The organism is Pelomonas nitida (genome assembly GCF_043555975.1).
Taxonomy (GTDB): Bacteria; Pseudomonadota; Gammaproteobacteria; order Burkholderiales; family Burkholderiaceae_C; genus Pelomonas; species Pelomonas nitida.
Map to the genome: position 1 here is coordinate 53866 of NZ_JBIGIA010000018.1, position 47085 is coordinate 100950.

General features: G+C 70.2%; 43 protein-coding genes (1 of these 43 only partly in view). 25 read left to right on the forward strand and 18 right to left on the reverse strand.

The window, feature by feature from the left end:
• The 4 genes from ACG00X_RS20000 to ACG00X_RS20015 all read left to right on the forward strand — a co-directional run.
• Positions 1–599, forward strand: the 3' portion of a protein-coding gene (locus ACG00X_RS20000; RefSeq protein WP_394490787.1) for an ABC transporter ATP-binding protein. Its footprint begins 85 nt before the window's first position; only the last 599 of its 684 coding nucleotides appear in the window; its start codon lies beyond the left edge, outside the window; its stop codon occupies positions 597–599.
• Positions 600–640: 41 nt separating this feature from the next.
• Entirely contained in the window at positions 641–937 is a 297-nt protein-coding gene (locus ACG00X_RS20005) for a hypothetical protein (protein WP_394490789.1), read from the forward strand.
• Positions 938–1161: 224 nt separating this feature from the next.
• Entirely contained in the window at positions 1162–1908 is a 747-nt protein-coding gene (locus ACG00X_RS20010) for an AAA family ATPase (protein WP_394490791.1), read from the forward strand.
• A 59-nt stretch (positions 1909–1967) separates the two neighbouring features.
• A complete protein-coding gene (locus ACG00X_RS20015; protein ID WP_394490793.1) occupies positions 1968–5060 on the forward strand; it encodes a ligand-binding sensor domain-containing diguanylate cyclase in 3093 nt (1030 codons plus the stop codon).
• A 19-nt stretch (positions 5061–5079) separates the two neighbouring features.
• Here the strand turns inward: ACG00X_RS20015 and ACG00X_RS20020 are convergent, their stop codons facing one another.
• Positions 5080–7014 (reverse strand): methyl-accepting chemotaxis protein, encoded by a 1935-nt coding sequence (locus ACG00X_RS20020; protein WP_394490795.1) that lies wholly within the window; start codon positions 7012–7014, stop codon positions 5080–5082.
• Between the two features lie 107 nt (positions 7015–7121).
• Between ACG00X_RS20020 and ACG00X_RS20025 the strand changes: the two genes are divergently transcribed.
• The 5 genes from ACG00X_RS20025 (at position 7122) to ACG00X_RS20045 (ending at position 14865) form a co-directional block, all read left to right on the forward strand.
• On the forward strand, positions 7122–9107 hold the full coding sequence (locus tag ACG00X_RS20025; RefSeq protein WP_394490797.1) for a peptidase U32 family protein: 1986 nt from the start codon (positions 7122–7124) through the stop codon (positions 9105–9107).
• Between the two features lie 61 nt (positions 9108–9168).
• Entirely contained in the window at positions 9169–9768 is a 600-nt protein-coding gene (locus tag ACG00X_RS20030; protein WP_394490799.1) for a cold shock domain-containing protein, read from the forward strand.
• A 111-nt stretch (positions 9769–9879) separates the two neighbouring features.
• The gene (locus tag ACG00X_RS20035) at positions 9880–12720 is read left to right on the forward strand and encodes a xanthine dehydrogenase family protein molybdopterin-binding subunit (RefSeq protein WP_394490801.1); all 2841 of its coding nucleotides are present in this window, start codon (positions 9880–9882) and stop codon (positions 12718–12720) included.
• A 616-nt stretch (positions 12721–13336) separates the two neighbouring features.
• A complete protein-coding gene (locus ACG00X_RS20040; protein WP_394490803.1) occupies positions 13337–13864 on the forward strand; it encodes a (2Fe-2S)-binding protein in 528 nt (175 codons plus the stop codon).
• Positions 13861–14865: a hypothetical protein gene (locus tag ACG00X_RS20045; protein WP_394490805.1), complete on the forward strand. Its 1005-nt coding sequence runs from the start codon at positions 13861–13863 to the stop codon at positions 14863–14865. Before ACG00X_RS20040 ends, ACG00X_RS20045 begins: the two co-directional genes overlap by 4 nt.
• An 18-nt stretch (positions 14866–14883) precedes the next feature.
• Here the strand turns inward: ACG00X_RS20045 and ACG00X_RS20050 are convergent, their stop codons facing one another.
• The 4 genes from ACG00X_RS20050 to ACG00X_RS20065 form a co-directional block, all read right to left on the reverse strand.
• Positions 14884–15255 (reverse strand): hypothetical protein, encoded by a 372-nt coding sequence (locus ACG00X_RS20050; RefSeq protein WP_394490807.1) that lies wholly within the window; start codon positions 15253–15255, stop codon positions 14884–14886.
• 51 nt (positions 15256–15306) lie between these two features.
• Positions 15307–15975, reverse strand: a complete 669-nt coding sequence (locus ACG00X_RS20055; RefSeq protein WP_394490809.1) for a glutathione S-transferase family protein — start codon at positions 15973–15975, stop codon at positions 15307–15309.
• A 32-nt stretch (positions 15976–16007) separates the two neighbouring features.
• Entirely contained in the window at positions 16008–18326 is a 2319-nt protein-coding gene (locus tag ACG00X_RS20060) for a methyl-accepting chemotaxis protein (protein WP_394490811.1), read from the reverse strand.
• A gap of 91 nt (positions 18327–18417) precedes the next feature.
• A complete protein-coding gene (locus tag ACG00X_RS20065) occupies positions 18418–19839 on the reverse strand; it encodes a peptide MFS transporter (protein WP_394490813.1) in 1422 nt (473 codons plus the stop codon).
• Between the two features lie 154 nt (positions 19840–19993).
• On the opposite strand from ACG00X_RS20065, the gene ACG00X_RS20070 reads away from it, so the two are divergent.
• A complete protein-coding gene (locus tag ACG00X_RS20070) occupies positions 19994–20656 on the forward strand; it encodes a cytochrome c oxidase assembly factor Coa1 family protein (RefSeq protein ID WP_394490815.1) in 663 nt (220 codons plus the stop codon).
• The gene (locus tag ACG00X_RS20075; protein ID WP_394490817.1) at positions 20653–21684 is read left to right on the forward strand and encodes an NAD-dependent epimerase/dehydratase family protein; all 1032 of its coding nucleotides are present in this window, start codon (positions 20653–20655) and stop codon (positions 21682–21684) included. The genes ACG00X_RS20070 and ACG00X_RS20075 overlap by 4 nt, the downstream gene beginning before the upstream one ends.
• 46 nt (positions 21685–21730) lie before the next feature.
• Here ACG00X_RS20075 and ACG00X_RS20080 read toward each other — a convergent pair whose 3' ends face one another.
• The 4 genes from ACG00X_RS20080 to ACG00X_RS20095 form a co-directional block, all read right to left on the reverse strand.
• The gene (locus ACG00X_RS20080) at positions 21731–23971 is read right to left on the reverse strand and encodes a helicase-related protein (RefSeq protein ID WP_394490819.1); all 2241 of its coding nucleotides are present in this window, start codon (positions 23969–23971) and stop codon (positions 21731–21733) included.
• Between the two features lie 52 nt (positions 23972–24023).
• Positions 24024–24272, reverse strand: a complete 249-nt coding sequence (locus ACG00X_RS20085; protein WP_394490821.1) for a hypothetical protein — start codon at positions 24270–24272, stop codon at positions 24024–24026.
• Between the two features lie 259 nt (positions 24273–24531).
• Positions 24532–24924, reverse strand: a complete 393-nt coding sequence (locus tag ACG00X_RS20090) for a DUF7668 domain-containing protein (RefSeq protein ID WP_394490823.1) — start codon at positions 24922–24924, stop codon at positions 24532–24534.
• A 36-nt stretch (positions 24925–24960) separates the two neighbouring features.
• Entirely contained in the window at positions 24961–27732 is a 2772-nt protein-coding gene (locus ACG00X_RS20095; RefSeq protein WP_394490825.1) for a polysaccharide deacetylase family protein, read from the reverse strand.
• 141 nt (positions 27733–27873) lie between these two features.
• On the opposite strand from ACG00X_RS20095, the gene ACG00X_RS20100 reads away from it, so the two are divergent.
• From ACG00X_RS20100 to ACG00X_RS20135, 8 genes are all read left to right on the forward strand, one after another.
• Complete coding sequence (locus ACG00X_RS20100) at positions 27874–29667, forward strand: DUF885 domain-containing protein (RefSeq protein WP_394490827.1); 1794 nt, start codon at positions 27874–27876, stop codon at positions 29665–29667.
• A gap of 31 nt (positions 29668–29698) precedes the next feature.
• Positions 29699–30487 (forward strand): nucleotidyltransferase domain-containing protein, encoded by a 789-nt coding sequence (locus ACG00X_RS20105; RefSeq protein WP_394490829.1) that lies wholly within the window; start codon positions 29699–29701, stop codon positions 30485–30487.
• Between the two features lie 205 nt (positions 30488–30692).
• Positions 30693–31019 carry an ArsR/SmtB family transcription factor gene (locus ACG00X_RS20110; RefSeq protein ID WP_394490831.1) on the forward strand — a complete coding sequence of 109 codons (327 nt, stop codon included), beginning with the start codon at positions 30693–30695 and terminating at the stop codon, positions 31017–31019.
• Between the two features lie 13 nt (positions 31020–31032).
• A complete protein-coding gene (locus ACG00X_RS20115; protein ID WP_394490833.1) occupies positions 31033–31518 on the forward strand; it encodes an ArsI/CadI family heavy metal resistance metalloenzyme in 486 nt (161 codons plus the stop codon).
• A 4-nt stretch (positions 31519–31522) separates the two neighbouring features.
• Positions 31523–32023 carry an arsenate reductase ArsC gene (locus ACG00X_RS20120; RefSeq protein WP_394490835.1) on the forward strand — a complete coding sequence of 167 codons (501 nt, stop codon included), beginning with the start codon at positions 31523–31525 and terminating at the stop codon, positions 32021–32023.
• A 2-nt stretch (positions 32024–32025) separates the two neighbouring features.
• On the forward strand, positions 32026–32682 hold the full coding sequence (locus ACG00X_RS20125; RefSeq protein WP_394490837.1) for an aquaporin: 657 nt from the start codon (positions 32026–32028) through the stop codon (positions 32680–32682).
• A gap of 76 nt (positions 32683–32758) precedes the next feature.
• Positions 32759–33181, forward strand: a complete 423-nt coding sequence (gene arsC / locus ACG00X_RS20130) for an arsenate reductase (glutaredoxin) (protein WP_394490839.1) — start codon at positions 32759–32761, stop codon at positions 33179–33181.
• Positions 33182–33255: 74 nt separating this feature from the next.
• Positions 33256–33741: a helix-turn-helix transcriptional regulator gene (locus tag ACG00X_RS20135; RefSeq protein ID WP_394490841.1), complete on the forward strand. Its 486-nt coding sequence runs from the start codon at positions 33256–33258 to the stop codon at positions 33739–33741.
• An 82-nt stretch (positions 33742–33823) separates the two neighbouring features.
• Here ACG00X_RS20135 and ACG00X_RS20140 read toward each other — a convergent pair whose 3' ends face one another.
• Positions 33824–34090, reverse strand: a complete 267-nt coding sequence (locus ACG00X_RS20140; RefSeq protein ID WP_394490843.1) for a hypothetical protein — start codon at positions 34088–34090, stop codon at positions 33824–33826.
• Positions 34091–34177: 87 nt separating this feature from the next.
• Complete coding sequence (locus ACG00X_RS20145; RefSeq protein ID WP_394490845.1) at positions 34178–34930, reverse strand: SDR family oxidoreductase; 753 nt, start codon at positions 34928–34930, stop codon at positions 34178–34180.
• Positions 34931–35041: 111 nt separating this feature from the next.
• On the opposite strand from ACG00X_RS20145, the gene ACG00X_RS20150 reads away from it, so the two are divergent.
• A complete protein-coding gene (locus ACG00X_RS20150; RefSeq protein WP_394490847.1) occupies positions 35042–35935 on the forward strand; it encodes a LysR family transcriptional regulator in 894 nt (297 codons plus the stop codon).
• 79 nt (positions 35936–36014) lie between these two features.
• On the opposite strand, the gene ACG00X_RS20155 is transcribed toward ACG00X_RS20150, so the two are convergent.
• The 3 genes from ACG00X_RS20155 to ACG00X_RS20165 are packed head-to-tail and all read right to left on the reverse strand — an operon-like array spanning position 36015 to position 37895.
• Complete coding sequence (locus ACG00X_RS20155) at positions 36015–37157, reverse strand: MBL fold metallo-hydrolase (RefSeq protein ID WP_394490849.1); 1143 nt, start codon at positions 37155–37157, stop codon at positions 36015–36017.
• Between the two features lie 7 nt (positions 37158–37164).
• A complete protein-coding gene (locus ACG00X_RS20160) occupies positions 37165–37509 on the reverse strand; it encodes a YkgJ family cysteine cluster protein (protein WP_394490851.1) in 345 nt (114 codons plus the stop codon).
• Between the two features lie 5 nt (positions 37510–37514).
• Positions 37515–37895: a cupin domain-containing protein gene (locus tag ACG00X_RS20165; protein WP_394490853.1), complete on the reverse strand. Its 381-nt coding sequence runs from the start codon at positions 37893–37895 to the stop codon at positions 37515–37517.
• Positions 37896–38002: 107 nt separating this feature from the next.
• Here ACG00X_RS20165 and ACG00X_RS20170 point away from each other — a divergent pair, with 107 nt between their 5' ends.
• Complete coding sequence (locus ACG00X_RS20170) at positions 38003–38320, forward strand: hypothetical protein (RefSeq protein WP_394490855.1); 318 nt, start codon at positions 38003–38005, stop codon at positions 38318–38320.
• A 103-nt stretch (positions 38321–38423) separates the two neighbouring features.
• Positions 38424–39344, forward strand: coding sequence for a hypothetical protein (locus tag ACG00X_RS20175; RefSeq protein WP_394490857.1), 921 nt, complete (start codon positions 38424–38426; stop codon positions 39342–39344).
• Here the strand turns inward: ACG00X_RS20175 and ACG00X_RS20180 are convergent.
• Together ACG00X_RS20180 and ACG00X_RS20185 are read right to left on the reverse strand one after the other, a co-directional pair.
• Positions 39341–41371 carry a sensor histidine kinase gene (locus tag ACG00X_RS20180; protein ID WP_394490859.1) on the reverse strand — a complete coding sequence of 677 codons (2031 nt, stop codon included), beginning with the start codon at positions 41369–41371 and terminating at the stop codon, positions 39341–39343. The two genes, ACG00X_RS20175 and ACG00X_RS20180, sit on opposite strands and share 4 nt — an antisense overlap.
• A 111-nt stretch (positions 41372–41482) precedes the next feature.
• The gene (locus ACG00X_RS20185; RefSeq protein ID WP_394490861.1) at positions 41483–42190 is read right to left on the reverse strand and encodes a response regulator transcription factor; all 708 of its coding nucleotides are present in this window, start codon (positions 42188–42190) and stop codon (positions 41483–41485) included.
• A gap of 99 nt (positions 42191–42289) precedes the next feature.
• Between ACG00X_RS20185 and ACG00X_RS20190 the strand changes: the two genes are divergently transcribed.
• Positions 42290–42517 (forward strand): hypothetical protein, encoded by a 228-nt coding sequence (locus ACG00X_RS20190; RefSeq protein WP_394490863.1) that lies wholly within the window; start codon positions 42290–42292, stop codon positions 42515–42517.
• 4 nt (positions 42518–42521) lie between these two features.
• Here ACG00X_RS20190 and sodC read toward each other — a convergent pair whose 3' ends face one another.
• Together sodC and ACG00X_RS20200 are read right to left on the reverse strand one after the other, a co-directional pair.
• Positions 42522–43049, reverse strand: a complete 528-nt coding sequence (gene sodC / locus ACG00X_RS20195; RefSeq protein WP_394490865.1) for a superoxide dismutase [Cu-Zn] SodC — start codon at positions 43047–43049, stop codon at positions 42522–42524.
• A gap of 50 nt (positions 43050–43099) precedes the next feature.
• Positions 43100–43477: a hypothetical protein gene (locus tag ACG00X_RS20200; protein WP_394490867.1), complete on the reverse strand. Its 378-nt coding sequence runs from the start codon at positions 43475–43477 to the stop codon at positions 43100–43102.
• 212 nt (positions 43478–43689) lie between these two features.
• Between ACG00X_RS20200 and ACG00X_RS20205 the strand changes: the two genes are divergently transcribed.
• Together ACG00X_RS20205 and ACG00X_RS20210 are read left to right on the forward strand one after the other, a co-directional pair.
• The gene (locus tag ACG00X_RS20205) at positions 43690–44964 is read left to right on the forward strand and encodes a prohibitin family protein (protein WP_394490869.1); all 1275 of its coding nucleotides are present in this window, start codon (positions 43690–43692) and stop codon (positions 44962–44964) included.
• Between the two features lie 6 nt (positions 44965–44970).
• A complete protein-coding gene (locus tag ACG00X_RS20210; RefSeq protein ID WP_394490871.1) occupies positions 44971–46434 on the forward strand; it encodes a hypothetical protein in 1464 nt (487 codons plus the stop codon).
• Positions 46435–47085: the final 651 nt, after the last annotated feature.

Genomic DNA, 47085 nt, shown 5'->3' on the forward strand with positions numbered 1-47085 from the left:
AGGCCGGCGAGTACCTTGCCATCACGGGGCCCTCGGGCTGCGGCAAGTCCACGCTGCTGAGCATCCTCGGGCTGCTGGACGCGCCCAGCGGCGGCGAATACTGGTTCGACGGCCACGACGTGGCGGGCTGGACCGAGAAGCAACTCAACACGCTGCGCCGCGGCCGCATCGGCTTCGTGTTCCAGAGCTTCAACCTCATCGACGACCTGACCGTGGCCGAGAACATCGCGCTGGCGCTGGAGTATGGCGAGCTGCCGGCGCGCGAGCGGCGAGCGCGTGTGGCCGAGGTGATGGAGCGCCTGGGCCTGACGCACCGCGCCAGCCACCGGCCCAGCCAGTTGAGCGGCGGGCAGCAGCAGCGCGTCGCCATTGCCCGCGCGATCGCTGCGCGGCCGGCTTTGCTGTTGGCGGACGAGCCGACCGGCAACCTGGACAGCGCCCATGGTGCGGAGGTCATGCGGCTGCTGCGCGAGCTGAACGCGGAAGGCACGACGCTCGTGATGGTGACGCACTCGCTGGAGCATGCGGCGCAGGCGTCGAGGACGGTGCGGTTGCTGGATGGGCGGGTTGTCGTGGATGCGGTGGCGGCGGTGGCTTGACGCGTGCGATAGGCTTGCGGCTCAGTTCATCTCCGGGCGCCATGAAATCTGTCGGCGTTATTGCCTGCGTCATCTTCCTCCTCGCGGCGGACCACTTCGGCGGGCCCATCGCCTACATGCGGGCCTTTGGCCTGCTGTGGGTTCTTGCTGTTGTCTGGTCCCTGTTCGTCAAGGAGCTGCCAATTCGGTTAGGCAAGGAAGAGCTGGGGCGCGTGCGTGGTACAGCGAAGGCGTTTTTTGTCATTCCGGCGTTGGCGCTGGGGCTGCTGTTGATTGCCTATGCACCAGAGGTGACTTGTTGGTCGCAGAAGTACAAACATCTGTGCGCGGCGGGCTGAGGCTCGCCCTGCTCGCCAGCCAAGTCGTCTTCCACCTTGCCTTGCAACCTGCCGAAGGCACCATGCTTCTGATGGTGATGCACTGCTGGAGCATGCGGTGGCGGCGGTGGCTTGACGCGTGAGCGTGGCGCCGGGATTTGCCTGCGGCGAAATCCCGGCATGGGCCTGGCCTGAAACGCCGCTCCTGCATAGTTGCCCGTTCCAGTCTGCGAACGCGCGAACCCATGCTCGCCTCCCAATTCGTCTTCCACCTCGCCCTGCAACGCGACAAGGTCGAGTCCTTCGACCGCTACCCGTTCAACCTGCCGGCCATCCGTTCGCTGGACGAGCGGCTGGAGCTGCACCCCAAGGTAACCTTCTTCGTCGGCGAGAACGGCTCCGGCAAGTCGACGCTGCTGGAGGCGCTGGCCGTGTCGTTGGGCTTCAACGCCGAGGGCGGCAGCCGCAATTTCAATTTCGGCACGCGGGCCTCACATTCGGTGCTGCACGAATACCTGCGCGTGGCCAAGGGCGTGAAGCGGTGGCGGGATGGCTACTTCCTGCGCGCCGAGAGTTTTTTCAACGTCGCGACGGAGATCGAGCGGCTGGACGAAGGCCCTGGCGGCGCGAGCGTCATCAGTGCCTACGGCGGGCGCTCCCTTCACGAGCAGTCCCACGGCGAATCCTTCCTGAAGCTGCTCAATGAGCGCTTCGGCGGCCGTGGCCTCTATCTGCTTGACGAACCCGAGGCCGCCCTGTCGCCGCAGCGCCAGCTCGACGCCCTGGTGCGCATGCACGAGCTGGTGCGGCAGGGGTCGCAGTTCGTCATGGCGACGCATTCGCCCATCCTGATGGCCTACCCCGACGCCTGGGTCTATCGCTTCGACGCTGACGGCATCCAGCGTGTGGCTGTCCACGACACGGCGCACCACCGCGTCATGCGCGAGTTCATGGCCGACCCGCGCGCCGTGCTGGACCGGCTGCTGCCCTGAGCCCGCGCCGTCCGCCCCTTGGGCGGCACCCGTGGCGGCGGCACTTAGGATGCGCCTCGATGTTCAACCCCCTAGTTCGTGGCTCCCTGGTTCCCGGCGCCTTGTGTTTCCTGCTGGCTTGCGGGCCAGCCCAGGCCGTGCCCGGCGCGGGCCCGCTGGAGGTGCAGTTCCGCAGTGTGGCCGTGCCGCAGAACTCGGTGCCGGCGATCGCGCAGGACCGGGAGGGCCTGATGTGGGTCGCCACCAGCAAGGGCTTGATGCGCTACGACGGCTACCGGCTGCGCCCCATCGAGCTGGCCGGCGACGCCGGTGCGCCGCGGGGGCTGGGCTGGGTGCGCGCGCTGGCGCCGTCGGCCGGCGGGCGTATGTGGATAGGCACCGAGTACCTGGGGCTGGTGGCCTACGACCCCGGGCTGGACCGCGCCGAACGCCAGGCCGTGGACGCGCCGCAGTCACCCATCCGTGCGGTGGCCGAGGGCCGCGACGGCGCCGTGTGGGTGGGCACCATCGGCCGCGGCCTGTACCGCTACGACCCGGCCTCCCGCCAGGTCACGCCGCAGGCACTGACCGTGCAGGGCGAGGCCGAGACGCGCGTGCTGGCGTTGCTGGCGGCGGCGGATGGCGCCGTCTGGGCCGGCCATTGGCGGGGCCTCGCACGGCGCGTCGGTGAGGCCTGGCAGCCGCTGGTGTTGCCGGGCCTGCCCGGCGGCGCGCCCGTGCTCGCGCTGGCCGAGGCCCGTGATGGCCGGGTGTGGCTGGGCACGCAGGACGGCCACCTCGGCGTCGTTGAGCAGGGCCGCGTGCGCTGGGTGCAGACGCTCGGGCTGCCCATCCATGCGCTGGCCGACGCGGGCGACGGCCGACTCTGGGTGGGCACGAAGAACGGCGTGTTCTGGATCGACGAGACGAGCGGCGCCATCGACGCCCGGCTGCGCCAGGACCCACGCCGCGCGATGGGCCTGGCCGGCAACGACATCAGCAGCCTGCTGCGCGACCACAGCGGCGCGATGTGGGTCAGCGGCTACGGGCTGGGCCTGCAACGCCATCTCAGCCACCCGGCGCTGGCCGTGCGTGGGCCCGATGCCAACCCCGCCAGCCCGCTGGCCGAGGCCGACGTGCGGGCCGTGCTGGCGCTGAAGAACGGCGAGGTGCTGGCGCCCACGCAGACCGGCCACGTCGTGCGCCTGGACGGCCGACCGGGCCACGACCTCGCCACGCTGGGCGAGTGGCCGCGCGAGCGCCACAGCGCCGTGGAGATCATGGCGCAGGCCGGCGACGGCAGCCTGTGGATGGCCGCGGCCGGGCGCCTGGAGCACCGCGCCGCCGACGGCCACCTGCTGCGCGACTGGCCGCTGGACGGTGGCCGCGCCCAGCAGTTGCTGGTGCGTGCGGACGGCAGCGTGTGGCTGGGCATGCAGGAGGGCCTGTACCGCCTCGCCGGCCCCGGCGCCACCGCGCTGGCGCGTGTTCATGCGCAGGGTGACGAGAAGCTGCACGGCGGCATCTACGTGCTGCGCGAAGCCCCGGACGGCCGGCTGTGGGTGGGCGGCCAGCCCGGCCTGCTGCGCGAGCGCGAGGCCGGTGGTGGCAGCCTGGAGCCGGTGCCGCAGGCGCCCGGCGAAGCGCTGGGCAGCCCGGCCGTCATGGCGCTGCTGTGGGCGCGTGACGGCACGCTGTGGGTGGACGCCACGGCCGTCGGCCTGCACCGCCTCAAGGGCTGGGATGCCCAGGGCCGCGCGCGCTTCGAGCGCATCAGCGAGCGCCATGGCGTGGACGGCGTGTTCGGTGGCCATCTGCACGAGGACGCGCGCGGCCGCATCTGGAGCCAGCTGTACGTCTACGACCCGCAGACCGACCGGCTCGATGGCTTCGGCGCTGCCGAGGGCGCCAACTTCGGCAGCTTCTGGTTCTTTGCGAGTGCCGAGTTGCCGGGTGGCGCGCTGCTGTTCGGCGGCAGCCGCGGCCTGCTGCGCGTGCAGCCGCAGGCCTGGCAGGGCGACCCGCCGAGCCCGCCGCTGCTCATCCGTCGCCTGCGCGTCAATGGCCAGGCCTGGGTGGCACCGCCCGTGGCGGGCGAGGCGCTGCGGCTGCCGCCCGGCAAGCGCACGCTGGCGGTGGAGTTCGCGGCGCTGGACTATGCCGACCCCGCTCGCCTGCGCTACGAATACCGGCTGCAAGGGCTGGACGATGACTGGACGCGTGTGGACGCTGCAGCCCGCAACCCCAGCTTCGGCCCGCTGCGCCCCGGCCGCTACACGCTGCAGGTGCGCGCCACGGCCCACCAGGCGCTGTGGAACGGGCCCGTGCTGAGCCTGCCCGTCGAGCTGGCGCCGGCCTGGTGGGAAACCGACCTGGCGCGCATCGCCGCCGCGCTGGCGGCGGGGGCGGCCGTGTGGGCCTGGACGCGCTGGCGCACGCGCCAGCTGCGCCGCCACGAGGTGGAGCTGCGCCAGCTGGTCGACGAGCGCACGGCCGAGCTGCGTGAGCTCAGCCTCACCGACACGCTGACCGGCCTGCGCAACCGCCGCTACCTGGAGATGCGGCTGGACGACGACCTGAGCCTGTGCCTGCGTCGCTTCGAGACACCCGGCCCGGATGGCCGAGCACCCAGCCCCGGCGACGATGCCGACCTGCTGCTGATGCTGCTGGACCTCGACCATTTCAAGCGCATCAACGACCAGCACGGCCACGCCGCGGGCGACGCCGTGCTGGTGCAGCTGGCGCAGCGGCTGCGCGCGGTGTTCCGCGAGACCGATTCGCTGGTGCGCTGGGGCGGCGAGGAAGTGCTGGTGCTGGCCCGCGAGACGAACCGCCGCGACGCGGCCGAGCTGGCGGAGCGCGTCTGCGCGGCCGTGCGCGACCGGCCTTTCGACATCGGCCCCGGTGAGACGGTGCCGGTGACGGTGTCCATCGGCTTCTGCGCCTTCCCGCTGGACCCGCGCCACCCGCGGCTGTGGGACTGGCGCGCCTGCCTCGGCCTGGCCGACTCGGCCCTCTACGCCGCCAAGGCGCGTGGCCGTGATGGTTTCGTGGGCGCCGTGCGCAGCAACGGCCTGTCGCCGCGCGACGCACCGGCCAGCGAAGACGCCTGGCGGCGCGAGACGCGGCTGGAGGTGGTGGGCCGCGAGGGCGTCGACGCGCAGCCGGTCTGAAGCGGCTGCACCGGCGGGTTCAGCCGTCGACGGTGCGAAAGCCGGCCATCAGCTCGCGCAGCGCCTCGGCCTGGCGATGCAGGCTCTCCGCGGCGGCCGCGCTCTGCTCCACGAGCGCGGCGTTCTGCTGCGTCGTGTCGTCCATCTGGTGGATGGCCGCGCCGACCTCGTCCATGCTGAGGTGCTGATCGCGCGACAGCGTGCTCAGCTCGCCGATGACGCCGGCCACGCGGGCCACGGCGTCGACGACGCGCTGCATCAGCGCGGTCGCCTCCTCGCCCTGCTCATGCCCGGTGCTGACGCGCTCCACGCTGGCGCTGATCAGCGTGCGGATCTCCTTGGCCGACGCGGCGGCGCGCTGGGCCAGCGCCCGCACCTCGCTGGCCACGACGGCAAAACCGCGGCCGTGTTCGCCCGCACGCGCCGCCTCGACGGCGGCATTGAGCGCGAGGATGTTGGTCTGGAACGCGATGGCGTCGATGGTGCCGATGATCTCGGCGATCTTCTGCGAGCTCGTCAGGATGTCGCGCATCGTGCCGGCCAGCGCCGACACCGTGCTGCCGCTGGACTCCGCCAGCTGGCGCACCTCCGCGGCCAGCCCGGCGACGTGGCCCGACTGCTGCGCGCCATGCTCCAGGCCTTGTCGCACGGTGTCGACGGAGGCCGTCGTCTGCTCCAGCGCCGCGGCCTGCGTCTCGGTGCGCGCCGACAGATCGGCGCTGCCGGCCGCGATCTGCTGGCTGGCGCTGGCCACCTGCTCGGCGCGGCTGCGCACGGTGCCGACGACGTCGCTGAGTTGCCGGGCCATGTCCAGCAGCGCGATGGTGAGCCGCTCGCCCTCGTCGCGGGACCGGCGGTCCACCTCGGCGCGGCGCGAGAGGTCGCCGCCGGCCACGGCCTGCGCGATGCTGAGCGCACGGCCGACCGAGCGCGAGGTCTGGCGGGCGATGGTCCACAGCAGCCAGCCGCCCAGTGCGGCGAGCGCCAGGATGACGCCCAGGCTCGTCGCGATGGCCCGGCGGCCGCTCGAAAGCGCGGCTGACAGGTCGCGTTGCAGCGCCTGGGTGGCGGCATCGCCGAGCGCGAATTGCGCATCGATCGCGGCCGTCGTGACGGCCCACCAGTCCTGCGGGCTCAGCTGCGGTGACTCGGGTTCGATGATGCCCTGCTGCGCCCGCGAACGTGCCTCGGTGAGCCGCGCGCCGAGCGCGCGCGTCAGCGAGGCGAGCTGCTCGCCCTCGGCGCCGGGCACCTGGGCGCGGGCGATGGCCTGGTCGGCGCTGGCCTGGTCCAGCAGCGCGCGCTCCAGCAGCACCGCCAGGCGCTGCCGGTCGGCCGGTGTCAGCGAGCCCTTGGCCAGCAGCCCCATGCCGGCGCCGCGCAGCCGGCCCAGCAGCTCGGCGCTGCGCGGCAGGTGCAGCAGCGCGGCGTCCTGCAGGAAGTAGCCGCTCGCAATCGGGTGCAGCACCAGCCCCGAGGCCACGGCGCCTTCGTTGATCCAGGCCAGCCGGCCGTCGATGAGTTCGGTGTGGCGGCGAAAGCTCTCGGCCGCCGTCGGTTGGCGGCTGCCCACTTCGGCCATCAGTGGCTCCAGCGTGCGCCAGTAGTCCTGCAGGTCTTTCAGCAGCGCGGGCGGTAGCGCGGCCTTCGTGGTGTCGAGGCTGGCGTCCTTCAGGGCCAGCAGCGCCCGGGCCACGTCGCTGCGCTTGGCTTCGGCGGTGGCGTCGCCGTTGAGCAGGCTGTTGGCCAGGCCGCGGTGCTGCGCGGTCAACCGCGCCAGCTTCAGGCCCACCGAGAGCGCCGGAATGGCGGCGGTCTCCTGGCTCAGCTGGGTTTCGGCCTCCAGCGCCACGCGCAGGTACAGCGCCGAAGGGATCAGGCCCATCAACGCGCACACCACCGCGACGATCGCCAGCTTGCCGCCCACACCCAGGCGCCGAATCCAGTGGGTCATGCCCCCTCCCATGCGTGTCGTTGATCTGTGCGGGCGAGCCTATTACGAGTCATGTTGCGCGGCAACATGGCATCACCTCCCCTCGGGCGGGCTTCGTAAAATTGCGCATGCCCGCCCCCCAGCCGATTCGACTCGAACTACTCGCCCCCGCCCGTGACGCCGACATCGGCATCGAGGCCGTCAACCATGGCGCCGACGCCGTCTACATCGGGGGCCCCGGCTTCGGTGCCCGCGACAAAGCCGGCAACCCCATCGAGGACATTGCCCGCCTGGCGCGCCACGCACACCGCTTCAACGCGCGCGTGTTCGTGACGATGAACACCATCCTGCGCGATGACGAGCTTGAAGGCGCACGAACGCTGGCGTGGCAATTGCACGACGCCGGCGTGGACGCCCTCATCGTGCAGGACATGGGCCTGCTGGAGCTGGACCTGCCGCCCATTCAGCTGCACGCCAGCACGCAGACCGACATCCGCACCCCCGAGAAGGCGCGCTTCCTGCAGGACGTGGGTTTCTCGCAGATGGTGCTGGCCCGCGAGCTGGACCTCAAGCAGATCATCGCCATCCGCGAGCAGGTGCAGCACGCGACGCTGGAGTTCTTCGTGCACGGCGCCCTGTGCGTGGCCTACAGCGGCCAGTGCTTCATCAGCCATGCGCACACGGGCCGCAGCGCCAACCGTGGCAACTGCAGCCAGGAGTGCCGCCTGCCCTACACGGTGACCGATGCCAAGGGCCGCATCGTGGCCCACGACAAGCATGTGCTGAGCCTGAAGGACAACGACCAGAGCGCCAACCTCGAAGCGCTCATCGACGCCGGCATCCGCAGCTTCAAGATCGAGGGCCGCTACAAGGACATGGCCACCGTCAAGAACGTGACGGCCCACTACCGCACGCTGCTGGACGCCATCATCGACCGCCGCCCCGAGCTGGGCCGCACGGGCCATGGCCGCTGCGCCTTCACGTTCACGCCAGAGCCCGAGCAGGCCTTCAACCGTGGCGGCACCGACTACTTCGTCACCGGCCGCAAGATCGACATCGGCGCCTTCGACAGCCCCAAACACGCCGGCATGCCGCTGGGCGACGTGAGGCGGGTCGGCCCCGAGGACTTCGACCTCGACACTGGTGACGCGACGCGGGTGGTCAACAACGGCGACGCGCTGACCTGGTGGGACCGCCAGGGCGAGCTGCAGGGCGTGCCGGTCAACGTGGCCACGCCGCTGGGCGGCACCTTGTGGCGCGTCGAACCCAACCTTGCCAAGGATCAGCGCTTTGCTGACCTGAAAGACCTGTTCCCCGGCACGGCGGTCTGCCGCAACCGCGACATGGCCTGGGAGCGCCTGCTCGCCAAGCCCAGCGCCGAGCGCCGCATCGCGGTGGACCTGACGCTGGCGCAGGTGAACGGCGGCTTCGAGTTGACGCTGAAGGACGAGACCGGCGTGAAGGCGTCCGTGAAGCTGCCCCACGCCCACGAGCCGGCACGCGACGGCAAGCAGGCGGACGCGCAGCTGAAGGAAGGCCTGGCCAGGCTGGGCGACACGATCTTCACGGCGCGCCGCGTGCGGCTGGCGATGCGCGGCGAGCCGCTGTTCCTGCCGGCCAGCCAGCTCAACGCGCTGCGGCGCGAGGGCGTCAAGGCGCTGGAAGCGGCCCGTGACGCCGCGTTCGAGCGCCTGCCGCGCGACACCCCGGTGGACCCGCCCGCGCCCTACCCCGACGACACGCTGACCTACCTCGCCAACGTGTACAACACCCGCGCCGCCGAGTTCTACGCGCGCCACGGCGTCAAGGTCGTCGGCGCCGCCTACGAGAGCCACGAGGAGCTGGGCGAGGTGCCGTTGATGATCACCAAGCACTGCGTGCGCTGGTCGTTGAGCCTGTGCCCCAAGCAGGCCAAGGGCGTGACCGGTGTGCAGGGCACCGTGCGCGCCGAGCCGCTGACGCTGACGCACGGCGAAGACACGCTGACGCTGCGCTTCGACTGCAAGCCCTGCGAGATGCACGTGGTGGGCGCGATGCGCAGGAACGTGTTGAAGCAGCTGAAGGCGGAGCCCATGACCTTCTACAAGACGCGTCCCTCGGTGCATCCCGGCTGACAAGCGCGGCCGCCTGGCGGCATCATGCAGGGACAACATCCAAGGTCAGGGAGACCGCTGCATGAGATCGTCAGGCATCCTGCGCTCGTGGAACGACGAGCGCGGCTTCGGCTTCATCGCGCCCACGCAGGGCGGGCCGGAGCTGTTCGTCCACATCAGCGCGTTCCCGCGCGACGGCACCCAGCCGGTGGCCGGAGAGACCGTCAGCTTCGAGCGCGCACCTGGCCGTGACGGCCGGCCGCAAGCGGTGAACGTGGTGCGCAGCATGGTGGGCCAGCCGGCACCCCGGTCGCGGCCGCAGGGCGCGTCGGGTGCAGGCCAACGTGGCGACTGGCGCTTGCCGCGCGTCCTGCTGCTGGCCGTCGTGCTTGTCGTCGGGGCCGCCTGGGGCTACCGCCACGTTCAGCAGGCCGGCCATCGCTGGCAGCTCGAACAGGCACCGGCCGATACACCTGCGCCAATCGCCACACCGGCTACACCGACCACACCGGCGGCGCCAGGCGCGGGCTACCGTTGCGATGGCCGCACGCATTGCTCGCAGATGACGTCCTGCGCCGAAGCCACCTGGTTCATCAACCATTGCCTGGGCACGCAGATGGACGGCAACCACGACGGCGTGCCCTGCGAGCAGCAGTGGTGCACGGGGCTGGGCGCGCGCTGACGCCGGCCGTGTCAATCTGCACGCAAATCACGCCCTGAATCCGGTTTGACCCCATGACCGTCACTCAGCGGGGGTGACACACTCGCGCCCCGCATTTGTCGAGGGGGTCGTTTGTCCCAGAATCCGAACGGTTTATTTGCACTGACGCGGCGGCGCATCATCGGCACGGGTGCTGCCGCCGTGACGCTGCTGGTGCACGAACTCGCGTTGTCTGCGCCATCGGTCCGGCGGCGCGTGATGGGTGTGCGGCCTCAACCCGACGGCCTGCCCACGCAGTCCTTCACCGGCGACCAGGCCCCGCGCGGCGCGCCGGACTGGTCTGGCGGCCCCGGCAAGGCGCGCTTTCGCATCGATGGGCTGGCCAAGGTGACGGGCCAGAAGATCTACGCCCGCGACTTCCGCGCCGCCGACATGCCCGGCTGGCCCCGGAACCCGCCCGAGCGCATGGCCATGATCCTGCGCGCGACGAACCCGGGTCGTGTGTTCACGGGCCTGGACCTGTCGGCGCTCGCAGGCGCGCAGGCCCAGCCGCTCACGGTCATCACGCAAACCCCGCTGGGAGACTACAGCGGCCCGCAGCGCGACCTCGCCTCGCTGAACCTGCAGCTGCCGTTCTCCATGGCGGGCGCCGACGGCGTCAGCCAGCTGCTGGTGCCGGTGGGCAGCGCGCCGCAGTTCTTCGGCCAGCCGGTCGCCATCCTGATCTTTGCCGACGCCAGCGCCTACCGCCGCGCCAAGCGCGCGCTGCAGTTCCAGCCCGGCGTCGTGCGCAGCGGCGGCCTGCCCCCGCCGCCGGCCCAGCCCTGGGCGCAGGCCTACAGCCCGGTGACGACGTTGACGCGCTTCGACGCCGACGGCGTCGCGCCGTTCTCGCAGGTGCAGGTGGGGGTTGAATCCGACCCCTACCAGCCCGACTCCACGGCGCAGCCCTTCAACAGCCGGGCCCGCGAGCTGCGCCAGCGCATCAACGCGACGCTGCAGACGCAGAGTGCCCAGCTGCTGCAGCTGGGCGGCACCTACAGCACGCAGGTGCTGGACCCGATGTTCATGGAGCCCGAGGCGGGCCTGGCCTGGCTGGACCGCTCCGGCACGGGCACGCTGCACCTCGTGCTCGGCACGCAGGCCACCAACGGCGATGCCGGCAACAGCCTGGCGCTGTTCAGCAAGGACTGCCCCGTGCAGGTCGGCACCATCGTGCTGAACTCCTGCTACCCCGGCGGCGGCTTCGGCGGGCGCGACGTGTCCACCTTCCCGCCGCTGCTGGCCGTGACGGCCGCGCTGGCCGACGGGCCCGTGCGCATCGCGCAGGACCGCTACGAGCAGTTCCAGGGCGGGTTGAAGCAGCTGGCCAGCCACATCACGCAGCGCATCACGGTCGATGCCAAGACCGGCAAATTCCTCGCCTTCGGCAGCCAGCAGGTGCTGCCGGCCGGCGGGCAGAACAACTACAGCCAGTTCGTCGCGATGCTGGCGGCCTATTGCGGGCTGAGCGGCTACGACATCAGCCAGGCTTATGTGGACGCCGCCGCCCAGCCCAGCACGGGCGTCGTGGCGGGCTCCATGCGCGGCTTCGGCGGGCCACAGGCGAGCTTTGCCGTCGAGACGCTGGTGGACGAGGTGGCCGTGGCGCTGAAGCGCGACCCCATCGCGCTGCGTGAGCTGAATGCGCTGCAGCAGGGCGACCGCACCATCACCGGTGCGCCACTGGAGCAGCCCATGCGGCTGCACGAGATCTGCCGCCGGGCGCGCACGCACGCGCTGTGGCGCGAGCGCGAGGCCGTGAAGCGGCGCAAGGCGCGTGAGGGCATTCGTTACGGCGTGGGCTTTGCGCTGGCCAACCAGGCCTACGGCACCGGCAAGGATGGCGTGATGGCCGAGGTGGCGCTGTCGCCCGACGGGCACCTCGCCGTGCGCACCAACTGCGTGGACATGGGCAACGGCTCCGCGACGACGCTGGCCATCTCCACCGCCGGCTGGCTGGGCCGCAACGCGCAAGACGTCGTCATGGGCGACGTGGGCGGCTTCAACGCGCTGGACCTGCACACCACTTACGGCGGCAGCTGGAGCGACCCGCGCTGGACGGCCAGTTTCGCGATGTCCAGCAGCGCCTGCCTGACGGCCTTCCACCAGGTTCACGTGACCGAGCAGGCCAGCCGCGTGCTGTTCGAGGCCGGGCTGCTGCCGGCGGCCGCGGCGCTCTGGGAAGTGCCGCTGGCGTCGCTGCCTGGCAAGACGCGCTGGGTGCGTGGCCAGCTGGAGGCGCCAGGGCTCAAACCGCTGCCGCTGGCCGCGCTGGCGGCCCGGGCGCAGCAGGCCGGCCTGCCGACGGCCGTGATGGTGCATGGCCTGTACGAGGCGGCTTGGGTATCGGCCACCTATGCGATGCCCGCGAGCCCGGCGCTGCAACTGCCCATCGACGGTCTGTCGTTGCGCCTGGGCGGCGCGGCCGAATGGACGCCCGTGCTGCGGCGGGATGTGGTTCCGCCCAAGCCGGAGGCGGGGCTGTATGGCCGCAGCCTGTATGCGCCGTCGGGTGTGCTGGTGGCGGTGGAGATCGGCCCGAAGGATTTCGAGCCGCGCGTCGTCGCCGTCGAGTTGATGGTGGATGCGGGCAAGGTGTTGCAGCCCGATCTGCTGCTCGGGCAGGCGCAGGGCGGTGTGGCGATGGGCATCGGCTACGCGCTGCTGGAGAACCTGCCGCTGGAGGCCGGTGGCGCGGGGGATGGGCGCTGGAACCTGGATCGCTATCACGTGGCCCTGTCGGCCGATGTACCGCTGGGGCGGCTGAACATCACGACGCTGGCTTCGGACGAGCCGACGGCCAAGGGCATTGCCGAGGCGGTGCTGTGCCCGATTGCACCGGCGATTGGCAATGCGATTGCGCATGCGACGGGGGTGCGGTTTCGGGCGTTGCCGATCACGGCGGCTGATCTTGAGAGGGCTTTGGGATGAGCGGGTTTGTGCCTGCGCCCAGCCGGGAGTTCGCCCCGGCGGGCGACCTACTTTTTGAGCGACCAAAAAGTAGGCAAAAAGTCGCCCCCGATCCGCCCGGCCCTTTGCTCCGCAGCGGGCTGCCCTGCGGTGCTCGGTCTTCAAGCCCACGCGCCGAACTCGCGTCGCTACGCTCTGCTCGAACAATCGTCGCGAGTCAGTGCTTGAAGCGTGCTGCGCACGCGGGCTTGAAGCCCTGCGCTCCTCGGCGGGCTCCAAGGGGGGATGAAGGAGCAGCCGCGACCGACAGGATGTGGCGTTTGGCTGTGGGCTGTTGCGGCTGTTTGGGTTCTCCCCTTCTAAACCGCCGAGAAGCGCAGGAGCCCAGGGCGCGTGCGCAGCACGCTTCAAGCACTGACTTCGCGCCCCTTTGTCTGAGCGGAGTGAGCGCAGTGAACGAAGCGAGTTGGGCGCGGCCCTGGGCTTCGAGCATCGCAGGGCACCCCGTCGCGCAGCGGCGGGGCGGTTTTGCAGGGGCGCTTTCTTTGCCTACTTTCTTGCGCGCGCAAGAAAGTAGGTCGCCCGCCGGGGCGAACTCCCGGCACCACAGCAGGCAAGCCACCAAAGGTGCACAGCCATGACCGACGCACTCGTCAACGTCCAATTCCACGTCAACGGCAAACCCGTCGACACGACGGTCCCTACCGACCTCCCGCTCGTCGACTTCCTCCGCGAAGAGCTGGGCCTCTCCGGCACCCGCCTGTGCTGCGGCATTGGCGTCTGCAAGGCCTGCACCGTCGCCGCGTGCCGCGCGCCCACCAGCCAGGCGCAGCCCTTGCTCGCCTGCTCCACGCCGGTCGCGTTACTGCAAGGCCAGTCCATCACCACCGTCGAAGGCACCGGCAGCATGGAAACACCCAGCGCCATCCAGCAAGCCTTTCTCGACCACTTCGCCTTCCAGTGCGGCTACTGCACGCCCGGCTTCGTCATGGCCACCGAAATGCTGCTCAGCCGTCTCAGAACACAGCCGATCAAGCGCGAGCAACTCGACGCCGCCATCGAAGCCGCCGTCGGCCAGCACATCTGCCGCTGCACGGGCTACGCCCGTTATCACCAGGCCATCCGCGCCGTCGTGCTGGCCGAGAAAGGGCTGGTGACGGCATGAAGCGCGCCCTCCTCTTGCTGCTGCTGGCCGGCGCGGCCCACGCCGAGACGCTGTTCGAGTACGGCCGCCAGTGCGCCGAGCAGGTCACCGAAATCCCCGCGTTCAACTGCATGGCCGGGCAGGAGATCCCCATCACCGTCGACGGCAAGCCCGTGCCGGCCGACGCCGCCCCGCCGCGCTGCGATAAGCCTTCGCTGCTGCCGCAGCCCGACGCCGTCAGCCAGTGCGTGCCGGGCAGCCGCGCCCTCGTGCTGCGCGACGACCCCACCGCGCAGATCAGCGCCATCTGCCGCAAACAGGTGGCGCGGCCCGCCGGCAGCGCGCTGTTCGACGAGATCAACGTCATCTCGCACAACCTGAAGAACGGCAAGACCTGCTGGTTCACGGCCAAGGCGCCTGCGCCGCTGGCCAAGGACCGGGGTATCGACGGCCGCTGGGTGCCCTCGCCCAGCACGGCCACGCGCAAGCCCCAGCCCGTGAGCCCCGACGGCCTGAAGCCGCTGCCGGCCGACCAGGTCTGGCAGACGCCGCAACAGGTCGCCAACAGCAAGCCGGCCTGCATGCACTGCCACGACAGCGGGCCCTTCATGTATTCGCCCTACATCGCGCAGACCCAGCAACTGCCCGGCGACCCCTTCGGCCTCTACGAGCCCAAGGCCATTGGCGAGGACTTCAAGCGGGCCTGGGCCACGCTGCATGCCTTCGGCATCACGACGCGCGGCAACAGCTGCACAGCCTGCCACCGCATGGGCAACATGAACTCGTGCAACGTGGCGATGCAGCAGTCCACGGGGCGTGGGGTTCAGGAGGGCGGCAACGAGTGGTCCAAGCGCTTCCCGCAATCGCACTGGATGAGCCCCGGCAACCTGCACAGCCGCGCGCAGTGGGACGAGCAGTTCAGCGAAAGCCTGAAAAAGCTGGCGGCCTGCTGCGCGGACCCGAAGGGGGCGGGGTGCAGGGTGGTGGAGTACGGACCTAAAGGGGCACAGCCCGGGCGTTAATGCGTCTAGCAGCGCGGCTTACAGCAGCGTGAGGAACAGGGCGAAGGCGATGCCGAAGATGAAGGCCCACCGCGGCCATCCCTCCCGTCCCGCCGCATGGCCATAGAGGCGTGATGGGGTGTCGTCATCGACCCGATCCAAAACGGTCGCGAAGAAGCCGATGAAAAAGTGCAGCGTCCCGAAGAAGAAGTCCATGGCGCCGGCCGGCGCCAACAGGCCGGATGCGACGCCTGCTAGCGATCCAGCGCCTGCAAAGTGAGCCAGCGGCGTTGCGGCGCCGGCCGCCACCGCTAGGCTGCCGAGCAGCAGGCCTAGCGCCAGACCGGCCATCGCGCCCAGAGTCGCTGCACCAAGCCGATAGGCCCATGGGCTGTCTTGCTCCTGGTTCATGCAGGGTCCCAGTGTTGTGTATGGCGAGCGCCAGCTTGCGGCCGGGTGAGGTCAGCTCATCAAGTCATACGGTCCACCCCGCTCCAACGCCTTCCGGTACGCCGGCAGTGCATGGATGCGCTCCAGGAAGGCCTTGATCTTCGGGTAGCCGTCCAGCGAACCGCCGCGTGCCGCAGCGGCTTCCAGTGGGAAGCTCATCTGCACATCGGCCGCCGACATCTCCGCACCAGCAAACCAGGGCCGCGCGGTCAGCTCGGCTTCGAGGAACTTCAACTGCGCGTCGATGTTGGGCTGCACGAAGCCGCCCAGCACCTTGTCGGCGATGCCCTTGGCGATGGGCTTCACCAAGAAGGGCATGGGCGCGCGCTTGATCTTGTTGAAGATCAGCTTCATGACCAGCGGCGGCATCGCCGAGCCTTCGGCGAAGTGCATGAAGTAGCGGTAGTGCAGCAGCGACTGCTCGTCGGTGGGCTTGAGCCGGCCCTGGCCGTATTTGTCCACCAGGTACTCCAGGATGGCGCCGCTCTCGGCCACCGTCAGGCCGCCGTCGGTGATGACCGGGCTCTTGCCCAGCGGGTGCACCTGGCGCAGCTCCGGCGGCGCGAGTGACGTCTTGGCGTCGCGCTGGTAGTGCTTGATCTCGTAGGGCAGGCCCAGCTCTTCGAGCAGCCACAGCACGCGCTGCGAGCGGGAGTTGTTGAGGTGGTGGACGGTGATCATGCGGCGCAGTGTAGGGACACGGCCCGCACGCGTCAGACGTCCATCATGGCGCTCTTGTAGACGCCGCAGCCCACATACAGCCCCTGGGCCTTGACCACATAGGACATCTTCTCCTGCGGCGTGCCGGTGTGCGGGTGGGGCATGGTGTATTGCACCCAGCCGGGGCCGGCCTCGGCGCGTTCGATGATGGCGCGCAGCAGCGCGGCGCCCGCCGGGCCGGCCACGTCCTGCACGCGCTGGCCGACGCGTGCCGGGCTGCCGGCAAAGCCCGCGTAGTGGCCCTCGGCGTCGAGCGCGAAGACGTACATGTCGCGGTCGCTGAGGCCGCTGCCTGGCGCGTTGATCAGGCGCAGCAGCGACTCCCGGCCGCCGCCGCCCTGGGCCACCGCGCGCTCGACGAGCGCTCGCGCCTCGTCGGCCGTGCCTTGCGGCAGCTTGAAGGCGGCCACCGATTCGGTCAGCACGCGGGCGCGGTCCTGCAGGTCGTTGGCCTGCGTGACGGCCTGCTCCACCATGGCAGCGTTGCGCTGCGTCAGCGTGTCCAGCTGCCGCACGGCCGACGTGATCTCGCTGAGGCTGGTGCTCTGCTCGGTGCTGGAGGCCGAGATGTGCGCCATGTTGCCCGCCACGTCGCGCACGCCGCCGACGATGGCGTCGATGTGCTCGCCGGCCTTGCGGATCAGCCCGACGCCGCTGCCCACCTGCTCGGACGACGAAGCGATGAGCTGGCGGATCTCCTTGGCCGAGGCCGCCGAGCGCTGCGCCAGCGAGCGCACCTCGGTGGCCACCACGGCGAAGCCGCGCCCGCTCTCGCCGGCCCGGGCGGCCTCCACGGCGGCGTTGAGCGCGAGGATGTTGGTCTGGAAGGCCAGCGCGTCGATGACCCCCACGATCTCCTGCATGCGCTGCGCGCCGGCCGCGATGGCCTCGATGGAGGCGACCGCGTCCTTCATGCCGGCAGCGCCCTGCTCGGCGGTGGCGCGCACGCGCTGCGCGGCCTGGCTGGACGACTGCGCCGCCGTCGCGTTGCCCTGCACGGTGGCCGCCAACTCCTGCACGCTGGCCGCCGTCTGCTCCAGGTTGGCGGCCTGTTGCTCGGTGCGCTCCGACAGCGCCTGGTTGCCCTCCACCAGCACATCGCCGGAACCCGCCAGCAGCGCCGCGTTGCTGCGCACGGCCGCCACCATGAAGGCGATGTTGTTGACCATGACCGACATGGCGCGGGACATGTCCGACAGCTCGTCCTTGCCGCGGATGCGCACGACGTGCTGCAGGTTGCCCTGCGCCGTGTTTTCCATGAAGCGCAGCACCTGCCGCAGATCGGCCAGGAAGCTGACCTGGAAGGCCAGCATCAGGTAGACGAACGCCAGCAGCAGGCAGACGGCGCCGCCGCCCACGAGCCAGGTCTTGCGCAGCAGGTCGGCATTGCGTTGCTCCAGCGAGGCGCGCATGGCGCCGTTGATCGCCGTCTGGTAGGCGGCCACCGCCTGCAGCGCGGCGCTGGCCTCGGCGAAGTAGGCCTCGGCGCCACCCGCCTGGGCGCCGGCGCGGAAGCGTTCGTGGCTGCCGTCCAGCAGCTTCTGCACGGTGGTGACGGCCTTGTCGAAGCTGTCGGTGGAGAAGCCCTTCTCGCTGATCAGCGCCTGCGTGCGGCGTATGCCGCGCGTGCTGGCCCCCAGCTCGTCGACCCAGGTGTTGACCATGCCCATGTCCCCCTCGTCCACGACGCTGGAGCTCAGGATGCCCGCCCCTTTGCCACGCAGCCGGGCCAGCTGATCCCGCCATTCGGGCAGGCGCGTGACGGCCATCTCCATCAGCAGATAGGTCAGCGGATCGGGGTCGTACAGCAGGCTGGACGACTCGGCCAGCTCGTAGGTCACCCAGGCGAGGTCTTCGACCAGTTCGGTGTGCTGCGCGAAGGCCTTGTCGGCCGGCAAGCCCTGCAACTGCCCGGCCAGCCCCTTCAGCCGCGCAGCAACCGCCGGCCAGGATCGGGCGGTGTTGGCGCCGTCGCGCGCCAAGGCCTCGGCCAGAGCCTGCGCGGCGTTGTCGAGGTCGGTGCGCGCGGCGTTACGAGCGCTCTGCTGGCCGGCATCGCCCAGCAGCACCATGTTGGTCAGGCCGCGATGGGCCTGCACGGCACGGGTCACGCCGTTGACCCGCTCGATGCGCTGCAGGCCGGCCAGTTCGGCGCTCGTCAGCTGCAGGTCGTCCAGGCTGCGGGTGACGAGCAGCACGGCGCTGGTGATCAGTGGCACGGCGGCCACGATGAACAGCAGCGTCAGCTTGGTGCCGAAGCGCAACTGCCGCACGGCCCAGATGCCGGGATAGAGCAACTCGCGTAGATGCATGGTCCGCCTCCAACGAGTGAGCAATGTAGCGGCAGGGGCTGCTTGGCGGCCAGCCCGGCGGGCTGGCGCCAAGCCGTCGGCGCGGGCCCGGTCAGCGGGCGGGCTGGGCGTCGTCGGGCGCGAGCAGGCGGCCGAACACCAGCTTCACCAGCAACAGCCCCACGCCGGCGGCGCCGACGAGGCCCGCGTGCAGCAGCCAGAACTGCGAACCCGGCAGCACCTCCAGCAGGCCCGCCAGCCAGCCCACGAAGATGTTGCCGATGAACAGGTGCAGGTAGTAGATGCCCAGCATGACGCCCGCAAAGCCGCGCGGCGAGGCGCGCGAATACAGCGCCAGGCCCACCGGCATGATGTTGGCGAAGCCCAGGTCGTTGACCAGCGTGTAGGCGAAGGTCCACAGGATGCTGATCTTGCCGCCGCCGGCCTCGATGGCGAAGGCCGGGATCAGCAGCAGCGCCGGCGCGCCGGCCGCGACGAAGGAGCCCAGCGCGATCTTGGTGATCTCGTCGGGCTCGGTGCGGTGCGTGGCCCACCAGCGCCAGAACGCCAGCGAGGCCAGGATGGTCACCGTGCTGAACACGGCGTCCACGGCCTGCAGCCAGGTCACCGGCACCTCGAAGCCGCCCACCCACATGTCCATGTGCGCCTGCGACCACAGCGGGTAGGCGTTCTGGAACTGCTGGTTGCCGACGATGGACAGCATCAGCAGCGGCAGGATGGCCACCAGCAGCACGAGCTGCATGATGCCGCGGCGGCCCAGCGGTGCGCGCGCCTCGGTGTCGGCCTTGCCCTGGCTGCGTGGCGACTCCGGCGGCAGCCAGCGCCGGCCCGCCAGGTAGGTGGCCAGGCCGATCAGCATGCCCACGCCGGCCGAGCCGAAGCCCCAGTGCCAGCCGACCTTCTGCCCCAGCGTGCCGCAGACGAAAGGCGCGGCGACGACGGCGATCTGCACCGCCAGCATGAAGATCTGGAAGGCACTCGCGCGGCGCTTGTCACCCGGTGCGTAGAGGTCGCCCACCTGCGCGGCGATGTTGCCCTTGAAGCAGCCCACGCCCAGCAGCAGGCAGCCTAAAGCGGGCAGCAGCGCGGTTTCGAAGGCCATCAGGAAGTGGCCCAGCGACATCAGCAGCGCGCCGATGACCACCGTCTTCGTGCGGCCCAGCCAGCGGTCGGCGATCAGGCCGCCGAAGATGGGCGTCAGGTAGACGAAGCCGGCATACAGGCCGAACAGCACCGACGCCAGCTGCGCCGGCGAGCGCGGGCCGGTCACGTTCTCGATGGCGTGGCGCAGCACGTCCATGCCGGCCACGTTGCCGACGTTCTCGGGCAGGAACAGGTAGTTGGCGAGGTAGAGCACCAGCAGCCCCTGCATGCCGTAGTAGCTGAAGCGCTCCCACAGTTCGCAGAAGGACAGCCAGCCCAGGCCGGCGGGGTGGCCCAGGAAGGCACGGTCGTGGCGGGCGCGCGGGTCGGCAGGGGCCGCAGCGCCGGCGGTCGAGGCAATGGAGGTCAAGTCGGAATCCGGAAATACTGCAAAGGCGTGACTGTCTCCTGCGCCGCCGCCGCTGGCAATGCGCGGTCCCCCTCGGTGCCGAAGGACATGGGGTGGCCCCCGCCCACCGCGTGGTGCAATGCCGCCCCATCAACAGGCAGGCCAGTAAGGGATCGTGGACGTCGTCGAGCACCGCAACACATCGGGCCAGGGGCCGGCCAGCCAGGTGCCGCCGGAGATCCGTGGCTGGAACTGGGGCGCCTTCCTGCTCAGCTGGATCTGGGGCATCGGCAACAACGTGCTGCTCGCGCTGCTGGTGTTCGTGCCGTTCTTCGGCCTGTTCTGGTGGTTCGTCGTCGGGGCGCGGGGCAGCGAGTGGGCCTGGCGCAACAAGCGCTGGGACAGCGTCGCGCATTTCCAGGCCACGCAGCGCAAGTGGGCGCGCTGGGGCGCGGTGCTGCTGCTGGCCTGGGTGGGCGTCACGGTGCTGTTCGTGTTCGGCATCCTCGGGCTGATGAAGGACTCCGACGCCTACCGGCTGGCCCGGGCCCGGCTGGACGCCGACCCCCGCGTGGCCGCGCTGGTCGGCCGGCCCTTCTCCACCGGCCTGCCCAGCGGCGGCATCCAGACCTCGGGCCCGAACGGCGAGGCCCACCTGGCCTTCAGCATCGAGGGCCCGCGCGGCAAGGGTCAGGTGTTTGCCGAGGCCACGCGCCGGCTGGGCGAGTGGCGCCTCGATCGCCTCGTGTTCGAGGAGGACGGCAGCCACCGCCGCATCGACCTGTCGCCCGAGCCGGCGCCGGGGGAGCTCGCCCCCGCGCGGGAAGGCGCCGTATGACGCCGCGCATCCTCGTCACCGGGGGCACCGGCTACATCGCCGGCGTGCTGATCCGCCAGCTGCTGGCACGGGGCTGGCAGGTGCACACCACGCTGCGCGATCACGCCCGCGAGCCGGCGCTGCGGGCGCTGCTGGGCGTGGCGCCGGGCGATGAGCAGCTGAGCTGCTTCGCGGCCGACCTGATGGCGGACGCCGGCTGGGCCGAGGCCGCCGCGGGCTGCAGCCACCTGGCCCACCTCGCGTCGCCGCTGCCCGTGGGCGTGCCGCGCGACGCCAATGAGCTCATCGTGCCGGCCCGCGACGGCGCGCTGCGGGCGCTGAAGGCGGCGCGGGATGCCGGCGTGCGAAGGGTGGTGATGACCTCCTCCGTCGCGGCCATCTCCTACGGCCACGGGCCGGGTGCTCATCACGTGACGGAGGCCGACTGGACGCGGCTCGACGCGCCGGATGTGCCGCCCTATGTGCAGTCCAAGACGGTGGCGGAGCGCGCCGCGCGCGACTGGGTGGCGCGCGAGGGCGGCGGGCTGGAGTTCTGCACCGTGAACCCGTCGGTCGTGCTGGGCCCGGTGGCCAGCGCCGACTATTCCGCCAGCGTCGTCATCGTGCAGAGCCTGCTGCAGGGGCGGCTGCCCGCCCTGCCCCGCATCGGCTTCGGCGTGGTGGACGTGCGCGACGTGGCCGAGCTGCACTGGCGCGCGCTCAACGCACCCGGCATGGCCGGCGAGCGCTTCATCGCCGACGCCGGCTTCCTGTGGCTGCGCGACATGGCCGCCGTGCTGCGCGAGGAACTGGGCGAGCAAGCACGCAAGGTGCCCACGCTGACGCTGCCCGACTGGAGCGTGCGGCTGATGGCCAGGTTCAGCCCGCTGGTGCGCAACGCGGCCAGCGAGCTGGGCGTGGTGCGCCACCAGGATGCGAGCCATGCCCGCGAGGTGCTGGGCTGGGTACCCCGCCCGGGGCGCGAGGCCATCGTGGCGACGGCGAGGGACTTGATCAGCCTGCCGGCCGTTCAGCCGGCGCGGCGCTGAAGGACGCCACGCTCAGCGTTCGCGCCATCCGTCGCCCACGCGGGCTTCACCGCCCGCGCCTCTGCCACAGCGGCCGTTTGCCCTTCAGCTGCCGCTCGATGCCATCGTTCAGCCGGCCGCGCAGGTCCACCACCGCTTCCACATGGCCGTAGACGCCGGGGAAACGCAGGTCTAGCCACAGCCACAGCGTGCAGATGCGCAGCGCCTGCTCCATGCGGTCGAGGCGGCCGTGCTGGTCGTATTCGTCAAGGAAATACGGGTCGCCGGCCTTGCCGGTGCGGGCGTGGTTCATGGCCCAGCTGGCGAACTGGTCCACCAGCATCGGCAGGCGTGAGTCCACCGGCGCTTGCGCGTACTTGAAGCGTTCGTTCAGCGGCAGCGCGATGGCGTTGCGGTCCAGCATCTCGGCCAGTTCCAGCATCTGCTCCAGCTCGGCCACGGCAAAGTGGGCGTCGTCCAGGCGCAGCTGCTGCATGAAGATACTCAGCACCGCGTAGAGCTTGTTGACACCCATGCGCTGCGAGATGGTCTGCACATGGCGCCAGTTGGGCGCCACCGGGCATTTGAAGTCCCGTGGCGCGCGCGGCTCCTTGGGCAGCTGCTGGCGCAGGATCTTCATGGCCTCTGCGTCGGCCTCCTTCAGCACGCTGACGAAGCCCTCGTCGTGCATGCCGTAGCGGCCCGCGCGGCCGGCGATCTGGTGCACCTCGCTGACGCTGAGTTCGCGGTCGCCCACGCCGTCGAACTTGGTCAGCGTGGAGAACAGCACGCGCCGGATGGGCAGGTTCAGGCCCATGCCGATGGCGTCGGTCGCCACCAGCACATCGCTGGCGCCCACGGCGAAGCGCTCGGCCTCGCGGCGGCGCACCTCCGGCGGCAGCGCGCCGTAGATGACGCTCACCTGGTGGCCGCCTTGCGAAATCTGGTCGCGCAGCATCAGCACGTCGCGGCGGCTGAAGGCCACCACGGCGTCGCCGGACTGCAGGTGCGTCATGGGCACCGGCGCGGGCATCAGCTGCACCTGCTGCTTGCGCTCGAACACGCGGCGCTCGGGCTTCTCGCCGCACAGCTGCAGCAGCCGCTCAATGGCGGGCGCGGCATAGGCCGACGCGATGATGATGACCTCGCGGGCCGGCACGCCGACGATGGCCTGTGTCCAGGCCCAGCCGCGCGAGTCGTCGAAGATCATCTGCGCCTCGTCGATGACGGCCACGTCGATCACATCGCGCGTGTTCACCATCTCGATGGTGCTGCTCACCACACGCGCATCGGCCGCCGGCACGTTCTCCTCGCCGGTCAGCAGCGAGCAGGGCACGCCACGGCCCACGAGCCGGTCGCGCCCCTCCAGCGCGAGCAGCCGCAGCGGCGCCAGATACGCGCCGTCCAGCGCCTGGCTCAGCCGCTCGAAGGCCGAGTAAGTCTTGCCGCTGTTGGGCGGGCCGAGGTAGAGCGTGACCTTGCGGCCCAGCTTGCGCGCGGCGTCGAAGCTGTCCGGGTAGCCCTGGAAGGCCAGCTCGCGGCCCAGGCTGGCCAGCGTGCTCTGTTCCTCCACCTGCTGTTCCCAGCGGTCCTGCGCGCGGGTCAGCGCGGCCTTCAGGTCGGCAAACGGCATCGGCACGCCGCACTCGGCCTGCAGTCGCGGCAGCAGCGACGCGAGCTGGGCGCTGTCGCCCATGGCCTCGCTGCGTGCGACGAGGTGGTTCAGGTGCAGCGCCAGCTCGGCCTGGAACGAGTACTCGGGCGACTGGCCCAGCGCATGGCGCAGCGCGGCCGTGTCACCGTCGCGGAAGAAGGCCCACACGGGCCCCTCGGGCACCGGCACGCGGTGCGACAGGTCGATGCGCCAGCCCTCATGCGCGAGCGTGATGGGGTGGATGCACAGCCGCGTGAAGACGAGGCCTTCACGGCGCAGGCCCAGGCTTTCCAGCTGGTTCAGGCGCTGCTGCAGCAGCGGGCGCAGCGTGTTGGCCAGCGGTGTGGCGTCCAGCTGCGCCAGCGCGACGGGCAGGTGGGCCGGGATGATCCAGCGGCTGGGCCGGGCACCGCCGGCCGCCTTGGAGATCTGGATGGCGCCCAGGCGGTCCAGCGCGTCTTCGCTGCCGTCGTCGAGGTCGGCCGGCGTCAACACCTGGGGCAGCGCGTGCGCGGCCTGGCGGATGCGGGCCCAGTCTTCCGGCGCCAGGCTGGCGGGCAGGCGCGACGCGTGGCGCGGTTGGGGGAGGGGAAATGCCGGCGCGGGCGGCTTGGCCGGCTTGCTCGGCTTGGAGGCGGGGACTTCTGAATTCACGCCGGAAGTGGAACACAGCCCGCGCCGGGGCTGGTCGCCTGCCTCAGCGGGCTCAGCGCGTGGCGCGCTTGTCGCTGCGGTTCAGCAGCACCGTGAGGTGCTTGCAGACGTTCTCGCCGGTCGTCGTCAGCTTCAGCGAGCCGCCGCGCCATTCGAGCCAGTGCAGGGCCACGTAGTCGTCGATATAGTCCTCCGGAATCTCCGCCGCGCGCCGCTGCTTGAGCAGGTCGACGGTGGGCAGCAACCGGTCACGGAGCACGTCGCGTCGCGTGGCGGCGGGGGACGAGGCGGATGAGGTCATCGAGATCTCCGGCAAGGATGGTCGCGGTGGGACGAACAGCCTGAGTTGAACACAAGCAGGTGGCTGGCCTGTGTCGGACGGATGCCGATTCCTTTGGGCTACGAGTTGATGGCACGACTGGGGTGCCGGGCGCTCTTCGTTGCTCTGCTTCTTGGCCACGTCCAGCGTCGACGCATTGAAGATGCGTTTCAGAGGCGGGACGGCGTCTCGTGTCGTTTCGGTAGGTGCGGGTGATCGGTGTGAACCGCAGCTGGCCCAGCTACATGACATGGATGTCGTTGAACTGGATGGTCAGCCCGTTCGCATCGGTCAGGATGTCGAAAGTGGCTGTGAGATCCGACACGCAGCCGTCGATGTTGAGGTCATACCAAATCTCACCGATGCTGCCGTGCCTCGGCTCCGGCCAGCGCGAAACCTCTTTGCGCTGTTGTATATCGGTTGCTCGGCCATGCAACGTCACTCGTTGGCCGGGCTTGCATTCGTCGTAAGACTTGATCACTTGGCGAATCAAGTCCGGACTCCAGCGCATGTGCGGATCGTGCGCCGTGTAATTGAACGCCGCCAAGTAGTCTTCTCCTTCCAGCAGTGCCGCCCAGCTGTCGGCAAGCTGCAGGAGTTCTTCATCGGTTGCGGCGACGGACAAATGTGGCATGGGTGCGATGCGCTGCTGAGTTCCTGGACTGGCAGTTCACAACGCCTTCGGCCTCGTCCCCTCCGACGGTGCAGCAATCCACGCCTGCAGTTCCGCCGCCCTTGCATGCTTGGGCGCCAGCTCCAGGAAGGTCTTGTAGGCGGCCATGGCCTTGGCGTCGTCGCCGGCCTGCAGGCGGGCATCGCCCAGGTTGAGCCAGGCCAGCGAGCGGCTTGCGTCCATCTCGAGGGCCTTCTCGAACCAGCCGGCCGCATCGGCGAACTTGGCCCGGCGATACAGCACAAAGCCGAGGTTGTTGGCCGCCAGCGCGAACTTCGGCTGCAGCTGCAGCGCCTCCTTGAACGCGGCCTCGGCCTCGTCGTAGCGGCGCTCGCGGTAGAGCTGCAGGCCGCGGTCGTTGGCGCGTTGGGCGGCGACGCGGGCGCCGGGGTCGACGCGGGCGGTCGTCGCGGCCAGCGCCTGGTCCTTGCCGTCCAGGCCCTTGATCGTCACCTGCACGGCACTCGCGGCGCCGCTTGCGGCCGGGGCGGCCTGGCGGCCGGCGGTGCTGGCTTCGTCCAGCTTCGCAGCCAGCTGGCTGGCCTTGTCGTCCAGCTGGGCGACGGCGCCGCTGAGCGCGGGCTCGGTCGAAGCCGGCAGTTCGAAGATGAACTCGCCGCCTTCGCTGCCCGGCAGGCTGCCGAAGGCCGGCGTCTGGTGCGCGATGGCCGACACGGCGGGTGCCACGTAGGCGGCCAGTTCGGTGGCGGTGATGAGGCCGTCGCCGTTCAGGTCGGCCTTGCCGCTCAGGGCCTGCAGCAGCGTCCACGTGAAGACAGAGTGGCCGCCGGGGCCGTCGTCGGCCACCTGCTGGTCGGCGCCACCGGCGGTCATCATCTGGCGGCCGATGCGGCGCGCGTTGGTGCGGGCGAAGTTGCTGTCTGATCCCGCCACGCCTCCACGAGTCAAGCCCAGACCGGAATAGCAGGCGTCGATGACGAACAGCGCGTGCTTGGCCGTGATGGCCTCGGCCACCTCCTGCAGCTGCGGCATCGCGATGGCGTCGGCCTGCAGGTCGTTCAGGCCCGCATCCACCGGCACGATGTAGCCCACCTCGCGGCCGCTGGGCAGGCGGCGCGTGCTGCCGTGGCCGGCGAAGAAGACGAACACGCGGTCGTCGCGCTTCACGCGCTTGGCGTCGCCGAAGCGCTCGTTCAGTGCCTTCAGGATGTTGGCGCGCGTGGCGTCGGCGTCAGTCAGCAGCGTGACGTTGTCCGCCTTGAAGCCGAAGCGCGTGACCAGCGATTCGCGCACGGCCTGCGCGTCGCGCACCGCGTGCGACAGCTTGGGCCAGGCCGTGTAGCCATCGATGCCGATGACCAGCGCATGGCTTTCTCGGTAGAGCTCACCGGGCGCGGGCGGCGGCGCGGTGACGGTCTTGTCGGTGGAGACGACGAACTGACCGTTCTGCCAGCTCGCGAAGCGCCAGCCGTCGGCGGCCAGCTGCGCGAGCACCAGCGGCAGCGCCTGCACGGTGCGGGCGTGGATGTCGTGGAACAGCACGATGCCGCGGCCCTGCTTGTCCAGCTCGTCCAGCACGCGTGCGGCGATGCTCTTGGGGATGGGGTCGCTCCAGTCCAGCGAGTCGACGTTCCACATCATCGAGCGCAGCTTCAGCGCCTCGATAGTGGTCAGAGCACCGTCGTTGCGGGCGCCATAGGGGAAACGAAACAAGGCGTCGCCATTGCGACCCGCCGCATCCAGCAGCGCCTCCGTGTTGGCGGCTTCTTCCTTCACCTTGACGAGCTCGAACTTGCTCATCAGCCCGTGCGTGAAGCTGTGGTTGGCGATCTGGTGGCCGGCGGCCAGCACGCGTTTGGCGACGGCCGTGCCGTTGCCGGGCAGCGGCTTGCCATCGGCCCCGACCTTGCCGAGGTTCTGGCCGAGCTGGAAGAACACGGCCGGGGCTTGATAGCGCTTCAGGATCTCCAGGATCTCGTCGGTGTAGCGCGCGTGCGGGCCGTCGTCGAAGGTCAGCAGCACGGTCTTGGGCGGCAGCTTGTCGCCGAAGACTTCGCGGTCCTTGGCGGCCATGCCGCGCATGCCGCCGGACGCTGCAGAGGCCGGCGGCTCCGGTGCCAGGTCTGCAGGGGCCGGCAGTTGCGCGCCGTGCTGCTTCATCACCGCCTCGCGCGTGTGCAGCGCCTTCAGCTTGGCGATGTAGTCGGCCCACTTCTCGCGTTTGAGCTCGATGCCGCGCTTGGCGAAGCCGCCGAAGACTTCCTTCAGCTCCTGCTCATAGGCCTTCTCCACCTCGGCCAGCGTGTCCAGGTCGTCCTGCGCGCGGCGCGCGAGCTTGATGCCGTCCAGCGTCTGCGCGCTCTTCAGCCCCGTGGCGAGTTGGCCCAACACCTCCTTGAAGGCCAGGCGGTCGGCGTCGAACCAGCTGGGCTCGCTCTCGATGCGCGTCAGCAGCGCGGTGGTGGCATCCAGCGCGTCGGGCTTCAGCGCCGCGTCGGCCAGCGCCTGCTGGCGCTGCAGCAGTTCATGGAACAGCTGCTGGCCCAGCGCCTGCACCTCGCGGCGCTGCGGTGGCGGCAAGGCGGCCTCGCCGTCCATCAGCACGACGATCTGGCGGTGCAGGGCCAGCAGCTCGTCGGCCTCGCGGCCCAGGCGCTGGCTGGCGCCGACATCCTGCGGTGCCGATGCAGCGGGCAGCGCGGCCGGCGTGTCCGCCGGGGTCGTGGCCGCGCGTTGGCAACCGGCCAGGGCGAGGGCGGCGGTCAGCAGCAGGGCGGTCGAGGAAGGGCGCAGCAGGAAGGCGGTCATGGAAGCGGTGGGTTCAAGGGCCGCCGCGATTGTGGCGCCGCCGCGTGTGCGGGCCGTTTCAGCGCGCCGCGAGACACCTGCTGACAGCCGCTGGCAGCCGCCAGCCCAGAATGCCGCCTCCGCCGCTCCCGCCCCATGACCATGCGCCTGCCTGCCCTTGCCTTTGCACTGACCCTGTCGATGCCGCTCTCGCTGCTGGCGGGCTCGCCCGCCGCGCGGGCCGCCACGCCGGCCGAGCGCCTCGCAGACGTCGCCGCGCGCTACTACGACGCCCGCTCGCGCTTCGACCCCATCTCCGCCACCGAGAGCGGCGACAACCGCTACGACGACCAACTCGCGCTGGACATTGCGCCGGCCGAACGGGCGCGCCGGTTTGCCGCGTGGCGGGGCTTTCTGAAGGAGCTGGACGCGCTGCCCGCAGCCCGCCTGCCGGCCGACCAGCGCCTCAACCGCGAGTTGCTGGTGCAGCAGTTGCGCGACCGCCTGGCCTTCGAGCGCTTCCCTGACCACCTGCTGCCGCTGCACCACATGAGCGCCGTGCCGCTGCAGTTGGCCTTCTATGCCAGCGGCGAGGCGGGCCAGCCGCTGAAGACGACCGCGCAGCTGGAGGCCTACCTGAAGCGCATCTCGCAGCTGCCGGCATGGTGTGACCAGGCGCTGTTGAACCTGCGCGAGGGCGTGCGGCGCGGCGTGGTGCAGTCGGGCCCCGTCGTCGACGCCATGCTGCCACTGCTGCGCAGCCTGGCCAGCGAGGATGCCGAGCACAGTGCGTTCACGGCGCCAGTGCGCGCGCTGCCGCCGGGCATCGACGCCGGCGACGCCGTGCGCCTGAAGGCCGCCTACGAGCAGGCCTGGACCGAGCGCATCGCCCCGGCGCTGCGCCGGCTGGTCGCCTATGTGGAGACCGACTACGTGCGCGCCGCGCGCCGGGAGGCCATCGGTTGGTCCGCCCTGCCCGACGGCCGTGCCTGGTACCGCCAGTGGGTGCGCGAGCAGACGACGACCGACCTCACGCCCGAGCAGGTCCACGCACTGGGGCTGCAGGAGGTGGCACGGCTGCAGCGCGAGATCACGCGCCTGGCGCCGCAGCTGGGCTTCACAGGCGACCCGCTGAAGGATGGCGGCCTGCTCGCCTGGGCGCGCAGCGATGCCCGCTTCCGGCCGTTCAAGATCGAGGCCGAGATCCTGGACCACTACCGCGCGCTGAACGACCGCCTGGCGCCGCAGCTGCCGCGGCTGTTCGGCCGGCAGCCGCGCATGGCGCTGGAGATCCGGCCCGAGCCGGCGCTGACACGCCAGACCGCGTCCGACCACTACACCGTGGGCCAGGCCGATGGCAGCGCGCCGGGCATCTTCTGGGCCGTCATCAACGATCCCACGGCCTACAGCGTCTCCACGATGACGGCGTTGTTCCTGCATGAGGGTCAGCCGGGGCACCACTTCCACCTGGGCCTGCAGCTGGAGATGCCGTTGCCGGATTTCCGCCGCCGCACCTGGATCAACGCCTATGGTGAGGGTTGGGCGCTGTACGCCGAGACGCTGGGCCAGGAGCTGGGCCTGTACGACGACCCGGTGGCGCGCGCCGGCGCGCTGCGCCTGGAAATCAGCCGTGCCGCGCGCCTGGTGGTGGACACGGGCCTTCATGCCAAGGGCTGGAGCCGTGAGCGCGCGCTGCGTTACTGGCGTGACATCACCGGGGCCAGCGAGCAGCAGGCCGCCGCGCAGATCGACCGCTACCTCGCCTGGCCGGGCCAGGCGCTGGGCTACAAGATCGGGGCGCTGAAGATCCAGGAACTGCGCCGCCGCGCCGAGCAGCAGCTGGGCCCGCGCTTCGACCTGGCCGCCTTCCACGACCAGGTGCTGGGCGAGGGCTCGCTGCCGCTGTCGGTGCTGGAGAAGCGCGTGGAGGCGTGGATCCAGGCGCAGCGGCAGTGAGCGGCAGCTGCGCATGGGGAGAATGCGCGCCATGATCCCCATCCCTGTCAGAGAAGAAATCCTGCAACGCATCCGCCGCGCGGAGCAGGAGCACGACGTCAAGGTGCTGCTGGCCGTCGAGTCGGGCAGCCGGGCCTGGGGCTTTGCGTCGGTCAACAGCGACTACGACGCACGGTTCATCTATGTCCACCGCCGAGACTGGTATCTGTCGGTGGGCCTGGAAGACAAGCGTGACGTCATCGAGTACCCCATCGTGGACGACATCGACCTCAATGGCTGGGACCTGCGCAAGGCGCTGCGGCTGTTCTGGAAGTCCAACCCGGCCTTTGTCGAATGGATTCAGTCGCCCATCCTCTATGCGGAGCTGGGCAGCTTTGCCGCCAGCGCCCGGCAGCTGATGCCGGAGGTGTATTCCTGCGTCAGGGGTGTGCATCACTACCGCAGCATGGCCAAGACCAACCACCGGGGCTATCTGCAGGCCGAGCAGGTGCCGTTGAAGAAATACTTCTACGTGCTGCGGCCCTTGCTGTCTGTGCGCTGGCTGGAGCGTTATGGCCAGGCCGCGCCCATCGAGTTTGCGAAGCTGCTGCACCTCATCGACGATCAGCCGGCGTTGCTGGCCGACATCCATGCGCTGCTGGAACGCAAGCGCGCGGCGCAGGAGCTGGGCCTGGCGCCGCCCGTCAAGAGCATCGACGCCTTCATCCAGGCCGAGCTGGCGCGGCTGGAGCACTTCAGCCCGCAGCCATCAGAGCGCGACGATGTGCTTGGCAAGCTCGACGCCGTCTTTCATCGCTGCCTGGACGAGACCTGGGCCTAGGAGGCTGATCCGTCGTTGCAAATGCTCGCTGGACATCGAGTCCAGCTCCGCTTGGCGCCTCGGCTGAGCCCCTTGCAGGCCCAACGCGCTTCAGTCCCAAAGCCCGACAGCTTCCTAGCCCGCGTGCCTCGCGAAATATCCGCGCTGCGCGCTCTTGGCGCGGGTTCGGCTTGTACTTCGCAAATACTTCGAGTATTCTGGAAATATGGATGAACAAGACGTCGTCAAAGCCCTGGCCGCGCTGGCGCAGCCGGTGCGGCTGAAGGTGTTCCGGGCGCTGGTGGTCACCGGCGACGCCGGTCTCACGCCTGGCACGATGGCCGAGGGACTGGACATGCCGGCCAACACGCTCTCCTTTCACCTGAAGGAGCTGGTGAACGCCGGGCTGGTGACGCAGGAGCGCGCCAGCCGCAACCTCATCTACCGCGCGGCCTATGGGCGCATGAACGCGCTGCTGGGCTACCTGACCGAGAACTGCTGCCAGGGCGCCAGCTGCGCGCTGCCGGCCGCGTCCACACCTTCCTGCTGCTGAACGAGGAGTTCCCATGAAGCGCTTTCACGTGCATGCCCATGTCGAGGACCTGCAGGCCAGCGTGGCCTTCTATGCCAAGCTGTTCGGCGCCGCGCCGACGCGGCTGGAGAGCGACTACGCGAAATGGATGCTGGACGACCCGCGCATCAACTTCGCCATCTCCACGCGCGGTGGCAAGCCGGGGGTGGATCACCTGGGCATCCAGGCCGACACTGCTGACGAGCTGGCTGAGCTGAAGGCGCGGGCCCGGGCCGCCGATGCGCAGGTGCTGGACGAGGGCGCCACCACCTGCTGCTACGCCGCCAGCGAGAAGCATTGGGTCACCGACCCGCAGGGCATCGCGTGGGAGCACTTCCAGACGTTGGCCGACATCCCCACCTTCAGCGCCAGCCATGCCGCCGCGCCGCAGCCGGGCTCGGCCTGCTGCCCGGGCGACGCGCCGCGCGGCAAGCCCATCGCCATCGCCATCGCCGTCAAGCCGGCCGGCTCCTGCTGCTGAAGCCATGACGACCCACGTCCTCATCCTCTGCACGCACAACTCGGCGCGCAGCGTGCTGGCCGAGGGCATGCTGAACCACTGGGCGCGCAAGCTCGGCCGCGACGTGCGAGGCCACAGTGCGGGCAGCGCACCCAGCGGCCAGGTGAACCCGTTCGCGCTGGAGGCGCTGCAGAACGCGGGCGTCGACACCACCGGCATGCGCAGCAAGAGCTGGGACGAGTTCACGACGCCCGACGCGCCGCCGCTGTCCATCGTCATCACCGTCTGCGACAGCGCGGCCACCGAGGCCTGCCCCGTGTTCTTCGGCGCCGGCACGCCGCCCGCCAAGGTGCACTGGGGCTACCCGGACCCGTCCGTCGTCAAGGGTGATGCCGCCAAGCGCCGCGCCTTCGAGTTGACCCGCCAGGCGCTGGCCTACCGCATGCTGCAGCTCTTGCAACTGCCGCTGGCCACGATGAACAAGCCGCATCTGCAGCAAGCGCTGCTGCAGATCGCGCAGAGCTGAGCGTGAGGCTCGCGCGCCGCTTGGCGGCCGAGTCGCTGGGCACGGCCTTGCTGCTCGCCGTGGTCATCGGTTCGGGCGTCATGGCCGAGCGCCTGGCCGGCGGCAACGTGGCCCTCGCGCTGCTGGCCAACACGCTGGCCACGGTGGGCGGGCTCTATGTGCTGATCGAGGTGTTCGGGCCGCTCAGCGGCGCGCACTTCAATCCGGCCGTCAGCGCCGTGATGGCCTGGCGGCGCGAGCTGCCGGCGGGCGCCCTGCTGCCCTATGTCGTGGCCCAGCTCGTGGGCGCCGTGCTGGGGGCCTGGCTGGCCCATGCGATGTTCGACCTGCCGGTGCTGCAGGTCTCCGCCAAGCTGCGCAGCGGTACCGGGCAATGGATCGCCGAGGCCGTGGCCACCTTCGGGCTCGTGCTCGTCGTCCTGCGCGCGCCGGCGGGCCGGGCTGCGGCCATGGTGGCCGCCTACATCGGCGCGGCCTACTGGTTCACGGCGTCCACGTCCTTCGCCAACCCGGCGGCCGTGTTCGGCCGCATGTTCAGCGACAGCTTCGCCGGCATTGCCCCGGCCAGCGCGCCGGGCTTCGTGTTGGCCGAGCTGGCCGGCGCCGCGCTGGCCGTGGCGGCCCACCGCTTGCTGTTCTCAGGAGAAGACTCGACATGAATCTGCGCGTGGCCTCGGCCGCCGATGGGGCCGCCCTTGCCGGCATTTACGCGCCTGGATGGCCAAGAATGACGGCATGACCGACATCACCATCTTCCACAACCCCAAATGCGGCACGTCGCGCAACGTGCTGGCGCTGATCCGCCATGCCGGCTTCGAGCCGCGCGTCGTGGAGTACCTGAAGACGCCGCCGACGCGCGACGAAATCCGCGCGCTGGCCGCGGCCGCGGGCGAGCCGTTGCGCGCGCTGCTGCGCGAGAAGGAGGCCGTGTTCGCCGAGCTGGGCCTGGCCGACCCGGGCGTGGGCGACGATGCACTGCTGGACGCCATCGAGCAGCACCCCATCCTGCTCAACCGCCCCCTCGTCGTCACCCCGCTGGGCACGGCGCTGTGCCGGCCGTCGGAGGCCGTGCTGGAGCTGCTGCCGGTGGGCCCGCTGCCGCCCTTCACGAAGAGCGACGGCGAGGTCGTGCACGACAGCGGCAGGCGCCGCAGCTGACCCGGAGCCGTTCACTCCAGGGCATGCCGGCAGGGGTGGATGGACCAGTCCACCGTCGCCTGGTCGATGGCCGCATGCACCGGCGAGTGCGCCAGCTGCCGGCCGACATTCCGGCGCTGGCGCCAGCCTACGAGCGCGAGATCCTGTACCGCGTGCTGCAGGGCCCGATGGGCTGGATGCTGCGCGACATCGCCACGCCCGACACGGCGCTGGCGCGCATCCACCGCGTCATCCGGCGCATCCGCCGCGAGTTCGCGCAGCCGCTGCCCGTCGAAGACCTGGCGGGAGAGGCGGCCATGAGCGTGTCGGCCTTTCACCGCCACTTCAAGGCCGTCACCGCGCTCAGCCCGCTGCAGTACCAGAAGCAGCTGCGCCTGCTGCAGGCGCGCCAGCTGCTGACCGGGGCGGGCCGCAGCGTCACGGCGGCGGCCCACGAGGTCGGCTACGAAAGCCCGACCCAGTTCAGCCGCGAGTACGGCCGCGCCTTCGGCCTGCCGCCGGCCCAGGATGCGGCACGCATCGTGGCCGGCATGAAGGGGCGGTCGGCCGCCCGTCTCTGAATCAGGCGGCCGGGCGCCGCTGTTGACGGCCCGCGTGGCCGGCCGGTACGGGCGCGGTTCGTCGTCGATCTGGCCGTGGCGTTCAGCCGCGCAGCCAGCCCAGCGCCAGGCATGCGGCGGTGGGCAGGCCGAAGAGGAACAGGAAGATCGGGGCCTCTTCGGCCAGCGAGTAGCCCGCTCGGCTGACGCCGACCCACAGGTTGAACAGCGTGAGTGCCGCCCAGATCCCGATGAAGGCGACGCGTGCCGCCAGCCGCGCGTGCGGGAATTCGGCCGCGAACAGCCGGCCGAGCAGCATGCACGCGGCCAGCAACAGGCCGCCGACCAGCAGGAATTGAACGCTCCTCATCGGGCCGCCCCTTTCATGCGGCAAGGCCGCTTGACGCGCCGGTGACGAGGATGACTGGGTTCCTGCTCATGGTGTTCTTCTTGTCGCTCAGACGATGCCGCCATTCGCCCGGATCGTTTGCCCGTTGATCCACGCGCCCTGCGGCCCGGCCAGCAAGGTCACGACGTTGGCGATGTCCTCGGGCTGGCCCAGGCGCTCCAGCGGGGCCATCTTGGCGAGTTGCTGGACGCGCTCGGGCGTCTTGCCGTCCAGGAACAGCGCCGTCGCCGTCGGGCCGGGCGCCACCGCGTTGACGGTGATGTTCCGGCCGCGCAGTTCTTTGGCGAGGATGTTGGTCATGGTCTCGATGGCCGCCTTGCTGGCCGCGTAGACGGCATAGCCGGGCAGCGCCAGGCCGATGACGCTGGTGGAGAAGTTGATGATGCGGCCGCCGCTGCGCAGCCGCTGGGCCGCTTCGCGCATCGCCAGGAAGCTGCCCTTCACATTGATGTCGAACAGCCGGTCGAAGGTCTCGTCCGACGTGTCGGCCAGGTGGGGCAGCTCGTTGGCCATGACGCCGGCGTTGTTGACGAGCACGTCCACGCCGCCGAAGGCCTCGGTGGCGGCGTCGAACAGGCGCCTGGCGGCGCCGGCTTCGCCCACGTCGGCCTGCACGGCGATGGCACGGCCGCCGCGCTCGGTGATGGTGGCGACGACCTTCTCGGCCTCGGCGCGGCTGCCGGCGTAGTTGACGACGACGGCATGGCCGTCCACGGCCAGCTGCTGCGCGATGGCCGCGCCGATGCCACGCGACGCGCCGGTGACGATGGCAACAGGGGAGGAGTTCAGGACTTGGCTCATGGTGGGGCTCCGGTTTCGGTGGGGTGAAGCCACTTTATTGATCGACCCCATTCGGATAAACAGGCTTGTTAAGACATCACAATCCATCTCGCCTAAACAATCGGAGCCGCGATGGACCGCCTGGACGCCATGCACCTGTTCGTGCGCATCGTCGACCTGACCAGTTTCACCAAGGCTGCCGACGAGCTGCAGCTGCCGCGGGCGTCGGTCAGCCTGGCGCTGCAGCAGCTGGAGGCGCGGCTGGGTGTGCGGCTGCTGAACCGCACGACGCGGCATGTGAGCCCCACGCTCGATGGCCAGGCGTATTACGCGCGTTGCCAGCAGATCCTGCAGGACGTGGGTGAGGCTGAGGAGCTGTTCCGCGCCAGCCAGCTCAAGCCGCGCGGCAAGCTGCGCGTGGACCTGCAGGGCACGCAGGCGCTGCGTTACGTGCTCCCCCACCTCGGCGAGTTCCACGCGTGCTATCCCGACATCGAGCTGGAGATCGGCCTGGGCGACCGCATGGTGGACCTGGTCCGCGAAGGCATCGACTGCGTGCTGCGCTCGGGCGAGCCCAAGGACTCGTCGATGGTGGGCCGGCGCGTCGCGCTGTTGACGCAGGTGACCTGCGCCAGCCGCAGCTACCTGGACCGCCGCGGCACGCCGGCGACGCTGGAGGAGTTCGCCACGCACGATGCGGTGAACTACGCCGGCAGCGGCGGCCGCATCCTGCCGTTCGAATTCATCGTCGACGGCGAGACGCGCAGCCTCACGCTGGGTGGCCCGGTCAGCGTCAACAGCGCGTCAGGCTACGCCGTCTGCTGCAAGGCCGGCCTGGGCTTCGCGCAGATACCGCGCTACGCCATCGAGGCCGAACTGGCCAGCGGCGAGCTGGTGGAGGTGTTCCCGCAGTGGCGCCCGGCGCCGCTGCCGGTGTCGGTGCTGTACCCGCACGCCCGCCAGCTGTCGTCACGGGTGCGGGTGTTCGTGGACTGGGTGGCGGAGCGGATGGCGGTGGCGGGCTGAGAGGCAGCACCTTCACGGGCCCTGTTGCCCGCCATGCTTGGCGGCGGTGTGGTGAGGGCTTGCGCCGGCTCGGTAGCCGTCAGTCCAACGGCCAGGGCATGGCCGCTGGCAACTTGGCCGGGTCTTCCGGCTCGGCCGGTGTGGCCCGCTTGCCTTGGGTGGGTTCGTTGGCTTGCCGCCACCACGGAGTGGCCCGTTCGCCATGTGCCGGCTCCACCGCCTCGCCCAGGCGCGGCATCAGCAGTTGCGCGCCCTGACGGGGGCCGAGTGTCAGCAGCATTTCCGCCGGCTGATCCCAGTCGTGCAATGCCAGGCTGAACGTGCCCCAGTGCACCGGCAGGAAGGCGCCGCCGCCCAGGTGCTCCAGCGCCTTCAGCGCGTTCTCCGGCCCGAGGTGGATGTCGCCCCAGGAGGGATGGAAGGCCCCCACTTCCAGCATGACGAGGTCGAACGGCCCGAAGCGTTCGCGGATGGCGGCGTACTCGCTCGTCAGCCCCGTGTCGCCGCTGAAGAACACGCGGTGCTTCGGCGACTCGATGACCAGCGACGACCACAGCGTCGCATTGCGGTCGTTCAGCGACCGGCCCGAGAAGTGCTGCGAAGGCGTGGCGTGGATGCGCAGTTCGGCGGCCGGATGCTGCCAGTGCTCCCACCAATCCAGCTCCACGATGCGCTCGGCCGGCACCCCCCAGGCCTGCAAGTGGGCGCCCACGCCGAGCGACGTGATGAAGGGCACGTCCTGCAGCTTCACGAGCTCCGTGATCGTGCCGATGTCGAGGTGGTCGTAGTGGTCGTGTGAGATGACGACGGCGTCCAGCCGGGGCAGGCCCTTGAGCGCCAGCGGCACGGGCTGGAAGCGCTTCGGGCCGGCCAGCTGCGATGGCGACGCGCGCTTGCCCCACACCGGGTCGGTCAGCACGCGCAAGCCGTCGATCTCGATCATGACGGTGGAGTGGCCCAGCCAGGTCGCGCGCAGGCCGGTGTCGGTGGGGCGCAGCCAGGCGTCAACCGGGTTGACCGACGGCAGCGGGCTGCCGGGCGTGCGGCGGTCGCCACCGCACAGAAAGTCGGACAGCGACGGCCGCTCCGTGCGGTCACGCAGGCCGGGCTCGATGGGGTGGACGTTGTGAAAGCCCTCGCCGGTGTCGGTGACGCGCCAGCGCGGCGAGGCCCGCATGCGTTCGAGGCGGAGGCCGGTGGCGCGTTTGCCGAGGGATTTCATCGAGAGGTCAAGAGGGCGAACAATCCGCCGAGATGGCGGCGCGCGGCACGGCTTCAAGCCCATGCGCCGCGCGGGCGCGCAGGCATTTCTCGTCGCCCGGCTGCAGTTCGCGGCAGCTGCTGGAGCGCTGCGCGTAGATGCCGCAGCCGACCGAGCGGCCCACGGCCCCCTGCAGCGCCACGCAGCGCACCGGCCGGCTCTCGGTGCCGGCCATGCAGCGCAATTGCGGGCTGAGTTGCCGCGTCAGGGCCACCGGCACGGTGCCGCCCGGCGCGTCGTCGGCCTCGGCCCAGTAGAAGGAGACACGGAAATGGGCGCAGCAGGCGCCGCAGCGTTGGCAGTCGAAGCTCATCGTCGTCAGGCGGGGCGGTGCTCGGTGCCGGCGCCGAGCGTGATGAAGAACATGCGGCTGGGCTGGAACACCTTGGCCGTGTGCCACACACCGCGCGGCACCACCACGGCGCCACGGCCCGTGAGGCGCTGGGCGACGACGCCTTCCACCGTCTCGAGCTGGAACTCGACATCGCCCTCCAGCAGGTAGACGAACTCCTCCCCACGGGGGTGCATCTCCCAGCTGCTCCAGTCGGCATCGAACGCGAACTCCGACACCAGCCACTCCTGCCCCAGCGCGTGCAGCTGCTCCTCGGGCTGCTGCCAGAACGCGGGCCCACCGGCCACCTGGCGGATGCCACCGTCGGCGGCCAGCAGCGCATAGAGGGTTTCGGGCAGGAACTTCATCATGCGACTCCCTGGTGATTCGCCTCGGCATTCTGCCGGCCGCCGCTTGAAATCCCGCGGCCCGCCGCCACGTGCTGGGTCAGGTAGTTCTTTATCGAGCGTGTCGCATGCCCTCTGTCGTCAAACTCGCCGTCCCCACGGAACTGATGCCCGTCGTGCGTCTGGCCCAGCTGCTGCAGGGCCTGGAAGGCCGGCTGGTGGATGCCCACCAGTACCGCGTGCTGGTGCAGAAGCTGACGGCCGCGCTGGACGAACACCAGCGCCACGAGGCTCTGCCCGGCCTGCTCGACCACTTCCCCGCCGCCGCCGAGGTCTACGAGAACCTGCAGTACGGCCACGCCGGCCTGGTGCGCGCGCCGCTGGAGGTGTCGCTGACATCGGAGCTGGCCACGCGCAGCCTGCTGGAGCGGGTGCAGCGCGGGTGACGGCGGTTGGAAGGGCGAGAATGGCGCCCTCGCGTTGCCATGCCCGTTGCCGTTGACTCCGCACACACCCACTCGCCGCACGCTGCTGCAACTGCTCGGTGGGTTGTCCATCTTCCGGCCGGCGATCTCTCGCCCGGCTGCCTTCCTGTTGAGCCCGGCTTTCAACGTCGGTCAAGCCCGCCGTTATCGGTTGGAAATTGACCAGCGCCGCGACGGTGTCTGCGCACTTCAGTGCGTGATGGATGTGAGCCTGGCCGTGCGTGCCCGCCAGGAGCAAGGTTGGGTATTGGACTGGTGCATCGACTGCTGCGAAGTGCTGGATGCCCAGCCCGACATGCGCCCCCTGTTGAGTGCCCTGGGCCGGTTCAGCGCCGGTTTCGCGATGGAGGTCCTCGTGGATGCGGGCGGGGCGGTGCTCGGGTTTGTCAATGCGGACGCCGTACAACGCCGCATGGCACAGAACGCTGACCAGGCGATCGAGGTCGCACAGACTGAGCGACCGCATGATCCGTTGCTGGCTCAGATACGGTCGGTGATGTCAGTCCTTGTCGGCAATCGTTCTGTGCTGGAGCACACCTTGCTGAAGGAACTTCGCATGCTGCTCGGGGGCCTGGGCCGCGAGTACCAAGTGGGTGAAGTGGAGGAGGTACAAACCCGCGTGCCATCGATGTTCGGCACCGGAGAAGTGCCGGTGCTGGGTCGCGTCTCGGTGCATGAAGCTCGGGTGGACAAGCGAGAGATCGAACTCGGGTGGCTGATGGTGATCGACACGCAGACCGCCGGCGCCGTGATGGCGCGTGAGTTGGCACAGTTGCAACCTGCAGACGGCAGGCGCAACCCGTGGGCGGCGCAGGGCGCGATGCCTTTGTACGAGGCTGCGTCCCGGCTGGACTTCGACGACCGGGCCACGCTGGTCATCGACCTTGACACTGCATGGCCCATTCGGGGTGAACACGTCCGTCGGATTTCCGCTGGAGCACGTGAGCGTCTCGAGGGCGTGCGTTGGACCCCGTTGCCCCGCTAGGCCCGCCGCAACCCGATCTCGAACACCACCCCATCCGCCATATTGCGCGCCGCAATGCGGCCGCCCATCTTGGCCAGATAGGTCTTGGCGACGAACAAGCCCTGGCCGCGCCGCTGGCCGTCCTCGGGTTCGGCGTCGCTGACGCCGTAGTCGAAGATGCGCGCGAGCTGGTCGTCAGGAATCAGCGGGCCCTGGTTGTGGATGTCCACGGCGGCCAGCTCGCCCTCCACGCGCAGCGCCAGCGTGATCGGCGTGCCGGGCAGGCGGTAGCGGTCGGCATTGGTCAGCACGTGGGTGATGGCGTCTTCCAGCGGGTATTCGTCGGCCTGTACCCAGCACGGCTCGGCGGCTTGCGCGTAGGCCACGTCGGCAATGCCCGCGTAGGCCGCGTTCTCGGCCACGCCGCGCAGAAAGGCGTCCAGGTCCAGCCGGGCGATGGCAAGCGTTGCGGCGGCCAGCGCCTCGCTGGGGGAGGCCTGGCCGTACAACACCTTCACGGCCTGCTGCATGCGCTGCACGTAGCGCCGGCTGGGGTCGTCGGCGGCGGCGTGCAGCAGCATCAGCGACTGCAGCGGCGACATGATCTCGTGGCCCACCGCATGCCATTGGTCGTGCTCGCGCTCGGCGCGCAGCTGTTCGCGGCGCAGGCTGTCGCGGGCGTGCTGCAGCAGGTCGGCCAGCGTGCCGGCGAGGATGCCCAGTTCGTCGCGCCCGCGCAGGCCGGCCACGTCCAGCGTGCCCGGCGCGTCGCGGCCGGGCTGCTGCAGCTGGTGCGACAGCGCCGCGGCGCGTTGGGTCAGCATGGCGACGCGGCGGATCACGCCCAGCTCGATGATGAGCCAGGCCAGGCCGATGGCGGCCAGCATCGCGCCCACGGGCCAGGCCAGCCGCGCGGCGCTGGCGCTCAAGGAGCGGTCCAGCCCCTGCAGGTCGCCGGTTAGCGTCACGTCGAAGCGCCCGGCCGGCGTCGTCACGGCGTCTTGCGCCGTCAGCGTGCGCGGCATGCCGGGCGCGGGCAGCTGCTGGATCAGCGCGGTCAGCCACGGCGATGGCCGCGCGGCGGTGTCTTCGGCGCCCTGCAGCAGCGCGACCACATGGTTGCCGCGCGTGATGCGCAGCGTTTCGCCCGGCGCCAGCCCGGTAGACAGGCGGGCCAGCGTCAGCGGTGGCTGTGCGCCTGGGGTGGCGCTGTCGAACAACGTGGTGTCGCCCGGGCCGAGCAGCGCCAGCCGCAGGCCGGTGCGGGCCAGCTCGGCCGGCGGCCATTGCGGGCCGCCGGGGCGGAACAGTGCCTCGCGGAAGGCCTCCACCGGCACCCGCAGCGAGATCGTCGTGCGGCGCAGGCAGGCCTCGTCCGGGGTCAGGCAGGGGCCTTCTCGCCACACCCAGCCGCGAAAGTCGCGCGCGGGCCGCGCCTTGCCCGGCAGCGTGCCATGGTTGGCGGCGCCCGCCACGATGAAGCCCGGCAGCTGGCCGCGCTGGGCGTCGCGCATCTCGACGGGCGCGAGCCAGTGCTGCGTGGCGCTGCCAAGCTTCACGGTCACGCTGACACGGTGCAGCGCCGTCAGGTCCAGCGCGCCGTGCTCGCGGCTCACGAGCGGTGGTGCGTCCAGGCTGGCCACGAGGTAGACGAAGCCGCCCGCGTAGGCGTTGCTGCCGACGGCTGCGCACAGGCTGGCGCCGCCGGGGTATTGCAGGCCGCAGCCGGCCATCTCGATGGCGCGCTGCGCCTTGGTCGCGTCGTCGAAGTCGATGGCGCCGAACGGCAGCACCAGTGGCGCCACCCAGCCCGCGTCCACCTGCGGCGGCTCGGGGTTCATCAGCGCGAGCTGCCCCGACGGATGGCGCAGCTGCGCCACCACCTCGGCCAGCGACTTCTCGAACGTCTGCTCATAGCGCTGGGCGTTGCGCTGGCGCTCCTCGTTCAGCAGCGCCACGGCCAGCGCCAGCGTGGCCAGCGCCAGCGCGATGAAGACGAGGTGAAAGACGATGCGGTTGCGGAACGCCGCGAGGCCCAGGCGCGGCATGTCAGCGCCGCCCGGCCGCCCGAAGGCGCTGACGCGCCCCCTTGGGGGGCAGCGAGCGAAGTAGGCGAGGGGGCTTCATGTCAGGCAGCGGCAGTTCGACGCGGCCGAGCTTCATCCGCCCGATGTCCAGCGGAACCCCCGCATCGGGATGTTCTCGATGCCGTCGAACGCCGGGTCCACGTCGCGGAAGGCGTCGCGGATGGTGGCGACATGCTTGCGCACGTTGTCGCGGTTGCGGCCGCTCTTCACCACGTCGAACAACTCCTCGTAACTGACCACCTCGCCGGTGCGCGCATGCAGCGTCGCGAGGATGCGCTGCGCCGTCAGCGGCAGGTTGATGCGCTGGCCGCGCCACATCGCGGAACGCTGCTTCAGCGGGTCCAGCAGCAGGCTGTCGTCGGCCGGCTTGGTGGCCGCCGCCTTGGGCGCGGGCTCGCGCAGCCGCGCGGTGCGCAGGATGTCGAGGAAGGTCTCGACGAACTCGGCCTCGTCGAAGGTTGTCTTCTGCAGGTAGTCCCAGGCGTCCAGCGCCTTCATGATGCTGCGGTAGATGGCCGCCGGCATGGCCGATACCACCAGCACCGGCGTGCCCAGCCCCTGCTTGTTGATCTCGTTGATCAGCGCCACGCCGGCATTGCGCTCGCGGCCCAGCTCGATGTCCAGCACGACAAGGTCGTAGCGTTCACGCCGCAGCGCGGCCTCGGCGGCGTCGCGGTCGAAATGCTGGTCGACCACCAGCTCTGGGCGGACGGCGCGAATCCAGCCGGCCAGCTGCGCGCTGGTGGTGGGGTCGTCTTCGATGACGGCGATGCGGGGCATGGCGGGGATTATGTGGAGCCCCGCCGGGGCTGAAGCGGAAGGAATCTTCCGTACGCCTTAGCATCTTCCGATGGCGACACTACCCGACTAGGAACCGGATTGCACCTGTCTTCGACTACGCTGGCTCAGCGCGTTCGATTCGCGCGCAAGACCGCCATCATTTGCAGCCTGTGCGGCTGGTTCGGCGCGCTCGCGCTGTGCCTCGTGACGTCGGTATCGGCGCTTTGGCTGGCTGGGCTGATCGCTTTGGGCTTGGTGCCTTACCTGTTGTCATTGCATGTGGTCGAGCCGTGGCTGGAGCGCCAGGGACACGACTGCAAGGACTGAGCGGCTACCCGCCAATCACCCCACACGCCACCCTTGCCCCGCCACCGCCCAGCGGCGCCGGATGGTCGGCATGGTTGTCGCCGCCGGCGTGGATCATCAGCGCGCGGCTCTTCACGTCGGCCAGCTTGAGGCGCGGCGCCAGCACGGGCGACGTGGCGCTGCCGTCGGCGGCCACGAACAGCGGGGGCAGGTCGCCGAGGTGGCCGTCGCCCCAGGGCTCGCCGTGCTTCTTGGTGCCGGCTGGGTCCAGGTGGCCGCCGGCGGCGCCGGCCGGCACGGTGGCGCCGTTGGCCTCGGCCGGCGCGCAGGACGGCTTTTCGTGGACATGGAAGCCGTGCAGACCGGGCGGCAGGCCTTTGAGGTCAGGGTAGAAAGCCAGGCCGTAGGGCGTCTCGGCGATGCGCACGCTACCCAGTGGCTGGCCGGCGCCCTGTTTGTCGGCGAGGGCGACGGCCACGGTGATGTCGGCGGCGAAGGCCGGCGAACTGGCCGCGAGGGCCAGGCAGGCGGCGGTGATGGCGATGGCTTTCATCGGCTGCTCCGGTGAAGTGGAGCGGCAAAGGATAGCAACGCAGCGTGGGTTCAGCGCTCGGTGCCGTAGCCGCTGGGCGGCGCTGCCTGCGGGCTTTCCGTGGGGCGCTGATGCCCGCAGGGCAGTTGCCGGCCGCGGCCCCAGACGGTGATGTGGCTCATGCCGGCCGACGGCCAGATGGAGACTTCCTGCTCGGTCTCGGTCAGCGCGAAGTCGTCGGCGTCGGAGGAGACGTTGGCATGCAGCTCCACGCTTTCGCCCGGGCGCAGCCAGAAGTCCTGCCCGTCAGGCTCGGTGACGAGCAGCAGCAGGTCGTTGCTCTTGTTGGTGACGCGCCGGGTCTTGCGCCGCTGCGGCGCCGCGTTGACGTGCAGAGACCCCCAGACCGATTGCCAGGCGCGCGCGAACCAATGCGAGGGCTGAGACATGGCGCGACTATGCCAACGAATGCGCGCAGGCACGAAGGTGGTGCGGTGAAGATGCACCTCGTTTGGGGGACGGGTCATCCCGGAAGAATCCTTCCGCAGCGCCGGAAGAGCTTCACCCCGCCGCGCTCTCGTCCCTTCCCGCGTGACCGGGAACCATGGCCGCCATGCATCGCACATCGTCGATGCGACATGACGCCAAGGAGTCCGTCACCATGCTGCACCGTCTCAAGTCCCTCGTCGCTTCCGTTCGCCATGCGTTTGGCCGCGGGGCCCGCCGTGGCCTTGAAACCGCCACCGCTGCCGCCCCGCTGGCCGGCCGATCGCTGCGCCGCGCGCTGCCGCCGCTGCTCCTGCTCGGCGCCGTGACCGCCGGCGGTTATGCCGTCGTCATGCACCCGCCCGTGCAGGCGGTGCCGCACGGGCAGGCTGCGCTGCGTACGAATCAGTTCAGCGGCGGCACCAGCGAGTTCCGCGACGGCAGCTTCATCCGCATTCCCGGCCTGCACGAGGTGCGCTTCTTCCCGCTGCGCGACCAGAGCTATCGCCCGGAGGCGCTGGCCAAGGCGGGCGGGCCGGCGCCGCTGCAGTCGGTGGAAGGCTTGTCGCTGGGCCTGGACATGACCGTGCGCTGGACGGTGGATGCAACGCGCCTGGCCGAGCTGTCGCGGAAGCTGCCGGACGATATCGAGGCCGACGTGATCAGCCCGGCCGTGCAGGCCGTCGTCTACAAGCAGATCGCCAAGCACACCGTGCGCGAGATCTTTTCGAGCCAGCGCGCGGAGATCGCGGCGTCGCTGGAGGCGGAGTTGCGCGCCCGCCTGGCGCCGGACGGCATCCAGCTCAAGGGTGTGCAGATCGGCTCGGTGGACCTGCCGCCGGATTACCGCCAGGGCATGGACCGCCTGCTGGCCGACAGCCTGGCCAGCGAACGCATGCGCTACACGCTGGAGATCAGCGAGAAGAAGGTGAAGGAGACCGAGTTCCAGGCCGCCGCCGACAAGCTGCGCCGCGAAACCGCCGCCGAGGCCGCCGGCCGCGAGCAGATCATCGCGGCCAAGGCACAGGAGGAAGCCATGAAGCATGTGCTGCCCTTCAAGCAGAAGCAGATCGAGCAGCGGGCGCTCGAAGCTCAGGCCGACAGCGCCGCCCGCATCAAGCAGGCCGAAGGCGCGGCGGAGGCGCGCCGCATCGAGATCGCCGCCGAGGCCGCCGCGCGGCAGAAGCTGGCCGACGCCGAGGCTTACCGCGTGGCGCAGGTGGGCAAGGCGAACGCGGGCCAGATGGCCACGGAGGGCGCGCTGCTGACCAAGCACCCGCTGCTGGTGCAGAAGGCCATGGCAGACAAGCTGTCTGACAAGGTGCAGGTCATCATCGCGCCGCCGGGCTCGGGCGGTTTCATCGGCAGCGCGCTGCTGGGCGGGGTGTCGCCTGCCGCGAAGGCCGCGGCGCCGGCCGGCGAGGCCGCCGGTGAAGCGGAGAAGGAGTAAGCCACCATGCGTCGTTATGCACTGATGGCCGTGGCGGCCACGCTGGCCGCCGTCTTCATCACGCAGGCCCAGGCGGCGGACTTCCCGCGCGCCGGGCTGGTGTCCCAGGACTCGCCGCTGCGCGGCGCGCCGCGTGACACCGCATCGCTGCAGGCGCAGCTGGGCCGTGGCGAGGCGCTGGAGATCCGCGCCGAGCGTGGCGACCACTGGCAGGTGTGGGACTACCGCCGCGAGCGTGGTGGCTGGTTGCGCAAGAGCCAGGTGCTGGTGCTGCCGCGCGGCGACGGCGCCTCTGCCGAGCTGCTGTCGCAACTGCGGCTCGCCCGCCAGCAGTGGGGCACCGAGGGCCTGGGGCTGGGCCTGGCTGCCGCCTATGTGCAGGCCGCCACGCCGGCCGAACTGGCGGGCCCGGGCGGCGCCGAGGCGCTGGACGCGATGGGCACGTTTGCCGAGCGCATCGCCGACAGAGCCTCGCTGCCCAATGCCAAGCTCGGCGAGGGCCAGCTGGCTGCGCAGATGGACGTGGCGGCACGCTACGGCCTGAAGTTCCAGCAGTTCGACAGCGAGGATGGCCGCGTGCAGGTCTGCTACGAGGGCGAGGCCTTCCGCCGCGTGCTGGCGGTGGCCGCGGCACCCGAGCAGCGCGCACGGGCCGCGCTGGCGCTGACTCGCCCCGACTGCCTGGACCCACATGCCACGGTGCGCGACGCCGAGGCGCGCGACCAATGGCGCCAGCAGGTGCTGGCCCAGGTGGACGCCGCCACACTGGCCCCGCACTGGAAGAACCGGCTGCTGATGCGCCGGGCCTCGGTGGCCGCCAGCCAGGCCTTCTCGCTCGCTCGCCGAGGCGCGGGTGGCGAGGCCACGGCCGCGCTGGGCGAGCTGGCCGGCGTCGTCCCCACCGAACTCACCGAGGACGACCAGGCGGCCTATGCGGATGCTGCGATGCGCGTCAACGCGGCGCGCTGGCTCGGCAGCAGCGCGGTACCGCGCGACTTTGGCGCCGTCCAACTGGCGCTGCAGCCGGGGGCCGACGGCGAACATTGCGTCGTGCTGAAGGAAGCAGGCCAGCTCGCGGCACGCCGCTGCAGCTTCGGCCAGGTGGCGCTGGCCTCCGCGTCGCTGAACCGGGAAGGCCGGGCGTTGGCCCTGGCCGTGCAGCCGCTGGATGGTTGGCGCGAGCTGTGGTTGTTCCTGAAGGACAAGACCGGCTGGCGTGTGGAGGTCCTGCCACCCGCGGCGGCGCAACCGGGGCTGGGTGTGGCTGAATTCGCGGGCTGGGTGCCCGGCGGGGCACAGATGCTGGTGGCCCGCGAGTCACGCGCGGATGGCAAATACCGCCGCAGCTTCGAGGTGCTGTCGCTCACGACGCTCGCCGTCGAGCGCCAGTCGGCCGAGCCGGCGTTGATGGGGGCGTTCCAGCGCTGGAGCGATGCAGCCTGGCGCGCCGGGTCGCCGATCCGCCGCTAGCTATATATAGAGGCGCGGCGGTGACGTCGTACGAGCAACCAGCAGCCCAACACCTGAAATTACTTCCCGTCTTCTTGCCTCCCCCGAAATTCCTGTGCTACAGTCGTGGGCTTCGCTGATGACAGCGCTGAGTTGAAAGACGCAGCGAGATGTTGGTGAAGGGTGGGGCAGAAATGCCTTGCTGGCGGATTTGAGTCGCCGAGTGCTTGAAAGAGTTCAAAAAGAATTTTTCAAAAGTACTTGACGATCTTGCGAAAGCAGATCAAAATCTCGCCTCTTTGCTGCTGACAACAAACGCAATGCGGATGTGATTGGCGGTGAAGGCGGAGTTGAAAGCGTTGAGAAAATAAATTTTCAAAAATGCTTGACAACGATGCAAACGGCGAATTAGAATCTCGCCTCTTCGCTGTAAACGATAAGTAGTTTGCAGCGACGTAAAGCGAAGGGTAAGTGCTCTGAGTTTTGCGATGTTCTTTAATAATTAACAGCCGATAAGCGTGGGCGTTTGAGGCGAAGTGATGTTGTCAGGTGACTGATGACGGTCCTTCGGACTTTAAACGCTCACGGAAATAGATTTGAATCATGCAAATGGTTTAAGTCGATTCCGTTGAGAATTCAAGATCGAACTGTAGAGTTTGATCCTGGCTCAGA

Coding starts and splice junctions, on each gene's coding strand:
- ACG00X_RS20005 (WP_394490789.1), top strand. CDS start 641: ATGAAATCTGTCGGCGTTATTGCCTGCGTCATCTTCCTCCTCGCGGCG.
- ACG00X_RS20010 (WP_394490791.1), top strand. CDS start 1,162: ATGCTCGCCTCCCAATTCGTCTTCCACCTCGCCCTGCAACGCGACAAG.
- ACG00X_RS20015 (WP_394490793.1), top strand. CDS start 1,968: ATGTTCAACCCCCTAGTTCGTGGCTCCCTGGTTCCCGGCGCCTTGTGT.
- ACG00X_RS20020 (WP_394490795.1), bottom strand. CDS start 7,014: ATGACCCACTGGATTCGGCGCCTGGGTGTGGGCGGCAAGCTGGCGATC.
- ACG00X_RS20025 (WP_394490797.1), top strand. CDS start 7,122: ATGCCCGCCCCCCAGCCGATTCGACTCGAACTACTCGCCCCCGCCCGT.
- ACG00X_RS20030 (WP_394490799.1), top strand. CDS start 9,169: ATGAGATCGTCAGGCATCCTGCGCTCGTGGAACGACGAGCGCGGCTTC.
- ACG00X_RS20040 (WP_394490803.1), top strand. CDS start 13,337: ATGACCGACGCACTCGTCAACGTCCAATTCCACGTCAACGGCAAACCC.
- ACG00X_RS20045 (WP_394490805.1), top strand. CDS start 13,861: ATGAAGCGCGCCCTCCTCTTGCTGCTGCTGGCCGGCGCGGCCCACGCC.
- ACG00X_RS20050 (WP_394490807.1), bottom strand. CDS start 15,255: ATGAACCAGGAGCAAGACAGCCCATGGGCCTATCGGCTTGGTGCAGCG.
- ACG00X_RS20055 (WP_394490809.1), bottom strand. CDS start 15,975: ATGATCACCGTCCACCACCTCAACAACTCCCGCTCGCAGCGCGTGCTG.
- ACG00X_RS20060 (WP_394490811.1), bottom strand. CDS start 18,326: ATGCATCTACGCGAGTTGCTCTATCCCGGCATCTGGGCCGTGCGGCAG.
- ACG00X_RS20075 (WP_394490817.1), top strand. CDS start 20,653: ATGACGCCGCGCATCCTCGTCACCGGGGGCACCGGCTACATCGCCGGC.
- ACG00X_RS20085 (WP_394490821.1), bottom strand. CDS start 24,272: ATGACCTCATCCGCCTCGTCCCCCGCCGCCACGCGACGCGACGTGCTC.
- ACG00X_RS20090 (WP_394490823.1), bottom strand. CDS start 24,924: ATGCCACATTTGTCCGTCGCCGCAACCGATGAAGAACTCCTGCAGCTT.
- ACG00X_RS20095 (WP_394490825.1), bottom strand. CDS start 27,732: ATGACCGCCTTCCTGCTGCGCCCTTCCTCGACCGCCCTGCTGCTGACC.
- ACG00X_RS20100 (WP_394490827.1), top strand. CDS start 27,874: ATGCGCCTGCCTGCCCTTGCCTTTGCACTGACCCTGTCGATGCCGCTC.
- ACG00X_RS20105 (WP_394490829.1), top strand. CDS start 29,699: ATGATCCCCATCCCTGTCAGAGAAGAAATCCTGCAACGCATCCGCCGC.
- ACG00X_RS20110 (WP_394490831.1), top strand. CDS start 30,693: ATGGATGAACAAGACGTCGTCAAAGCCCTGGCCGCGCTGGCGCAGCCG.
- ACG00X_RS20115 (WP_394490833.1), top strand. CDS start 31,033: ATGAAGCGCTTTCACGTGCATGCCCATGTCGAGGACCTGCAGGCCAGC.
- ACG00X_RS20120 (WP_394490835.1), top strand. CDS start 31,523: ATGACGACCCACGTCCTCATCCTCTGCACGCACAACTCGGCGCGCAGC.
- arsC (WP_394490839.1), top strand. CDS start 32,759: ATGACCGACATCACCATCTTCCACAACCCCAAATGCGGCACGTCGCGC.
- ACG00X_RS20135 (WP_394490841.1), top strand. CDS start 33,256: ATGCACCGGCGAGTGCGCCAGCTGCCGGCCGACATTCCGGCGCTGGCG.
- ACG00X_RS20140 (WP_394490843.1), bottom strand. CDS start 34,090: ATGAGGAGCGTTCAATTCCTGCTGGTCGGCGGCCTGTTGCTGGCCGCG.
- ACG00X_RS20145 (WP_394490845.1), bottom strand. CDS start 34,930: ATGAGCCAAGTCCTGAACTCCTCCCCTGTTGCCATCGTCACCGGCGCG.
- ACG00X_RS20150 (WP_394490847.1), top strand. CDS start 35,042: ATGGACCGCCTGGACGCCATGCACCTGTTCGTGCGCATCGTCGACCTG.
- ACG00X_RS20155 (WP_394490849.1), bottom strand. CDS start 37,157: ATGAAATCCCTCGGCAAACGCGCCACCGGCCTCCGCCTCGAACGCATG.
- ACG00X_RS20160 (WP_394490851.1), bottom strand. CDS start 37,509: ATGAGCTTCGACTGCCAACGCTGCGGCGCCTGCTGCGCCCATTTCCGT.
- ACG00X_RS20165 (WP_394490853.1), bottom strand. CDS start 37,895: ATGAAGTTCCTGCCCGAAACCCTCTATGCGCTGCTGGCCGCCGACGGT.
- ACG00X_RS20170 (WP_394490855.1), top strand. CDS start 38,003: ATGCCCTCTGTCGTCAAACTCGCCGTCCCCACGGAACTGATGCCCGTC.
- ACG00X_RS20180 (WP_394490859.1), bottom strand. CDS start 41,371: ATGCCGCGCCTGGGCCTCGCGGCGTTCCGCAACCGCATCGTCTTTCAC.
- ACG00X_RS20185 (WP_394490861.1), bottom strand. CDS start 42,190: ATGCCCCGCATCGCCGTCATCGAAGACGACCCCACCACCAGCGCGCAG.
- sodC (WP_394490865.1), bottom strand. CDS start 43,049: ATGAAAGCCATCGCCATCACCGCCGCCTGCCTGGCCCTCGCGGCCAGT.
- ACG00X_RS20200 (WP_394490867.1), bottom strand. CDS start 43,477: ATGTCTCAGCCCTCGCATTGGTTCGCGCGCGCCTGGCAATCGGTCTGG.
- ACG00X_RS20205 (WP_394490869.1), top strand. CDS start 43,690: ATGCTGCACCGTCTCAAGTCCCTCGTCGCTTCCGTTCGCCATGCGTTT.
- ACG00X_RS20210 (WP_394490871.1), top strand. CDS start 44,971: ATGCGTCGTTATGCACTGATGGCCGTGGCGGCCACGCTGGCCGCCGTC.